At 61.6% G+C, this 54,953-nt stretch carries 56 protein-coding genes and 2 tRNA genes (1 of these 58 running past the window's edge); 38 read left to right on the top strand and 20 right to left on the bottom strand.

The window, feature by feature from the left end; translation table 11 throughout:
- Together MEFOE_RS00290 and purM are read left to right on the top strand one after the other, a co-directional pair.
- Positions 1-542: the final stretch of an aspartate kinase gene (locus tag MEFOE_RS00290; RefSeq protein ID WP_067046653.1), read on the top strand. It extends 850 nt beyond the left edge of the window; the window shows 542 of its 1,392 coding nt (coding positions 851-1,392); its start codon lies off the left edge, out of view; it ends in the stop codon at positions 540-542.
- Positions 535-1,530, top strand: a complete 996-nt coding sequence (purM, locus tag MEFOE_RS00285) for a phosphoribosylformylglycinamidine cyclo-ligase (protein ID WP_067046648.1) — start codon at positions 535-537, stop codon at positions 1,528-1,530. The genes MEFOE_RS00290 and purM overlap by 8 nt, the downstream gene beginning before the upstream one ends.
- A 580-nt stretch (positions 1,531-2,110) precedes the next feature.
- On the opposite strand, the gene MEFOE_RS00280 is transcribed toward purM, so the two are convergent.
- Genes MEFOE_RS00280 through MEFOE_RS00270 form a run of 3 tightly spaced genes read right to left on the bottom strand, consistent with a single transcriptional unit; the run spans position 2,111 to position 3,566 of the window.
- On the bottom strand, positions 2,111-2,650 hold the full coding sequence (locus MEFOE_RS00280; RefSeq protein ID WP_067046638.1) for a ZPR1 zinc finger domain-containing protein: 540 nt from the start codon (positions 2,648-2,650) through the stop codon (positions 2,111-2,113).
- Complete coding sequence (locus MEFOE_RS00275; RefSeq protein ID WP_067046637.1) at positions 2,650-3,021, bottom strand: cell division protein SepF; 372 nt, start codon at positions 3,019-3,021, stop codon at positions 2,650-2,652. Before MEFOE_RS00275 ends, MEFOE_RS00280 begins: the two co-directional genes overlap by 1 nt.
- 47 nt (positions 3,022-3,068) lie before the next feature.
- Positions 3,069-3,566: an RNA-binding protein gene (locus MEFOE_RS00270; protein ID WP_067046635.1), complete on the bottom strand. Its 498-nt coding sequence runs from the start codon at positions 3,564-3,566 to the stop codon at positions 3,069-3,071.
- Between the two features lie 110 nt (positions 3,567-3,676).
- On the opposite strand from MEFOE_RS00270, the gene MEFOE_RS00265 reads away from it, so the two are divergent.
- The 3 genes from MEFOE_RS00265 to purF are packed head-to-tail and all read left to right on the top strand — an operon-like array spanning position 3,677 to position 5,531.
- The gene (locus MEFOE_RS00265; RefSeq protein WP_067046633.1) at positions 3,677-3,904 is read left to right on the top strand and encodes an LSM domain-containing protein; all 228 of its coding nucleotides are present in this window, start codon (positions 3,677-3,679) and stop codon (positions 3,902-3,904) included.
- A gap of 15 nt (positions 3,905-3,919) precedes the next feature.
- On the top strand, positions 3,920-4,102 hold the full coding sequence (locus MEFOE_RS00260) for a 50S ribosomal protein L37e (protein ID WP_067046631.1): 183 nt from the start codon (positions 3,920-3,922) through the stop codon (positions 4,100-4,102).
- A gap of 16 nt (positions 4,103-4,118) precedes the next feature.
- Positions 4,119-5,531, top strand: coding sequence for an amidophosphoribosyltransferase (purF, locus tag MEFOE_RS00255; RefSeq protein ID WP_067046629.1), 1,413 nt, complete (start codon positions 4,119-4,121; stop codon positions 5,529-5,531).
- Positions 5,532-6,160: 629 nt separating this feature from the next.
- On the opposite strand, the gene MEFOE_RS00250 is transcribed toward purF, so the two are convergent.
- Together MEFOE_RS00250 and MEFOE_RS00245 are read right to left on the bottom strand one after the other, a co-directional pair.
- Positions 6,161-6,235, bottom strand: a tRNA-Met gene (locus MEFOE_RS00250).
- Positions 6,236-6,442: 207 nt separating this feature from the next.
- On the bottom strand, positions 6,443-6,790 hold the full coding sequence (locus tag MEFOE_RS00245) for a 4a-hydroxytetrahydrobiopterin dehydratase (protein WP_067046627.1): 348 nt from the start codon (positions 6,788-6,790) through the stop codon (positions 6,443-6,445).
- Between the two features lie 53 nt (positions 6,791-6,843).
- Here MEFOE_RS00245 and MEFOE_RS00240 point away from each other — a divergent pair, with 53 nt between their 5' ends.
- The 8 genes from MEFOE_RS00240 to MEFOE_RS00205 are packed head-to-tail and all read left to right on the top strand — an operon-like array spanning position 6,844 to position 15,049.
- Entirely contained in the window at positions 6,844-9,024 is a 2,181-nt protein-coding gene (locus MEFOE_RS00240; RefSeq protein ID WP_153015813.1) for a DEAD/DEAH box helicase, read from the top strand.
- Positions 9,024-9,521, top strand: coding sequence for a hypothetical protein (locus tag MEFOE_RS13900; RefSeq protein WP_067046623.1), 498 nt, complete (start codon positions 9,024-9,026; stop codon positions 9,519-9,521). Before MEFOE_RS00240 ends, MEFOE_RS13900 begins: the two co-directional genes overlap by 1 nt.
- Positions 9,518-10,702, top strand: a complete 1,185-nt coding sequence (locus tag MEFOE_RS00230; protein WP_067046620.1) for an ABC transporter substrate-binding protein — start codon at positions 9,518-9,520, stop codon at positions 10,700-10,702. Before MEFOE_RS13900 ends, MEFOE_RS00230 begins: the two co-directional genes overlap by 4 nt.
- On the top strand, positions 10,699-11,574 hold the full coding sequence (locus tag MEFOE_RS00225; protein ID WP_067046617.1) for a DUF4350 domain-containing protein: 876 nt from the start codon (positions 10,699-10,701) through the stop codon (positions 11,572-11,574). Before MEFOE_RS00230 ends, MEFOE_RS00225 begins: the two co-directional genes overlap by 4 nt.
- Positions 11,559-12,548 (top strand): AAA family ATPase, encoded by a 990-nt coding sequence (locus tag MEFOE_RS00220; protein WP_235809523.1) that lies wholly within the window; start codon positions 11,559-11,561, stop codon positions 12,546-12,548. The genes MEFOE_RS00225 and MEFOE_RS00220 overlap by 16 nt, the downstream gene beginning before the upstream one ends.
- A gap of 3 nt (positions 12,549-12,551) precedes the next feature.
- On the top strand, positions 12,552-13,832 hold the full coding sequence (locus tag MEFOE_RS00215; RefSeq protein WP_067046611.1) for a DUF58 domain-containing protein: 1,281 nt from the start codon (positions 12,552-12,554) through the stop codon (positions 13,830-13,832).
- Positions 13,833-14,288, top strand: coding sequence for a hypothetical protein (locus tag MEFOE_RS00210; RefSeq protein ID WP_067046594.1), 456 nt, complete (start codon positions 13,833-13,835; stop codon positions 14,286-14,288).
- An 11-nt stretch (positions 14,289-14,299) separates the two neighbouring features.
- Complete coding sequence (locus MEFOE_RS00205; RefSeq protein WP_235809522.1) at positions 14,300-15,049, top strand: hypothetical protein; 750 nt, start codon at positions 14,300-14,302, stop codon at positions 15,047-15,049.
- Here the strand turns inward: MEFOE_RS00205 and MEFOE_RS00200 are convergent.
- Both MEFOE_RS00200 and MEFOE_RS00195 read right to left on the bottom strand, forming a co-directional pair.
- Positions 15,030-16,016, bottom strand: coding sequence for a DUF1616 domain-containing protein (locus tag MEFOE_RS00200; protein WP_067046587.1), 987 nt, complete (start codon positions 16,014-16,016; stop codon positions 15,030-15,032). The two genes, MEFOE_RS00205 and MEFOE_RS00200, sit on opposite strands and share 20 nt — an antisense overlap.
- Positions 16,017-16,061: 45 nt before the next feature.
- Positions 16,062-17,210 (bottom strand): hypothetical protein, encoded by a 1,149-nt coding sequence (locus MEFOE_RS00195; protein ID WP_067046585.1) that lies wholly within the window; start codon positions 17,208-17,210, stop codon positions 16,062-16,064.
- Between the two features lie 161 nt (positions 17,211-17,371).
- Here MEFOE_RS00195 and MEFOE_RS00190 point away from each other — a divergent pair, with 161 nt between their 5' ends.
- Entirely contained in the window at positions 17,372-19,588 is a 2,217-nt protein-coding gene (locus MEFOE_RS00190; RefSeq protein ID WP_067046582.1) for a hypothetical protein, read from the top strand.
- A 308-nt stretch (positions 19,589-19,896) separates the two neighbouring features.
- Here MEFOE_RS00190 and MEFOE_RS00185 read toward each other — a convergent pair whose 3' ends face one another.
- Positions 19,897-20,625 (bottom strand): metal-dependent hydrolase, encoded by a 729-nt coding sequence (locus tag MEFOE_RS00185; protein ID WP_083523254.1) that lies wholly within the window; start codon positions 20,623-20,625, stop codon positions 19,897-19,899.
- A 167-nt stretch (positions 20,626-20,792) separates the two neighbouring features.
- On the opposite strand from MEFOE_RS00185, the gene MEFOE_RS00180 reads away from it, so the two are divergent.
- Positions 20,793-21,212: a hypothetical protein gene (locus MEFOE_RS00180; protein ID WP_067046573.1), complete on the top strand. Its 420-nt coding sequence runs from the start codon at positions 20,793-20,795 to the stop codon at positions 21,210-21,212.
- 212 nt (positions 21,213-21,424) lie between these two features.
- On the opposite strand, the gene MEFOE_RS00175 is transcribed toward MEFOE_RS00180, so the two are convergent.
- Together MEFOE_RS00175 and MEFOE_RS00170 are read right to left on the bottom strand one after the other, a co-directional pair.
- On the bottom strand, positions 21,425-21,928 hold the full coding sequence (locus tag MEFOE_RS00175) for a PAS domain-containing protein (RefSeq protein ID WP_067046570.1): 504 nt from the start codon (positions 21,926-21,928) through the stop codon (positions 21,425-21,427).
- Positions 21,929-21,990: 62 nt separating this feature from the next.
- The gene (locus tag MEFOE_RS00170) at positions 21,991-23,172 is read right to left on the bottom strand and encodes an MFS transporter (protein WP_067046567.1); all 1,182 of its coding nucleotides are present in this window, start codon (positions 23,170-23,172) and stop codon (positions 21,991-21,993) included.
- 164 nt (positions 23,173-23,336) lie between these two features.
- Between MEFOE_RS00170 and MEFOE_RS00165 the strand changes: the two genes are divergently transcribed.
- A complete protein-coding gene (locus tag MEFOE_RS00165; protein ID WP_201785158.1) occupies positions 23,337-23,723 on the top strand; it encodes a hypothetical protein in 387 nt (128 codons plus the stop codon).
- 37 nt (positions 23,724-23,760) lie between these two features.
- Here MEFOE_RS00165 and MEFOE_RS00160 read toward each other — a convergent pair whose 3' ends face one another.
- From MEFOE_RS00160 to thsA, 3 genes are all read right to left on the bottom strand, one after another.
- Positions 23,761-24,567 carry a DUF3658 domain-containing protein gene (locus tag MEFOE_RS00160; protein WP_067046565.1) on the bottom strand — a complete coding sequence of 269 codons (807 nt, stop codon included), beginning with the start codon at positions 24,565-24,567 and terminating at the stop codon, positions 23,761-23,763.
- Between the two features lie 234 nt (positions 24,568-24,801).
- Positions 24,802-24,886 (bottom strand) — tRNA-Ser (locus MEFOE_RS00155).
- Positions 24,887-25,087: 201 nt separating this feature from the next.
- On the bottom strand, positions 25,088-26,680 hold the full coding sequence (gene thsA / locus MEFOE_RS00150) for a thermosome subunit alpha (RefSeq protein ID WP_067046562.1): 1,593 nt from the start codon (positions 26,678-26,680) through the stop codon (positions 25,088-25,090).
- A 178-nt stretch (positions 26,681-26,858) separates the two neighbouring features.
- Here thsA and MEFOE_RS00145 point away from each other — a divergent pair, with 178 nt between their 5' ends.
- From MEFOE_RS00145 to MEFOE_RS00135, 3 genes are all read left to right on the top strand, one after another.
- On the top strand, positions 26,859-27,419 hold the full coding sequence (locus MEFOE_RS00145) for a hypothetical protein (RefSeq protein ID WP_067046560.1): 561 nt from the start codon (positions 26,859-26,861) through the stop codon (positions 27,417-27,419).
- Positions 27,416-28,096, top strand: a complete 681-nt coding sequence (locus MEFOE_RS00140) for a hypothetical protein (RefSeq protein ID WP_067046559.1) — start codon at positions 27,416-27,418, stop codon at positions 28,094-28,096. The genes MEFOE_RS00145 and MEFOE_RS00140 overlap by 4 nt, the downstream gene beginning before the upstream one ends.
- Before the next feature lie 218 nt (positions 28,097-28,314).
- A complete protein-coding gene (locus tag MEFOE_RS00135; protein ID WP_067046558.1) occupies positions 28,315-28,905 on the top strand; it encodes a carbon starvation CstA family protein in 591 nt (196 codons plus the stop codon).
- A 455-nt stretch (positions 28,906-29,360) separates the two neighbouring features.
- Here the strand turns inward: MEFOE_RS00135 and MEFOE_RS00130 are convergent, their stop codons facing one another.
- From MEFOE_RS00130 to MEFOE_RS00115, 4 genes are all read right to left on the bottom strand, one after another.
- Positions 29,361-29,981, bottom strand: coding sequence for an orotate phosphoribosyltransferase-like protein (locus tag MEFOE_RS00130; protein ID WP_067046557.1), 621 nt, complete (start codon positions 29,979-29,981; stop codon positions 29,361-29,363).
- 83 nt (positions 29,982-30,064) lie between these two features.
- Positions 30,065-30,520, bottom strand: a complete 456-nt coding sequence (locus MEFOE_RS00125; RefSeq protein ID WP_067046550.1) for an NOB1 family endonuclease — start codon at positions 30,518-30,520, stop codon at positions 30,065-30,067.
- Positions 30,517-31,503 (bottom strand): RNA 3'-terminal phosphate cyclase, encoded by a 987-nt coding sequence (gene rtcA, locus MEFOE_RS00120; RefSeq protein ID WP_067046543.1) that lies wholly within the window; start codon positions 31,501-31,503, stop codon positions 30,517-30,519. Before rtcA ends, MEFOE_RS00125 begins: the two co-directional genes overlap by 4 nt.
- Positions 31,497-32,348, bottom strand: a complete 852-nt coding sequence (locus MEFOE_RS00115; protein WP_067046541.1) for a ribose-phosphate diphosphokinase — start codon at positions 32,346-32,348, stop codon at positions 31,497-31,499. Before MEFOE_RS00115 ends, rtcA begins: the two co-directional genes overlap by 7 nt.
- Before the next feature lie 85 nt (positions 32,349-32,433).
- Between MEFOE_RS00115 and lonB the strand changes: the two genes are divergently transcribed.
- Genes lonB through MEFOE_RS00095 form a run of 4 tightly spaced genes read left to right on the top strand, consistent with a single transcriptional unit; the run spans position 32,434 to position 37,221 of the window.
- A complete protein-coding gene (lonB, locus tag MEFOE_RS00110; RefSeq protein WP_067046538.1) occupies positions 32,434-34,362 on the top strand; it encodes an ATP-dependent protease LonB in 1,929 nt (642 codons plus the stop codon).
- 2 nt (positions 34,363-34,364) lie between these two features.
- Complete coding sequence (locus MEFOE_RS00105; RefSeq protein WP_067046535.1) at positions 34,365-35,690, top strand: TldD/PmbA family protein; 1,326 nt, start codon at positions 34,365-34,367, stop codon at positions 35,688-35,690.
- Positions 35,677-36,957: a TldD/PmbA family protein gene (locus MEFOE_RS00100; RefSeq protein ID WP_235809521.1), complete on the top strand. Its 1,281-nt coding sequence runs from the start codon at positions 35,677-35,679 to the stop codon at positions 36,955-36,957. Before MEFOE_RS00105 ends, MEFOE_RS00100 begins: the two co-directional genes overlap by 14 nt.
- On the top strand, positions 36,958-37,221 hold the full coding sequence (locus MEFOE_RS00095; protein ID WP_067046523.1) for a pro-sigmaK processing inhibitor BofA family protein: 264 nt from the start codon (positions 36,958-36,960) through the stop codon (positions 37,219-37,221).
- 681 nt (positions 37,222-37,902) lie between these two features.
- Here the strand turns inward: MEFOE_RS00095 and MEFOE_RS00085 are convergent.
- Entirely contained in the window at positions 37,903-38,604 is a 702-nt protein-coding gene (locus MEFOE_RS00085) for a KaiC domain-containing protein (protein WP_067046517.1), read from the bottom strand.
- Positions 38,604-39,428, bottom strand: a complete 825-nt coding sequence (locus MEFOE_RS00080) for an RAD55 family ATPase (RefSeq protein ID WP_067046514.1) — start codon at positions 39,426-39,428, stop codon at positions 38,604-38,606. Before MEFOE_RS00080 ends, MEFOE_RS00085 begins: the two co-directional genes overlap by 1 nt.
- 219 nt (positions 39,429-39,647) lie before the next feature.
- Between MEFOE_RS00080 and MEFOE_RS00075 the strand changes: the two genes are divergently transcribed.
- The 15 genes from MEFOE_RS00075 to MEFOE_RS00010 all read left to right on the top strand — a co-directional run bounded on the left by MEFOE_RS00075 (position 39,648) and on the right by MEFOE_RS00010 (position 54,381).
- Positions 39,648-41,144, top strand: coding sequence for a type II/IV secretion system ATPase subunit (locus MEFOE_RS00075; protein WP_328585431.1), 1,497 nt, complete (start codon positions 39,648-39,650; stop codon positions 41,142-41,144).
- Positions 41,141-43,081 (top strand): type II secretion system F family protein, encoded by a 1,941-nt coding sequence (locus tag MEFOE_RS00070; RefSeq protein WP_067046507.1) that lies wholly within the window; start codon positions 41,141-41,143, stop codon positions 43,079-43,081. Before MEFOE_RS00075 ends, MEFOE_RS00070 begins: the two co-directional genes overlap by 4 nt.
- 72 nt (positions 43,082-43,153) lie before the next feature.
- Positions 43,154-43,306: a hydrogenase maturation nickel metallochaperone HypA gene (locus tag MEFOE_RS13895; protein ID WP_160329460.1), complete on the top strand. Its 153-nt coding sequence runs from the start codon at positions 43,154-43,156 to the stop codon at positions 43,304-43,306.
- Positions 43,303-43,782 carry a hypothetical protein gene (locus MEFOE_RS00065; RefSeq protein ID WP_067046505.1) on the top strand — a complete coding sequence of 160 codons (480 nt, stop codon included), beginning with the start codon at positions 43,303-43,305 and terminating at the stop codon, positions 43,780-43,782. Before MEFOE_RS13895 ends, MEFOE_RS00065 begins: the two co-directional genes overlap by 4 nt.
- 57 nt (positions 43,783-43,839) lie before the next feature.
- Complete coding sequence (locus MEFOE_RS00060) at positions 43,840-44,169, top strand: V-type ATPase subunit subunit G family protein (RefSeq protein ID WP_067046501.1); 330 nt, start codon at positions 43,840-43,842, stop codon at positions 44,167-44,169.
- Between the two features lie 40 nt (positions 44,170-44,209).
- A complete protein-coding gene (locus tag MEFOE_RS00055) occupies positions 44,210-46,132 on the top strand; it encodes a V-type ATP synthase subunit I (RefSeq protein WP_328585430.1) in 1,923 nt (640 codons plus the stop codon).
- A 3-nt stretch (positions 46,133-46,135) separates the two neighbouring features.
- Entirely contained in the window at positions 46,136-46,393 is a 258-nt protein-coding gene (locus MEFOE_RS00050) for an ATPase (protein ID WP_067046496.1), read from the top strand.
- Positions 46,394-46,418: 25 nt separating this feature from the next.
- On the top strand, positions 46,419-46,997 hold the full coding sequence (locus MEFOE_RS00045) for a V-type ATP synthase subunit E family protein (protein WP_067046493.1): 579 nt from the start codon (positions 46,419-46,421) through the stop codon (positions 46,995-46,997).
- Positions 46,998-47,009: 12 nt separating this feature from the next.
- Complete coding sequence (locus MEFOE_RS00040) at positions 47,010-48,065, top strand: V-type ATP synthase subunit C (RefSeq protein WP_067046490.1); 1,056 nt, start codon at positions 47,010-47,012, stop codon at positions 48,063-48,065.
- Between the two features lie 2 nt (positions 48,066-48,067).
- Positions 48,068-48,370 (top strand): V-type ATP synthase subunit F, encoded by a 303-nt coding sequence (locus MEFOE_RS00035; protein WP_067046487.1) that lies wholly within the window; start codon positions 48,068-48,070, stop codon positions 48,368-48,370.
- Positions 48,361-50,133: an ATP synthase subunit A gene (locus MEFOE_RS00030; protein ID WP_067046484.1), complete on the top strand. Its 1,773-nt coding sequence runs from the start codon at positions 48,361-48,363 to the stop codon at positions 50,131-50,133. Before MEFOE_RS00035 ends, MEFOE_RS00030 begins: the two co-directional genes overlap by 10 nt.
- Positions 50,130-51,524, top strand: coding sequence for an ATP synthase subunit B (locus MEFOE_RS00025; RefSeq protein ID WP_067046481.1), 1,395 nt, complete (start codon positions 50,130-50,132; stop codon positions 51,522-51,524). Before MEFOE_RS00030 ends, MEFOE_RS00025 begins: the two co-directional genes overlap by 4 nt.
- Positions 51,525-51,530: 6 nt before the next feature.
- Positions 51,531-52,178 carry a V-type ATP synthase subunit D gene (locus tag MEFOE_RS00020; RefSeq protein WP_067046479.1) on the top strand — a complete coding sequence of 216 codons (648 nt, stop codon included), beginning with the start codon at positions 51,531-51,533 and terminating at the stop codon, positions 52,176-52,178.
- 164 nt (positions 52,179-52,342) lie between these two features.
- Positions 52,343-53,560, top strand: a complete 1,218-nt coding sequence (locus MEFOE_RS00015) for a phosphoglycerate kinase (RefSeq protein WP_067052791.1) — start codon at positions 52,343-52,345, stop codon at positions 53,558-53,560.
- 80 nt (positions 53,561-53,640) lie between these two features.
- Positions 53,641-54,381 (top strand): hypothetical protein, encoded by a 741-nt coding sequence (locus tag MEFOE_RS00010; RefSeq protein WP_153015811.1) that lies wholly within the window; start codon positions 53,641-53,643, stop codon positions 54,379-54,381.
- 325 nt (positions 54,382-54,706) lie between these two features.
- On the opposite strand, the gene MEFOE_RS14720 is transcribed toward MEFOE_RS00010, so the two are convergent.
- Complete coding sequence (locus tag MEFOE_RS14720; RefSeq protein WP_394326513.1) at positions 54,707-54,907, bottom strand: hypothetical protein; 201 nt, start codon at positions 54,905-54,907, stop codon at positions 54,707-54,709.
- Between the last annotated feature and the right edge of the window lie 46 nt (positions 54,908-54,953).

Here is a 54,953-nt window from a genome sequence, read left to right as displayed (position 1 = left end):
CTTTCAACCCTGACTCTCCCGGCACAGTCGTCCGCCGGCAGGAGCAGAAGGAGAAGCGTGTCGTCAAGGCGATCACCCACATCGCCCGCGTCGCCCTCGTCAACATCAACGGTGTCCAGATGATCGGCAGGCCGGGCGTGGCCAGGGAGATCTTCACCGCTCTCGGCGACGCCGGGATCAATGTGATGATGATCTCGCAGGCCTCGTCGCAGGCGAACATCTCCCTGATCATCGAGGAGAACGACCTGCCTCTCGCCCTCGAGGTGCTCTCGGCCCCGGTGAAGAGCGGCCTTGTCCGCGAGGTCACCTCCGACCGGAACGTCGTGGCGATCGCGGTCATCGGCGCAGGCATGGCCGGGACGCCCGGGATATCGGGCAGGATCTTCACCGCCCTCGGTCAGGCCGGGGTCAATGTGATGATGATCTCGCAGGGTTCGTCAGAGGTGAACGTCTCGTTCGTGGTGCGGCAGGACGAGAGCAGAAAGGCACTGCAGGTGCTCCACGACGAATTCAGGCTTTCTGAGGAATGTAAAGATGAGTAAAGGTACAGGGTACGCCGAAGCCGGCGTGGACATCGATCTCGAAGCGCGGGGCGTGCGCACGCTTATTGACCAGCTTTCCTACCGGCGTCAGGGCTCCTTCCCGATGCTCGGGAGCGTCGGCCACTTTGCCGGGCTCATCGACTTCGGCGACATGGTGCTCGCCCTTGCCGTCGACGGCGTCGGCACGAAGATGCTCGTCGCCGACGGCCTGCAGGACTGGTCGACGGTCGGCATCGACTGTGTGGCGATGAATGTCAACGACCTCTTCGTGATGAACCTGGAGCCGGTGGCCTTCGTCGATTATATCGCCACTGAGGGTATTTCCGTGGATAAGATGCGCCAGATCGGGATCGGCCTCAATGAAGGGGCGCGCCAGGCGAACATGAACATCGTCGGCGGGGAGACTGCGACCCTGAAGGGCCTTGTCACCGGCCTCGACCTTGCAGGCACCTGCCTTGGCGCCCAGAAGAAAGATAAGGTCGTCACCGGTGAGACGATCGCCCCCGGCGACCTCATCGTCGGCGTGCCCTCGACAGGCGTCCACTCGAACGGTTACACCCTCGCCCGGAAGGTCGCCCTGGAGAACGGCGGTTACGACGTCGTCCTCCCGTCGGGACGGACGGTCGGCGAGGCCCTCCTCACGCCGACGCGGATCTACCGCGAGGCCCTCGACGCCGCCGCGGTCTGCGACGTCCACGGCATGTGCCACATCACCGGCGGCGGCCTCCTGAACTTCACCCGCCTCTCGAAGTACGGTTTCGACATCACCGACCCCCTGCCTGTCCCCGAGATCCTTGCCTGGATCCAGGAGTTGGGCGGTCTTGACGAGAACGAGATGTACCGCACCTTCAATATGGGTATGGGTTATGCCTTTGTCATCCCCGAGGCAAACCTCCCTGCCCTCAGGGCGGTCATCCCCGACGTGCAGGTGGCGGGCACCGTCGTCCCGGAGAGCGGTGCGTACCTCCGCGGCGTGAAGATCCACTGATCTTCTTTTTTTGGTTTTGTTGAAGCCCTCCTGCCTCTGTCAATTCTTCCTATGATCCCATGAAGAGAAGTGCCGATCAACCTTTTTCCCTTAATCGAGGCCGGGGGACTGACGCCGAAAATCAGAGATTTTCTTGTGCTCACTCCGTTCGCAGCCCCCGGACCCCCGCTCAGGATTGGACCTTGAATGGATAAACCCTGCAGCCTGAAGATGTCTACCGTCCATTGTCCTATCGTAATGGTGGGGGGACCGGGGGGTGAAACCCCCCGGAACAGGCCCTTCAGAACAGGATTTTTCCCCCTCTCGCTTCGGGAAGGACTTTCGCGAGGGTTTCGACAAAGCCAGTAAATCATCATGCTCCGGTCTATATCTCTCCCCATTCCCTGAGAGAAAACGCAGCTCAGCCGCCTTCCTCCTCCTGCCTGTCGTGGATTGCCGCCCTCCAGTCTCGATGGTGGAGAAGGGGGCTGATAGGCGGAGAGTGAGAGGAAGGTGGAGGGGTCCACGCCGCTCATCATGCGATCAGGGAAAAGATCGGTCGGGATACAGATTCAAAAGAGCCAGAAAAGATCGTATCAGGTCAGGGCGAGGTCTGCCCGGCCTGTTCTTCTTCTTGGTCGGCATCAGCGTCCTTCGGGTTTCTGATAATTGCGGAGTTGCCCGAGGGGTCGTCGATGACCAGGGTGATGCTCTCCTCGCCGCGCTTGACCGCCTCGATCTGCGCCTTGATGGAGAGGGCCCGGTCCCTTTCCTCGCTGTCGGCCGTCTTCAGGGCGATATCGAGAGCGTCCTCGATCCGGTCGAGCACCCCCTCGACATTGGTTATGAACCCCTCCGACGCCGGCCCGGGATTCACCGTGATCCCGAGTTCGGGCACCTCGATCGTGCCGGCAGAACTGCGCACCACCCGCACCGAGAGATCGTCCTCGCCCGAGACCCGTATCTCGCTTCTTTCGGGCTGGCCGTTCCGGAGAATGAAGGTGTCGGCCATCCGCCAACCGCAGGGACAGACCGCGCTCTCGATGAGGATCTCGGAAAAATATGGGATTTCTTCCGTCTGGTAGATATACTCGATCTCCTGTTTACAGATCGGACAGGGCGCATGCAGGACGTTCCGCACTACGCTCCTCCGATCCTCTCACGGGAGATCTTCACGGACATGGGGGTGACGATGACGTAATGCTGGTCCCCGAGGCCGATGATGTCGCCGTTGACATCATTGGCAACCTCCCTGAGGTCTTTTAAGACCCGCTCGTACATGATCTTGTCAAGTTTCAGCCGGGATATGTCGACGATGACAACATTGCCATTGTAAACCTCGTCCTTCACGCGGGGGGTGTCCTTGATATCGGCGATCTGGGCGACTTTCACAAGCATCGATGCGGGCTCGTCACTGGCCGTACCCTCATACGATGCCAGATCCAGTTCCATATAGTCGTCCTGATGTGCAGGAGCGCTCTTGCCCATGATGGAATCGAGAAATTTACCCATGGAAAGAACTGTAGAATGGAATTTATTTAATGCTATCCAATCCATCCTCAGAGTTCCAGGTTCCAGATCAGGTCTCCGACGCGGTGAACCGTCCTGACGGCCTTTCCCTTCTCCAGTGCAAGGAGGTCTGCCGCGTCGTACAGGGAGATGCCCACCGCGAGGGGCTTGCCGTACCTCTCCTCGGCAATGATACACGGACTGTCCTTCTTTATGTCCGGCGTGGCGGCGACGATGCCGGGGCGCATGATGTCGGCACCGTTCATCACGTACGGCACGGCCCCGGAATCGATCGTGATCCTCCGGGCGGCGAAGGGATGATCGATCGCCCCACGCACCGTCGGGAAGATCCAGTCCTCGAAGGCCATGAAAGCGGGTTTTTTCTCCACCAGATAGATGCTGAAGGCCGACGTCGTTTCTACGACCTCGATACTCTTTGATGTGAAAAGTGTCTCTTCGTCTCCGATTTCATCTTTCAGGGCGTTTCTGATGCGCGCGATCTCTGATTTTTTGATCGTGTGCCTTTTTTTGACCTTTATCTCTTCCATTGTTCACCACGATTCTGGTCTATTCCGCTTTAAACCGTTCGACGCGGTATATTTAAGTAGATTCCCCACGCACGTATGGTACTCTTGAAGAGGTCTGAAAGGTAATTGCCATGACAAAAAGACCACTAGAGATTCTGGATCAGGTGCTCAACGGCCAGCCTGTTATCATTTCTCTGAAAGGCGGGCGTGAGATCCGCGGAGTCCTGCAGGGTTACGACGTCCATTTAAACCTCGTCCTCGATCGGGCCGAAGAAGAGATCGAAGGCAAGGTGGAGAAACGCGGTACGTTGATCGTACGCGGGGACAATGTGATCTATATATCTCCCTCTGTTGAATAATTACGGTGAACGGTTATGACGAAAGGTACACCATCAATGGGTAAGCGGCAGAAGCACAGTCACATTATCTGCCGCCGGTGCGGGAAGATGTCCTTCCACGCACGGCACAAGGTCTGCTCTGCCTGTGGTTTCGGGCGGAGCAAGAAACTGGTCAGTCACAAGTGGACGACGAAGCGTTCCCGGATCCCGACCCATTAAGTTTTCAGGTCAGATCATGTGTGGGATCGTTGGCATCGTGGATGCTGGCGGTGTCTCTTTCCCGCTATACTATGCCCTGTACGCTCTCCAGCACCGCGGGCAGGAGAGCGCGGGGATGTCCACTTTTGACCACCGGCCCTATGTCCACAAGGGCAAAGGGCTTGTGGCCGAGGTATTTGATGAGCAGATACTCCAGAAGCTCAGCGGGAACGTTGGTATCGGGCATGTCCGGTATCCGACGACCGGTGCAAACCTGCCGGAGAACATCCAGCCATTCAATTTTGTCTGTAGAGATCATACGCTCTCCCTTGCTCACAACGGCAACCTCGTGAATACCGATGCCCTGCGGTCCGCCTATGAACAGGACGGACAGATCTTCTGCACAAGCACCGATTCCGAGGTGATCGCGACGATCCTCGCCCACGAGCTCCGCGACTCGGGCTCTGTCGAGGACGCCGTCGGTGTGGCGATGCGGAAGTTGCGGGGGTCGTACTCGGTCGTGCTGATGCTCGACGAGACGCTGTACGCCTTCCGCGACCCTCTCGGGATCAAGCCCCTCTGCATCGGGCGCACCGAGACCGGATATATCGTGGCCTCGGAGAGCGTTGCGATCGACGCCCTGAACGGCACCCTGCTCAGGGACGTGCGGCCCGGCGAACTGATCACGGTCACGGAGAACGGGATCCGGTCTGTCCAGATCGCGACGTCTGACCGGCGCGCCCACTGCATGTTCGAGTATGTCTATTTCGCACGGGCAGACTCGGTCATCGACGGCACTCTTGTCTATGACGCCCGCCGGAAGATCGGTGAGGTTCTCGCCCGCGGTGCGCCGGTCGGCGCCGACATGGTCGCCCCGGTGCCTGATTCGGGGACGGCATACGCGATCGGTTATTCGACGGCGTCGGGTACCCCGTACCTGGAGGGCCTGATGAAGAACCGGTATATGGGCCGGACATTCATCATGCCGAACCAGCGGAAGCGGGAGAACGCCGTGCGCATCAAGCTCAACCCGATCAAGAAGCACCTGGAGAACAAGTCTGTCGTGCTCATCGACGACTCGGTTGTCCGGGGCACGACCTCACGGCGGCTCATCGACATCGTCAGAGACGCCGGGGCGAAAGAAGTTCATCTCAGGGTCGGTTCGCCCCCGATCATCGCTCCCTGTTATCTCGGGGTCGACTTCCCGACACGGACCGAACTCATCGCAAATGAGCGGAGTACCGACGAGGTCCGCGACCTCATCCATGCCGACTCCCTCTACCATGTCCCTCTGGACAGGATGGTGGAGGCGATCGGCATCGACATCGGCAACCTCTGCACCGCCTGCCTCACCGGGAAGTACCCGGTCGAGGTCTGCGGGGAGTGCTGCGACTGCCGGTGCATTGAGTTTGCGAAAGGGAGCGTCCAGACGCGTCTGGAACTGGACTGATCCCTTTTCTTCTTTCTCTTCTTTCTCTCGCTGTCGCACTCGCAGAAGGAGTGAACGGGGATCGGGGCAGGAGTTTCTGTCCCTCCAAAAGATCCGGGGGCCCCGGTCCCCCTGCGAGGGGTCGGGAGAGAATATCATGTTCGGGTCGATATTTTCCTGAATTCCCTGAAGAATCGTGCGAAATCCCCGCCTTCCCCGACCTCTCTTCCGGGGGACTGACGCCCCCGGACCCCCGAAAATAGGATAGGACGGGGGAAGGATAATCCCTGTATATCGAAGAAGACTGCCATCCCCCCCTATCGCAATGATGGGGGGACCGGGGGGTGAAACCCCCCGGACAAGACACCAGAACAGGATTTTTCAGAACCGCATACCGATCATTCCATTGACAGGACAGAGGGTCTGATCAGTTCTGGGATGACCTCATGGACTGGATGTTTCGGGCAGAAGAAGTTCTGATCCTCTTTCCTGTCATCCCGGGGTGGATGTGCTCGTGGTGGTTTGACAGTATCTCAGGCACATCTTCGAGCTGCCCGCAGGCGAAATATGCTTGTTTTATGTGGCCCCTGGGCTGTACGGTGTTGTCGTGGGGAAAAAACGCTCTGCGCTTTGAAAAAGTATCAGAATAGTAGCGAGGGATGGATTTGAACCATCGGTCTACGGGTTATGAGCCCGTCGGGATTTCCTGACTACCCTACCTCGCTCCGGTATATTAACAAGGTTGTCACAGCGTATATAGTTTCCCTCGCAGCAGGGGATAGATTAATGTACTGCCCTTTCTCTTCCTCCCATAGACGATGAAACCGAAGCGGTCGGGTAAAGAAGCGCGAGGATTGCCGCCCTGAAAGAGAGCGTGCTCACCTTTGACATTGCCCCATTTTCCCGTGTGCCGGTAAAAAAAAGTGTTTGGATTATCTGAAGAACCCTTTCGGCCCTGTCCTCTCCCCCAGTTGTGCGGCAAGGACGAAGTCTGTCCGCGTCAACCCCCCTGAGGAGTGGGTGTACCAGGAGACCTCCACCTCGTGGTATTTCCTGAGACAGATGTCAGGGTAGTGGCTGGCGCTTTCCGATCCAAGGGCGATGACCTCGTTGATGAAGGTGCATGCCTCGCCGACGGACCTGAAGACGAACCTCCGTCTCAACCGTCCGTTCTCCAGACACCACCCCGGCACGTCGGGGAGGAGGGCCAGCATTTCCGGTCTGGTGAGCGGCGCTGCACCGGGCACGATGGGCCGTGCCGACTCCTTGCTGAGAGGCATGGTAGTGCCTCTCCGTCCTCATATATGATGGTTTGCTCTTCGGCGATGAAAACTTGTTATGGACGAAGACCGCACTTTTCTCCATGTCGGCTGTCTTCTCCTCCCTCCATCCCACTCTTCAGGGCATTATTGCCGGTCGCCTCGGCTGGGACGACCTGCGCCCGGTGCAGGAGGCGGCCTGCCAGGCCGCCGCCGACGGCCGCGACCTCCTTGTCGTCGCCGGCACGGCCGGGGGCAAGACCGAGGCAGCGCTCATCCCGGTGATCGATACGGTCCTGAAGGGCGGTCTTCCCGGCGTCGCCTGCCTCTGCCTCTCTCCCCTGAAAGCCCTGATCAACGACCAGGAGGAGAGGATGCTGGAGATCTGCACCCCTGCCGGCCTCTCGGTCGCAAAGTGGCACGGGGACGTCGGAAAGGGCGAGCGTTCCTGGTCGGGCGGCGACCCGCCCCACATTCTCCTCACGACGCCCGAGTCCCTGGAGGTGATCCTCCTCGACCGCTCTCTCAGGCCCGACCTCGCGCACCTCAGGTTCGTCGTTGTCGACGAGGTCCACGCCTTTGCCGCCGACCTGCGCGGCGTCCAGATCCGGTGTCTCCTCGACCGTCTCGACCGTCTCGCCGGCCGGCCCCTCCAGAGGATCGGCCTCTCGGCCACGGTCGGCAACCCCGGCGAGATCCTTGCCTGGCTCTCCGGCCCCGGCCGCGAGGCCGGCCTCGTCGCTTCTCCGGTCAGGCCCGGGAAGAAGCAGTTCTCCTTCACTCTTGCCATGGGGAAGGAGGAGCAGGCCGTCGCCGTCGCCGGTCTGGTCGCTGGCAAACGGGCCCTCGTCTTTGTGCGGAGTCGGAGCGAGGCCGAAGGACTTGCCACCGCCCTCAAAGGGAAGGTCGATCGCCTCTCCGTCCACCACTCGTCCCTCTCTGCTGCGGTGCGGCGGGAGGCCGAGGACTCCCTCTCCGTCCCCTCCTCCTGCGTCATCTGCACGAGCACCCTGGAACTCGGCATCGACATCGGCGGCCTCGACCTTGTCGTGCAGGTCGGCCCCCCGGCATCCGTCTCCTCCTTCCTTCAGCGCCTCGGCCGCACAGGCAGGCGCGGCGGGGCTGCGCGGATGGCCTTCGTCCTCGGGTCGGACCTCGACCTCCTCCTGGCGGCCGGCGCGATCGAAGCGGCGGCGCGGCGTGAGGTCGAACCCCTCAGGCCTCCCTCCCTCCCGTACACGGTCTTTGTCCAGCAACTTTTCCTCGCCCTCATCGGTGCGGGACGTCTCCCGCGCCGTCCCCTCCTTTCGTCCCTTCTTTCGTCCCCGGTCCTTGCCGGCATCGCGCCCGACGACGCCGGGGCCATCGTCGACCACCTCCTCGCCACCAATTACCTTGCCGCCGACGGCCCCTTCCTGATGCCCGGCCCCGCGGCAGAGCGTGACTTCTCCCGGTCCCACTGGTCGGCCCTCCTCTCTGTCTTTTCCACGGGCGCCGCTTTCCGGGCCCTCACGCCGGAAGGCGAGGAGGTGGGCGACCTCGACGCGCGGTTCGTCGCCGGGGGAGTCGGGACAGTCTGCACCCTGGGCGGGCGGCGGTGGCGGATCATCGCCCTCGACCCCGGCCACCGCATCGCCACTGTCGTCGGTGAGGGTGGGGGCTCGCGCGCCTCCGACCGCCGCCCTTTCTGGTCGGGAAGCGGTGCGCCGATGAGCCCGGTCATCGCCCGTTCCGTGCAGGGCATCCTCGCCCGCGGCAGGTCATCCCTCCCCCTGGCCAACCGGGAACAGGCGGCGGTCCGGGGCATCGCCACCGAGATCGGGGCCGGCATCCCTGCCGAAGGTTTCCTTGTCACCGAATGCTCAGAAGGCATCTTTGTCCTCTCCTGCCATGGCGGCCGTTTCAACAGGGTACTCGCCTCTCTCCTCGCGCAGGCCCTCGGCGACGGCCCGAAGGTCAGGGCATCCGACCTCTGCCTCCTCGTCGAAGGGGTGACCGGCCCTGACCCGGCCGGGGAGGTGTACGGCGCCCTCTGTGTGATACGGGCCCGGTCTGCCGCCTCCATTGCCCTCGCCCTCCCCCTGCCCGACCCGGCCGACTGGAAGTTCGGCCCCCTCCTCCCTCTCCCTCTCTTTGCCCGGATGGTCGTGGCCGACATCCATGACTGTGACACCCTTGCCGCGGTCCTTGCCGCCGCGCCGGTGCATACGGGTGAGGAAACTATATCTGGAGCCTCTTCCCCAGATTTTCCATAATGAAGCCTGCCCTCATCCTGCTCCTCTGCATGGTCGCGGCGGTCGCAGCCGCCCCCGTGCAGGCGGTCCCTGTACGGGAAATCGCGGCCGCCCCTCCTCCCGGCGAGGAGTTTATGGTGACTCTGGACCTGAGCGGGACCACCGTCGGCGGCATCGTCGAGACGGTCCCCCCGGGCTTCACCTTCGTCTCCACCACCCATCCGCCCGGCAGAGTCTCGATCAAGGGGCAGCAGATCTCCTTCGTCGTCCTGAACGACACCATTGTCAGGTACCGCGTCCGTGCCCCCGATACCGGCAGTGGCACCTTTACCGGCGTATGGGAAGATTTCCTTGCCGACAAACACGGCGCTATCGATGGGACGGAGGTTGCCGTCAGGACCGGATCCGAAGAGGGTGCCGGGACCCCCCGGCCGACCCCGGGCCTGCCTGGCTGGACGGCCTGGGCCGCCCTGTGTGCCCTGGGTGCCGCGGCCTTTTTCCGGGGGCGGTCTCTGTGAGGTCTGTCCCTGTCGCCGTATTCCTCCTCCTGCTGGTGACTCCGTCTCTAGCGGCCCTGCCCTGTGACGGCAATGGCGATGACGTCCTCTCCGAGGGGGAGTTTGTCTCGGCGGCCTTTGCCTACCTGGACACCGAATACCGGAATGGCACCGGTCAGGCACCGCCGCGGGACGACCTTGCCGACGCCGCCTTTGTCTATTATTACTGGGGCGGCAGGCCCTGGACATGGGCCGGTGTGGCAGGGAGCACCCCCTCTTCGTTTGACCGGCCCGTCAGGCGTGCAGCCGTCATGCACCCCTCCGTGCTGGAGACCCTCCGTTCGATCGGGTACCCGACGGAGAATGTTGTCGGGATCGATTCGGCCACGGCACAGGCCTCGGCTTTCTTCCCTGAGATGGCGGGCCGTGCAGTGGTCGGGAGCCCCGAACACCCCGACACTGCCGCGCTCCTCTCCCTCGCTCCCGATGCCGTCTTCGTCGAGGCGGGCGCAGGCGGGGACCGTGCTGCACAGGCCATTTCAGAGGCCGGCCTTCCTGTCGTGCGTGTCGCCTGCTCCTCCCCCGCATCCTATCTCGGGGACGTCAGGGCTCTTGGAGATCTTCTTGGCCTGAACGACGGTGCCGCCGCTCTCTCCCGCTTCATCGACGAGGAAGAGGAACGGGTGCGCGCCTGCCTGGCTGGCCTTCACCCGCGCGAGGCGCCGGTCGTCTATGCCGAGGACGTCGTTGACTACACCGCGTGCGGGGAGGGGACGCCTCTCTGCGAGGAAGTCAAAGCCGCCGGTGGCCGGCCTGCCTTCAGCGGCACCGAAAAGGTGAGCGACACTGCGGTTCTTGCTGTGGACCCTGAATATGTCGTCAAACGTGTCGGCAGCGAGCCGTACCTGATGGGCGGGTATGGCGACCGGATCCCCGTTCGTTTCATCGAGGTACGAAATGCAATCGGCAGGAGGCCGGGCTGGTCCGGTACCCGTGCCGTAAAAGCCGGGCAGGTCTTCGTGGTCCACACCTCCCTCGTCGAGGGGCCGCAGTATTTCATCGGCCGCCAGTACCTCGCGTCATGGTTCCACCCTGACCTCTGCGCCGACCTCGACCCTGCCGCAATCCAGGCAGAATACTTTTCCCGGTTTCAGGGGCTTCCGGGATCCGCAGGGATCTATGTCTCGGGAGGAGTGAGATGAGGGGGGGCGGTGCTCTTGTTGCGGTGGCCGCCCTCCTGGTCCTCCTCCTTGTCGCCGGGATTCACCTCACCACCTCCTACGACCAGTATAGTCGCTACAATGTCCAGTGGAATGGCACATCCTCATTCTTCGCCCTCCTTGAGGAGAAGGGTGTGCACGAGGTCCGCGACCCTGCCGACCTCGCTGGTTACAACGATGTATCTCTCCTGGTCATCGCCCCCTCCGGATCTCCTGACCCCGTACGGGTTGCAGCCTGGCGCGCCTTCCTGGCGCGCAACAACACGATCATTCTCTGCGACGATTTCGGGGACGGTGACGCCATGCTCAGGGCGCTCGATGCCTCGGTCCGGATCCTCTCCGGCCCTGTCGTCTCTGTGGACCGGGAATACGGTGCCGCCGCAGCGGTTGCGGCATACCCCGTTGAAAATGCTTCGATTCTTCTGAATGTTTCGGCCGTCCTTCTCGACAGGCCGGCGGCACTGGAGGGTGGCGACCCCCTTCTCCAGACTTCTCTTCTCTCCTGGGTCGACACCGATGGGAACTCCTCTCTTGATGGTGACGAACAGATGGGCCGCTTCATCGTCTGCGCCCGCGAGAAGATTGGTGGGGGCGAGGTGATCGTCGTCAGCGATCCCGGCATCTTCCTCAACTCAATGGCAGGCACGGGGAAGGACAACAGGCAGTTCATCGAGAACCTCCTCGCCCTCCGCCCGGGGCTTCTCGTCGACCAGGAGGGGAGCAGGACGGCAACGGCCGGGCCTGTGACCGGGGCCATCAGATGGGTGAAGGAGCGGCCCCTTCTCCAGATCGGTATCGTTGCCCTTTTCATCCTTGCGGCTGCATGTTATTTCAGAAAATGGAACGGGAAGTAGACGGCATGGGCGTGACAGAGGAGAGTGTGAACCAGATCGCCGATACCTATGCGGAGATCCTCAAGGCCGCACAGCGCTATGTGGTCGGCAACGAACCTCTCATCCAGATGACCTTCATCGGCATCCTCACCGAAGGTGCGGTCCTGCTTGAGGGCGTTCCTGGGACGGCAAAGACGACGATCGCGAAGATCATGGCGCGCCTTCTTTCCTCCTCATTCAGGCGGGTCCAGGGTGCGGTGGACGTCCAGCCCGCCGACATACTGGGCGTGAGAATCTTCTCCCCGGAGACCGGCAAGTTTGTCCTGCAGAAGGGGCCGGTCTTCTCGAACGTTCTCCTCGTCGACGAGGTCAACCGCCTGACCCCGAAAACCCAGTCCGCCCTCCTCGAAGCGATGAGCGAGCACCAGGTGACGATCGACGGCGAGACCCATTCCCTCCCGAAACCGTATATTGTGCTGGCAACGCAGAACCCCTATGAGTTCGAGGGGACGTTTTCTCTTGTGGAAGCACAGCGCGACCGGTTTATGTTCAGCCTCCCCCTCTCCTACCTTGACTCTGACGACGAACTCGAACTTCTCCGGCGCGACCAGACCGGGCGTCTTCACTGGATAGACTACGAGGTCTCCCTCGCCCCCCTCCTGACGCCGGAAGAGATTGCCCGGATGATCGGCGTTGTCAGGCAGATCTATGCCAGCGAGGCGATCCTCCACTACATTGCCGATATTGTGGCTGCAACGAGGACCCATGGAGACATCAGGCTTGGCGCGAGCGCCCGCGGTTCCCTTGCCCTGTTGCGGGGTGCGAAGGCCCATGCCGCCCTGCAGGGGAGGACCTATGTTATTCCTGACGACGTCAAGGCGGTCACGCCCGCTGTTCTCGGTCACCGCCTCATCCTCGAACGCGAGGCCCTCATCGGCGATGTGACGACAGGGGAGGTTGTGCGCGAGATTCTCCAGATCGTCGAGGTGTCCTGAGCTGTGAGGGCCGGTCCCGCGGTGCAGGGCCTGGGAGTGCTTGCCCTGACCCTTGGCGTCTATGCAGCGCTCTTTGACGATATTGCCGGGGTTGCTGTTTCCGGTGTGATCGCTCTCTTCATACTCTTCAGGGCCGCCCTTTTTTGCCGTGCCGTCACGGATCTTGTGAGTTCGGTGGTTGTTGAACGGACGGCAGGGAAGAGAATTATACGGCAGGGGGGCCGCCTGCCGGTGAGGACACTCGTTACCTACGACGCTTCCTTTCCTCTTTCTGTCAGTGCGGAGGACATTTTGCCGGCTGTTGCGATCCTCGATGGAGTTCAGGTCGCCGAAGAACGGAAGTCTGGCCATATTTCTATCAGGTACGTCCTCAGGCCTATGGCCGCCGGCGAAACTTCCTTCGGAGGTGTTGCCCTTTTCGTTCGTGACCCTTTCTTCTCGGGAACGGTCAGGGTGAGCCGCTCTGATCTCTGTTTGCCTTTCCTCCGTGTTGTCCCCGAATCTATCCGGGAACAGGGGTACGGCCGGGGTATCGGCGAGGGTCTGGGCGAAGGGGGAGGGCAGTCCCTCCTTGCTGGCGAGGATATCCGGGGGTTTCACGAATACATCCCTGGCGAAGACCTGGCTCGTATCGACTGGAAACTCTCGGCAAAGTTTGGGTCTCTCTATATCCGCGAGCCCGAGGGCCTCAGCGGCGGTGCGCCTCTGGTCATCATCGACCTGCCCGATCTCCATGACTCCCCCCGGGCGGAGGACTTTGCCCGGTTCTCGATCGCCGCCAGCGGGGAAGCCGAAGGGATCTGCACGCACTTCGACGCCTGCCCGCTCCTTCTTATCTCTGGAGGAGAGATTGTTACGTACGTACGGGGTTCCCCGGAACAAAAAGAATTTATTGCCGCCCTTGCTGCGATCCGACCGATTGAACGGGCCGGCCATCTCTACCGCTACCTGGACCCGGCAAGTGTGCGGGCACGGGTCCGCGCCCCCCCTGCCGGTGGAGAGGGGGCATTCAGGGGGCGCCTCATCTCTCTCATTCCGACTTTCGGGGGTGAAAAAGGTCCTCTCCCCTTCAGGCTGGCGGTTGCCGGGGCGATGCGCTCGTCCGGGGCCGCGGCGGTCGTCATTTATGCGACCGGCCGCGGTGACTGCAGCCACCTCTCCCAGGTCGTCATGGAAGCGCTCCATCAAGGACTCGGCGTCAGACTCAGGGTGCCGGCAGAGGAGCAGGGGCATGTGGAAAGGGAGGTCGGGGCAGGCCGCACTCTTCAGGTGGAGGTGATCTGAATGGACCTGAGGATCTGGCAGGGAGCCGTCGTGCTTGCCGGGGTTCTGGCCGCGATCGCCGGCGGGGAGTACCTCCCGGGACTTGCGGCGGCCGCCGCGTACATCGGTGTGGTGGCGCTGACCCGGACTGCGGAGGGACGGTGGTTCCTGCACCTCTGTACCGGGTGCCTTGTTGCAGTTGCGGCCGGCCTCTCCTCCCCTCTCTGGGCCGTCACCGTCATGCTCCCTGTCCTCGCCTGTGCGGGCGCTGAACTGGATTGCTTTGCCACGAAAGGCGAGAGAAAGGCCTATCTGGTCTTCTCGGTGCTGCTGTTCCTCCTCGCCGTTCCCCTGGCAGGTATGCGACATGCGGCCCTTCCCCTGGCTTCACTCGCCCTGACAGTCCTTGCAGGGACTGGTTTCGTCGCTGTTTCATGGGCCAGAACAGTCTGGAAAGCACAAAAGGGTGACCTATGAGATTTTCTGAGATGGATACGACATTTCAGGCCGCACTCCTGCTTCTTCTGGCTGCTGCGGCCGCTCTTCTCCTTGCCGTCGTCAGCGGCCGTGGCGACCTCACAACAGCCATGCTCGTCCTCTCCGGCTTCGGGTGTTTTGTCACCGGGGCTTTTTTCCTTGCCCTCTCGAAGAAGGAGTCCCTCGACCCCGCGATCGCCGCGCTTCTCCCTGTCCAGGGCACGATTGCGGTTGCGACCCTCATCGCGGACCTTGGTGTCCAGGGCGATGCCAGGTTCCTCCCACCGGATGAATATGGCAGGATCCTGGAGATGATACCGGCAGGATCGAAGGTGCCCGGCGTTGTTCCTGACGCCACCTCCTACTGCATGACGCCGGAGGGTGACGCTGTGGTCATCACACCTCTCTGTGCACCCCTTCTCTCGTACCTCCGGACAAATGCTTCGTTCGAGGTTCCTGATGAGAAGGAACACCTCTGCGAGGCGATCAGGGAGGTGATCGAGGACGGGCTTGAGATCGCTGCTACGGCATCGGTGCTGTTCGAGGGCGAGAACCTCGTCGTTGACCTGACCGACTTTGCCCTGATCGAGGGGTGCAGAAGGGTTCGGGCGGCATCCCCAAAGTGTTGCACAATGGTCGGGTGTCCGTTCTGCAGCCTCGTCGCCTGCATCGCGGCAGAAGGGCTTGGCCGGCCCTGCAGGATCGCCTCGGCGACGCCTGCGGGTGACGGCCTTCACCTCATCATTGTACCGGTGGCCTGACCCCTATCCAGAGGTGGAGGTCCCGGTACGCGGCGTCAAGCCTGTTCTTTCCCCAGACGCCGTCTGATGGTAAAGTTTCGTTGAAGAGAATGAAGTCCAGGCGGTTCATGTCGGTTCTTTCGATCGTGAAGGGGAAAGGCACCTCGACTGTCTGGTTGTGGGGAACGGTGACGGCAAACCGATCGATCATCTCCATGTCACGGAGGACAGAAGTGTTGGTCGTCGGGTCGAAGGCCTGGGATGTGAGCAGTACCTCGACGGTATAGGTGATGTCGCGGTACTCGTGGTTCCCGATGCCGATGATCACCGACTGGTTGCTCCCTGCCGCAAAGGCGGTCGGATAGTCTGCGGCCTTTCCGCCAGGCCCGAGGATGTAGAACTCGGTGAAGTGCTCTCCTTCCTTGGGAACGGCGAGCACGTAGATGGTCGTGACGATGGCAAGGAGAATTGCAAGGACGAGGACGATGGAGAGGGCTCTGTCCGTGCGTGACTGGTTCTCGGGGAAGAGGTCTGCCTTTGCCTCTGTCGCCATCTCCCTGAAGGGTACGACGAATCGTTTCTCCGCCGGGACCACCGCCCGTCGCCAGTGGGCGACGGCAAGCATGGCGAAGGTGAAGAGGGTGAGGGCTGTGAGTATGGGGTCGAGCCTGATCCCCCAGGGGGTGTAGTTCAGGGCAAGCCCTATCAGGGGGCTGACCGCGATCGAGAGGCCGAAAGAGAGCGCAACCCTCTCGATCCCGTCGAGGTCGTCCTTCTCCGGGAAGAGTGCGGCGATCAGTGCATAACCCGGGATGAACAGGACCATGGGCAGGCCGAAGGCCACCCGGAGGGGACTTGTGTTGAGAATCGGGAGGTAGACGCACAGGATGCTCACCACGGTACATAACATGACGATGGCGAGGTCTTTTGGTACGTTATGCGGCTCGAAGCCCTCGAAGATTCTCTGATAATACTCTTCCTGGTCCATGTCATCCCCTTTTTTTCGTGATCTCTTGTCAGGATGTTTATAATATTATTCTCTCTTCTGTCTCCCTGCGAGATACAGGAGGCTGATAAGAACTCCGAGTGCAGGATAAATGCTCAATCCTGATTTCTGGGTGGACGGAGGCACGGGAGTCGACGATAGAACTGTTGTCATCGAAGGGGCCGCCGTGGTCTCACTACCGGTCGCCGTCATGACCGGTGTCTGGGCCGTGGCCGTCGGGGCGAAGGTCATGAGGGCGTAGGTGCCGGCCGCCGGGATCTCCGCGCGGATCCAGTCGCCGTCGATCCGGGAAGGCACCTGGTGCCATGCCCCGCCGTCATAGCGTGCCAGGAAGAGTGTCCCGGTTTCGGGGTCTGCCGCCGCCGGGATCCTGAAGTTCAGGCCTGCCTTCGGAGAGAAGGCAGTTCCTGCAGGGGTGAGGGTATAGACGCCGGTGAGAGCCTGCCATTCCGCGGGTACCTTCTCCGCCTTCACGTTGAGGATGGAGATCCCGCCCGTGCCCGTGCCTGTCAGCCTGACCGTGCCGTCCACCGATGCAACGGTGGGTGAAGGCGTGGACGTTGCCGCGGCTTTCCCTCCGTCCCCGCCCGAACTCCCTGATGATGAGGATGTCTCGACCGGTGAGATGCCTTTCCCGATGGTGACGACCTTTCTCAGTTTCTCCGCACCGTCGACAAGGGCGGTGATCGTAACGGTGCCGTCCTGGATGCCGTTTACGGTGAAGGAGATCTCAGAATTGTTCGGCCCCTGCTTCTCGCCGGTGAGGCTTACACCTGTGACGATGGTGTTCTTGCCTTCCATCGCCGTGCCGGTAAGGCTGATCCGGTCATAGGTGCCTGCGGTGATGTTGTCGAGGAGTGTGGTGGTGATCGATCCGCTGGCATCGGCGATCCCCCTCATCCCCTTCGTGGTCCCACCTTTTTTAATGGCCACCTCGATGGTCTGCGCGTTTTCCGTATGCACGGTCGTCTCGGCGTCTCTCAGGGCGATGGGCAGCACGAAGTTGTCCGTGCTGTACGTGAATTTCGACGATGGCGAGACCGCGAACTTCGCATCGATCCTGAGCGAGAAGGATGCGCCGTCCTGGAGGTCGGAGATGCTGATGCGCACCGTCCCACCCTCGTCGATCTGGTCAGGAGATGCCGTGATCGTGGCGGCATATGCTGTCCCGGCCATGGTGCAAAGGAGGATGATCAATACGATGCAGCCTTTTTGATGAGAGGTCATGGTAACTACCTAAATCTAAAAATTCCGTAGTTTTATTCCCGTTATTAATAATAAAGTATATCTTTTCAAAAATCTATCTGTGTGCTATGTCGAAACGTGTACGATCACGGATGCTCCTGAGTCCGCTCCTCTTCCTCGGACTCCTCTGCCTCCTCATCGTGCCAGCGTCTGCGTGCCCCACCGTCATGAACGTGACTCTCGACAAAACCTACCAGTATAATGACATGAGTGTCCGTTATCTGGAGGTTGTCGACGTCGCCGACCCTGCGGTGTCGAAGGCATGGATGCTGGAGACGATCCCGGGAGACCTGAAGACGATCAGGTCTCCCTCTGTCAGGTACCTCAACAGATCCTTCACAACAGACCGGGCAACTGTCCATGGTGTCACGGTCAGGTTGACTGATAGGGCCAGTCTTGAACGGCCCCTCTCCATGGCCGGGGTGGCTGACTATTCCGTCTACACCTCCCTCCATGTGCCGACGCCCCATCTGGAAGTCTCCGGAGGCGCGTCGGGAAACCCGATCATTGCGAAGAACAACGAGAGTTATACCCCTTCCAGCGACAGCAGTATTTCTGCTCTCTTTAACGCCTCGAAGTTCCTCTATCTCTATGCTCCGCAGGCTGTCGTCCACTATGACCCCTCGACCGGGCAGATGACGCAGGTCGGTACTTTCTCCGGTTCGATAAACAGTATCGGCCAGACTCTTGTGGACAATCAGGTGCCTCTCTCCTCGTTCTCCGCCAATGCGGGTAACACCGCATCCATGAGTGGCGTGGCGGCGACCGCCCCAACGCCGGGCAAGTACGCCCTGACGGCGACCCGGTACGACTCGACTGGGGAGAAGATCTACGTGCTCGCCTCCCTGCCTGTCGTGATCATGGACGGTGATCGGTCGCTCACCTGGAACGGCCAGACGACCCCGGCAGGAATTACCGTGGGCAGGGCCTCCGACGCAACTATCTCCTTCAGCAACCAGGCCGGCGTCACCGACACCGCCTACCTGATCGTCAGGAAGGGCGCGACCTACGACGTCGCCGCGAGCGTCGACGTCAGCACTCTTGCTACGAATGCGAAGGACCACTGGGACTCGATGGGTACGTCCGCCACTATCGCCGACCTCCTTGTCTGGGGCGTCACCCATGAGATCGGCGGCAGCCAGCCAGTCACGTACGCCATCACCGCGGTCGGCGGTGCGGCCCCGGCCCCGAGCACCCGGTGGTCGGACATCGCCATCACCCCCGGGTACGGCTGCTCCGGTCATGCAAACAGCGCGGCGGCGACCGTCCCGGCATCCGCACTCAATACCCTCGGCACAGGCACCTACTATGTCTATGCCGCGGGTCTGAATGCCGACCATGACATCGTCGCCCTCGACCAGAAAGAGGTCACGGTCAGCGTCGCGCCCACGCCGACCAGCAGTGGCGGTAGTGGCGGTGGCGGCGGTGGCAGCTACACGCCCTCGGAGGTCGTCTCACCGGAGAGCGGTTCCACCGCTTCGAGCGTCTACACCACCTTCACCGTCCCCGGCGCGACCTTCGCCACCAGCGGGAACGCGCAGACTCTCTCCCTTGATCTATCCAAGGCAAAGCGCGTGAAGGTTGCGGGCGACACGATCACCGTCGAGCAGAACGGCCTGACTTATGTGATCAAGACCTCTGGCATCTCCCGCAATGGCGATATCGTCACCGGCACGGTCACCGACGTGACAGTGAAGTGCACTCCGATGACCGGGACCTTCGATAAGGTCGGCGGTGCGGCGGCGAACTTCGTCGCCCATTTCTCCTCCTTCCCTGCAGGCGCCCACCTCTCGGCCACCCTCGACGAAAAGCCGGCAGAGGGCGTCGTATCGGCCTACCGCTTTGCCCTGCGCAGCGGAGGCCTCGACGTCGGCGACGTCGCCTACACTCTCACCGTCAAGAAGACCGGCATTGAAGCGACCGGCCCGGCGACGATCACGATGGCAGTCGACCCGGCATGGGTGACCGCCCACGGCGGTGTCAATGAAATGAGGATCGTCAGGCAGGCCGACGACGGCACCACCGAGGTGCTGGAGACGGTCTTCAAGGGCTATAATGCCGACAAACAGTATGTCTTCGAGGCCCAGTCCCCCAACGGCCTCTCTGTGATCGGGCTTGTGGCCGTGACCACGGCCACAACCGGCCAGACCACGACGACGACCGTCCCGGTCGGCGAAACCACAGTCCAGACAGGCGAGACCCCAGCGCCAGCCGGTGAGGGCGGTTTCCCGCTCCTCCCGACCCTCGTCATCCTGGTCGTCGTCGTTGCCCTTGCGGTCGTGAGTTACCGGATGATCCGGAAGCAGTAATATCTCTTTCCTTTTTTTCGGCTCTGTAGAAACCCTTGCGGGAAAGTACTTCCTGAAGTGATAGGGGAAAAAATTCTGTTCAGAAATGCCTGGTCCCGGGGGCTGCCGTCCCCCATACCCCCTGCCATTAAGATAGGGGCAGGGATGGCCTCCTCCTCCAGGGCTCCGACCTTTTCTTCCCGGGACCAATCCTCGCGCGGGGGTCCGGGGGAGTAGTCCCCCGGCGAACGGGAAGGGGAAGGCAGAGGATCAGCACGCACTATCAACCGATGTAGGAGGATTTCTACAAAGCCTTTTTTTCAGGTCTTTCAGGCACTGTCGATCAGGCGGTGGATCCGCGCAATCGCAAGGCCGGCGCCTCCAAGGACAAGGCCGCAGAGGACGAGGTCCACGGGCTTTTCGAGGCCGGTCGGGATCCCGTGCAGGGAGAACACCCCTGAAAGGATCATGATGCCGGCAAGGAGCATGAGCGCTCCCCCGAGGGGCAGTCTGACCTTTTCAAGGGCCGGGCCTGCCCGGTCGAAAAGTGCCGTCCTGAACTCTTTCTTCAGGAGGAGAAGGGCGACGATGAAGAGGGCCGCAAGGAGAACCCACTCTGACGGTTCGGAGAGTTCGGACATGAGGAGAGACCAGAGGTCGCGGCTCTCCGCTCTTCCCGTGAAGGGGCCGAGAAATGGATAGAGCCAGTTTGCCGGATAAGCCCACATCGTGTCGAGGGCCTGGTGGGAGGCGACCCCGGCCGCACCGGCAAGGACGAGAGGGGATCTGAACCTCCAGAAGATGATGAGGCCGACTCCAAGGGCGAGGACGAGGAAGAGGAGAGTATGCGTATAGATCCTGCCGTAGCCGACCGAATCCGCGAGAATAATATAGCCGAGGGGCTTGTCGACGAGGTCGGGGAGGATGGCGCCGAGAGCGCACGCCGCAACGACGGCCCGCCTCTCCCCAACCGCCCCGGCGAGGATGAGGCCGAGGACGATACCGGCGGCGAGGTGGCAGAGGAGGAACATTCCACCACCACTCGGACACCTCGCCATATCTAACTTCCCGATACTGCAGGTTTTCCTGCATGTGTCGGGGGAAAGATGTCATGTGCCCGGGCACACCACCATATCGAAGGGTATATGAGAGGAGGTAACATTCGATGGATGGGGAACACTCATGTCCGGGCCCTCCCGGAGGAGACCCCCGGTGGTGAGCACCCGTGAATGATATTCATATCCGTATTCCGTTCCCCTTTGATGACGAGGGCTATATTGAACGGACCTGCCCTGCCTGCCGGAGGAACTTCAAGATGCAGCTGAACGAGCGCGAGGTCGAGTGGATCTCCCGGGCACGGCTGAACTCCTTCAACCTCCTCTGTTCGAACAGGATATACAAGTTCGAGGACGAACCCGAGGCCCAGTGTTTGTGTCCGTATTGTGGCCATGTCGCGCCGGTGAACAGGTGGTGGACCCATGACCAGCGGAGTTATATCCAGGTCTATGCCCACATGGCGATCCGCGATATTCTCCTGCGCGACCTCGCGGCGGGGCAGGTATCCGGGGCCGGCCATTCTGCCGGGACCTACTCGACTCGCCTTCAGGTCACCGGGGTGCGGAACCTCCCTCTGTCCATCCCCTGAGGATGGTTCTATTCTCTCTTCCTGAATGTGTCGAGGCGCAGGCCGGAGACGTGCCCCTGTTGCACGAACCGACGTGAATCTGCGTTTGTATCCCCTTCTGCGAGTGTACGGCAGGACACTTTGTACAGTGCATTTCTGGAAGGGTTTGGCTCAGGTCTTCTTAAAAAAACGAGAGGTGGCTTTTTTCTCCCTTTCGGGGGATATGCATATTGTTACGAATGCAACAGCGTCTGTCCAAAGGACGGTGCTGTTCTGGTGGTCATGGACCTTGACGGGAACTTTGCCATTGACTTTGTCGAACCGGTCGAAGATCTAGCATGTGGCTGTCTTTCTCTTTCCTGCACTACCTGGAATTGGTCAATCCTGAGGCCTGTGAAGGGTCCGCTGTTTATGACATGGGTAGAATACTCGATCTGCCGCCCTCCCTTCCCCTGCGAACGGCATCGGAAACCCCTGATGATAAGCCTGTTCTTGAAGGTTGTCTTGAGGAGGGCCGCAAAGATCTCCTTTCTCTCCCGTACAGGCGTAAAGTGTTCTATGATGAACTCTATCGCGTCTGAGGAGGGCCTGCATCCTGCAAGTTCTTCGAGTTTTCGGTTCGCCTGAACAATCTGGCCGTTTGGATCCAGAATCGCGATTCCCTCGTCAAGTTCGTTTATGATGACGGAGATGGGAGTCAAGATGTTCTGTACAGGAAGGGGGGTGCTCTGCATCATACTTCGTCCTTGAGAATGCTCGATGAAGATTGTCGAATGAGTCTATAGTTCGTCTATTATCTCTATAGGCGTCTGACGCGCCCCTGTCGCATCCAGACGTACGCGGCGACAGCGAGAACCTCCGTGATCGCAACAAAGCCTATGATGTGGGCGACCGAGACCTCGTACAGGACGCCCATCACCGTGCTCCCCAGGAACCAGCCTGTGCCATAGACTGCATAGATGTAGCCGAAGGCCTGACCCCTGATCTCGGTGGCTGTCCGGTCGGCCAGGGACGCCCGCATCACCGTCTCGTGGAGGCCGATGCCGACCCCCCAGATGAGGGTGCCGAGGACGATGAGAGATGGGGCGGTGCTGAAGGCGAGGGCCGGGATGGCGATGTTGATCAGGGGGATGAGGAGAAGGGCTCTCGTCCCGATCCGGTCGTAGGCCCATCCCCCGCCAAGGGCGACCAGTGTGGAGACGGCCATCGCCCCGGCATAGATGAGGGGGATGCTCGGGTCTGCGATGAGCCCCTGGACCTTCATGTGGTAGGAGATGAGGGGGAAACTGGCAAACCCGGCCATTGCAAGGAAGAGGAAGGTGGCGTACGGGACGAAACGCCGTGCCGCCGGGACGGCTGCATCTTCGTCCGACCTCTCGAAGATGCCAGGTTCTGGGACGGCCCTCTTCCCGATGGCGAGGAAGACGAAGAGGAGGACGATCGGGAGGGCGAGGAAGGCGAAGCCGGTCTGGTATCCGCCGCCGGTCAGGATCGCCGCGGCGAGGAGGAGGGGGCCGATGATCGCGCCGACCTGGTCGAGGGCCTTGTGGACGCCGACCCCCCAGCCCCGGCCGACAGGCGAGGCTGCGAGGGAGATGATGGTGTCGCGTGCCGGTGCCCGGATCGCCTTGCCGATCCTTTCTGTGATGAGAAGGACGGCGGCGACCTCCCAGGTGCCGGTCAGGGCGAGGAAGGGGATGGCAAGGAGGAGGCCGTAGCCGAGGTAGACGATCCGCCAGTAATGCTGTGTCTGGTCTGAGTAGAGGCCGGTGAGCACACGCAGGCCGTAGCCGGTGAACTCCCCGAGACCCGCGACAAGGCCGACGATGGCGGCAGAGCCCCCGAGGGTGAGGAGGTACGGGCCGGTGACGCTCCTCGCCCCGTTCGAGACGATGTCGCCGAGGAGGCTGACGATGCCAAGGAGAAGGATGAGCCTCATGGCGGTCTGCCGCGGGGCGGTCATCTGGTCTGGCCCGGCCATGGCGAGGGGTGGAGGATGGAGGAGAAATAGGTTCGCTCGTGTGGGGGCTCTCTCCGGTGTCAGGGGAGGGGTGTCTGCCCGGTTGACCGCTCTGACCAGGTCTGCTGATGCCCCCTGCAGGATGGGAGCGGCGGGTGTTTATCCTCTGAGGGGCAAGATCTCTCATGGTATCGGATCTCTCCCACGAGTGCGATGCGACCCCCTCCCATCCCCGAAAGGATCCGGCAATCGCCGCTTCCGCCTCCTTTGTCTGGGGCGGGATGGGCCAGGCCTACAACGGCCAGTACGGGAAGGGCCTCCTCTTCTTCATCGGGGTGATGGTCGGTTCCCTTCTCCTCCTCGTCCCCGGCATCATCGTCTGGGCCTATGGCATCTACGACGCCTACGTGACCGCCCAGAAGGTGAACGACGGTGCGGTGCCGTACAGGGAGACGGGTTTTCTCCACCTCCTCGGCTTTGTCCTCCTCACGATCGCCCTCATCTTCGTCTTCGCCGTGGCGACTGTGTTTCTCCTCCTGATGGCAGGGCTGGCCGGCTATCTGCCTCTCTGAACTTTTTTTCAGGTCCCCAGCGGCCGTGACACGGCCTTCACTCTGTCGGCGCCCTGCGCACCTGCAGGATGTGCATCGCCCGGGTGTCGCCATCGGCCTCGACCCACCCCATCTCGACGAGGCCGAGAAGGCGAGAATAGAGATAGGCGTCGCCGCATTGATCGTATTCCATGGAGAGGGCTCCGAGGGCGTCGCCGATAACCCGGGCCGCACTCGTCCACTCGTCCGGGACAGCGTCAAGGACGGCCTGGGGGATGGTAGCTGAGACGGTATGGCAGAGCTGCCCCCGCCAGAGGGTGCGGACGTCCTGACTGTCCTCGTCCTGTTTTAACTGTTTCCAGGTGCGCAGATAATATTCTGCCTCGTCCGGTGTGAGTGCCCGTCCTTCGTCCTGCTGAGCGGCGAGCCAATCCGGCTCGAGTTCGCCGAGGCTGATCGGGACGATCCTGTCAGGGCCCGGATCGGGTTCGTCCTCGTACAGGACATCGATCCCGTCGGTGAGGTCGACGACTTCGATCCCGCAGGGGTCGGGCTCCCTGCTGAGGAACTCCAGGAAACCGGCGTACTCCCGGGCAGACCGCCGGGTGAGCCAGACGACACGCCGGGCGGTGCCGGGCCGTGTCTCTTCCCAGAACGCCGTGATAGCGTTCAGGTCGTCGGCGTACCTGGCTTCGTACTCGGTCCCGGCATACAGAGCCCGGAAGAAGGCCTCTCTCGCCTCCAGATCGTACGGGTCGATCGGCCCGAGGGAAAGGTCGTCAGGGAGGGCGAGTGCTGGCCTGCCCGCGGCATTGAGGGCGCCGGCGGATGATTCGGTAAAAGTGATATTGATCGTGTCGGTCATTATGTGTCTCCGGTTCCGGGAGGGATTGAGGCAGGTACTTCGGTGGCCGGGCACATATGTGTGCGGGTCGGGGACGACGTATCGGTGTCCCTCCCCTCTCACCTGTATGGCGTCAGACTCCTTCTGGCGATGCGTCAGAAGAAGGGAGGATGCCTACACATATGCTGCTGCAGAAAAGGAACTTTCCGGAGGGCTCCCGCTCTCCCCTGTCACACCGTGCAAAATGGAGGGAAACGCCGGGGGGGAGATTTGAACTCCCGAGGTGTCAAACACCAGTAGCTTTCGAGGCTACCGCCTTCCCGGACTAGACTACCCCGGCCTGTCCGGCTATTATTATCTGTCGGCTGCGTTCATAACCTTTGCGATGGCATGGATGCGCCGCCTCTCTACGTGACCGCGTCCTCCCGTGCCTGCCGGCGCCGCTCCTCTCCAAGAAGGGGCGGATATATCCCGACCCTCCGGTCGGGCAGGACAACCGGATAAAAACAGGGTGCCGGGACTTTCCCGGCTTTTCATCGCTTCAGGCGACAGGGCCCGAGGGACCCTTCTTGACGGTGACGAACATGTCGTCGACCCGGACGAGCATTGCCGCCATCTCGGTTGCGGACATGATCGCCTGCTTCTTCACCCGTGCCGGCTCAAAGACCTTCTCGGCCTTCATGTCCACGACCTCGCCGGTGTAGACATTGAGGCCAGCGTACTTTTTGCCGGCGGTGTGGGCCTGCTTGAGTTCGACGACCTTGTCGATCGGGTCGAAGCCCGAGTTCTCGGCGAGAGTCTTCGGGATGTCCTCGAAGGCCGCTGCATAGGCTTCGAGGGCGATCTGGGTCCTGCCGCCAACGCTTGCCGCGTAGTCGCGGATCCGCAGCATCATCTCGACCTCGACAGAGCCCCCGCCGACGACGAAGGTCCCGTCTTCAAGGGCGTCCTGGACAACGCGGCGGGCGTCCTCGACCGCACGTTCGAGTTCGTCGATGAGGTGCTGGGTTGAGCCCCGCAGCAGGATGGTGACGGCCTTCGGGTTCGGGCACTCGGCGATCTTCACCAGGTCGGCGTCCTCGAACTGCTCGACATACCCGGCCGTGCCGAGGACCTCGGGTGAGATCTCCTGGACCTTGTTCACGATCACGGCATTGAGGGCCTTTGCCGCGAACTTCATGTCCTTCTCCGCGACGTCCTCGACCGCGAAGATGCCGTACTTCGCCAGGTAATACTGGACGGCGTCGGCGATCCCCTTCTGGCAGAAGACGACGTTGACACCGGCGTCACGGATCGCGTCGGCGAGCTTCTTCAGGCTCTCGCGCTCCTGTTCGCCAAAGGCGGTGAGCTGCTCGCTCCCGGAGATCTTGATCTTCGACTTCACCTGGGTCTTCGTGATCTCCAGGGGCTGGGCGAGGAGGGCGACCTTCGCGTTCTCGACTCTGCGGGGCATCCCGTCGGCGACCCGCGTCTTGTTGATCACGACACCCTTGACGAGTTCGGCGTCGTCCATCGAGTCGCCGACCTCCTTGGTGACGGCCACATCGTCCTCGTCGATGACGGTCTTCCCGTTCTTCTCCTCGGCAACGGCCTGGACAGCGTCGACGATGATCCCGGCGACCTTCTCCTTCACCGACTCGATCGACTTCCCGGTCATCGAGGTGGATGCGATCTGCAGGAGGATCTCGCGGTCCTCGGGCGTGACCGTGATGATCAGGTCGTTGAGGACCTCCAGCGCCTTCTCCATACCCTTCCTGTAGCCGAGGGCGATGATCGTCGGGTGGATCTCCTTCGTGAGCATCGTGCCGGCCTGCTCCATGAAGGCGCCGCCGAGGATGCAGGCGGTGGTGGTGCCGTCGCCGACCTCGTCGTCCTGCGTCTCGGCGACCTCGACCATCATCTTGGCGCCGGGGTGCTGGACCGAGAGCTCACGCAGGATCGTCGCTCCGTCGTTCGTGATTGTAACATCCCCGCTTCCGGAGACGAGCATTTTGTCCATACCCCGGGGGCCGAGCGTCGTCCGTACCGCGGCGGCGATTGCCTTTGCCGCAAGGATGTTGGACTGCTGCGCCTCGTGCCCCTTGGTACGCTCGATGTTATCTCGTAATATGACAACTGGCTGTCCGGCAAGCATGATAGAATCCTCCGATATCTCATTAATATGGATTAGAACTTCTATATATATGGTCCGGTGTTCTCCCCACCTGCTCTGAGTGGGGCAGAGTGTGTGCTTCCTCCTCCGGGGGAAATGCCTTCTGGCGCAGAGATCCGGTCTGCAGAGATTCTTTATGGATCGGCACCGAAAGCTGCGTATGGATCACAGCCTTGCCCCCACCAGGCTGGAACAGGGTATCCTTCTTCTGGTCATTCTTGGCGGGGCCGGCATCGCCTTCAATCTCTATACAGGCCCGGGTATGGACAACCCTGTCGGCATCGTCCCCGACGCCCTTACCGGTTCTTCGGCGGCCCTCCTCGTCGATACCCCTCTCGAAGGGTTTGGCGACCCGGCCGATCCCGGCAGGATCGGTTCGGTCTCCATCTCCCTCAGGCTCTTTCCCGGATCGGTCGGAGCCGTCAACATGAGCCAGGCATCTGTCCTCTTCGCCACGCGAGACTGTTCGGAGACCTGCAGCACCAGCCCTCTCCCGCCGAACTGGACGATCACCGACAGGCTGAACGCCCTTCCCATCGGCGCCGCCGACGATGACGACCTCCTCGAACCTGGCGAGGAGTTCGTCATCAGGGTCTGGCCGTCCCGCGCCCTTGAACCCCGTGAGACCTTCACCCTCACCGTCGCCCCGCCGCGGGGCCCGGCGGTGAAGGTCACGCGGACAGTGCCCCCGAGGATCGCGCCGGTGACTGATCTCGGATGATGGCATCCATGTTCGACGGCGTGGTCATCGGTGGGGGGGTGTATGGGGTTGCCTGCGCCCGTTACCTTCTGGACCGAGGCCTGCAGTGTGCGGTCGTCGATCCCGACCCGACCTGCCTCGCGGCAGAGTCCCTCCGCTCTTGCGAGTGTGTGCTTGTCCTGGGCGGGATCGCCGTCGCTCTCGGAGTGATCCTCGCTGAAAGGCCTGCCTACGTCTTCCCCACCGCTCCTCTCCATGTCGCGGCGGCCCTTGTGCAGGCCCACTCCCTCCGGGTACCCGACATCGACGGCACTGATCACCTTTCCTGCCGTATTCCACTTGGTATTCTTGTCTCTGCCGGAGAGGGGTCTCTTGTCGTCTCGTACAACCCTTCGGGAAGGTGCCTCTCTGCCTGTGCGGCACCGCAGGTCTGCCCGGCCACAGGGATAACACGTCCCGTCCCTCTTTTTGCCCTTTTGAGGCAGGCCTTCCCGGCAGCATGGATCCTTGAAAGCCTGCAACTGGCCCCGGGCATAGGTGCCCTCTCCGGGCCGGACGTGATCGCCGTTCTTGAAGCATCAGAAATGGGCGATCCGATGATTGTTGGAACCGCCTGCCGTTGTCACGGCATCGTGACAGCGCTGGCGGCGGAGAAAAAAGGGGGATCTCAGTCGATCCGCGAGATCGTGCAGAAGTGATGCCGTTGCCGACGATGACACCTGACTGCCTTTTGAGCGGGCGATACTCCCAGGAATGGAAACGTCTTTCCCCTGGGTTGGATTGTGCTTTGCCGGGGGCAAGATCGTAAAGCCTCCTGGCCGTCTGGAGAGGAACATGCCCACGGTGTTCCGGAGAAGATCGCCAGGATAATATCAACCCTCCGATGATTCTATTCCAGCATTTATCCGGCATCCCTATGTTCACACTGCTTGCCCTCTTCGGGATTATCGGTCTCGGCTATTTCCTCTTCGCCCCCCGCCTGGAACGTGTCTTCGGGGCCGGTGCACCGGGAGCCTCGCCTGCCGTCGCCCATGGTGACGGCGTCGACTATGTCCCGATGGGGAAAGTGCGGGTGTTTCTCATCCAGTTCCTCAACATCGCCGGCCTCGACCGATCTATGGGGCGGTCGCCGGCGCTCTCTGGGGGCCGGTGGCCTTCCTCTGGAATCACCTTCGGCTGCATCCTTGTCGGTGGTGTCCACGACTACTGTGCCGGTCTCCTCTCGTACCGGAATGGTGGTCAGTCTATCCCCGAAGCGGTGGGCCGGTACCTCGGCCCCCTTGTCAAAGACCTGATGCGGGTGTATGCCGCCGTCCTCCTCCTCCTGGTGGGCACGGTCTTTCTCATCGGCGCCGCAAAACTCCTCAGCACCTTCGAGGCCGTCCCTATCTCCTTCGACCTCTGGCTGGGGATTATCACCGTGTACTTCATTCTCGCAACCCTCCTCCTCCAGGACTCCGACCTTTTCTTCCCGGACCAATCCTCGCGCGGGGGTCCGGGGGCGTAGTCCCCCGGCGAACGGGAAGGGGAAGGCAGAGGATCAGCACGCACTATCAACCGATGGAGGAGGATTTCTACAAAGCCGAAAAATTATATTCGGAAGTGTCTGGTCCGGGAGGTTGCCGCTCGAAAACCTACGGTTTTCTCACGGTCGCTATCGCTTCCTCATCCCATACTCCCTGTCATTAAGATGGGGACAGGGATGGCCTCCTCCTTCAGGACACCGACCCTGTCTTCCCGGGACCAATCCTGAGCAGGGGTCCGGGGGCGTAGTCCCCCGGTGCGAAGATGTAGGAAGGCGGTTGGGCCACGTTCATACACGGAAAAGGTGAGGGTTTTTACAGAGCCAGGATTTCTACAAAGCCGATTTTCTCAAGTTCCAACTATATTTCTCTTCAGGGACATTTTTGATGTGCCCCGGACACGCCAGAATTGGATTCTCTGGTGCCAAAAAAAGGGATCTCAGTCAATCCGCGAGACCGTGCAGAGCGGGAGGACAGGCACTCCCTCGACGGCCCGCACGTCCCTCTTGTCAAAGATCACCCAGATCGCGACCGGCCTCGCCCCGTGAGACCGCAGGTAGTCCACGACCTCGTGGAGTGTCCTGCCTGTCGTGATCACGTCGTCGACGATGACGCAGGCGTGCCCGGCGATGGAAGCGAAGTTCCCGGAGATCGAACCGACCTTCTTCTCGGCAGGGCTGTGTTTTGCCGGGTGATAGATCGCAAGCCTCTTCCCTGTCCGGCCGGCGATGATCGTCGCCATCGGGACTCCGGAGAGGGAGATGCCGACGACGGTGTCGTATGCTGCGGCATCGGGGCCGGAGAAGAACTGCCCGTCTGCGGCGGCGCCCTCGTGCCGCCTGACCAGCATCTGCCCGACAAGGTCGAGCATCCCCGCGTCGCTGCTCATCGCCGTCCAGTCGATGTGCACGTCCTTCGGCGCCTCGGCACTCCGCTGCTGCGTCAGAAGCCAGGTCACCGTCTCCATCGAGAGGGAGAGCTCGTCCGCGATCTGCTCCGGGCTATGGCCGTCGGAGAGGAGGATCTGCGCCTTGTTGATCAGTTCGTCGAGGGAACTCATAGAAGAGTGGTCTTCGGATGGATATTTAAGCGTTTGCGGGGCTCTTCCTCCCGGCGATGGAGGGGGCATCGCCCCCTGAAGGCCTACCGTCTCTTTCTCTTTATCGCCGACCCGCAGACCGGGCACTCCCCTTCGTGCCCGAAGTACCGGCCGCAGCCGGTGCAGCGGTACTTCCATGCCACCTTTGCGGCCCGCCTCTGCTGGATCGGCTCCGTGGCGACGCCGAGGCGCAGTGCCGCGTTCTGGAGGGCGAAGTCGTCGGTGTACACCGCTGCCCCGAGTTCGCGGGCGAGGGCAAGCACGGAGAGGTCGGTCGGGGAGAGGACGCCGATGTCGCGGCTCTTCCCGGCCGCCTCCCGTGCGGCGAGGGTGCTCTCCGGGGAGGGACTGGCAACGGCGAGCCACTCTGCAAGGAGTGCCTCGTACCGGCACTTTGCCCGCAGGTCCACCAGTTCGGCGACGACCTCGGGCGTCGTGTACAGCTCCCCGGCATAGGGGCGGTCCACGAAGAACGCCGTGGCGTCGAGGACCGCCTTCATGCCGAGAACACCGCCGGTGTGGTGCCTGAAACGGCGATCTCGTAGCCGAAGAGGGAGAGCAGGTGGCAGGTCGTCGCCGCGTGGCTCGATACACCGGGCGCCGAGTACGACCCCCCGGCCCTCGCAAGGTAGACGAGGAGCTGGTCGGCAAGGTGGACGTCGACATCGCAGGCGACCGCCCGGGCGGCGAGCAGTTCGTCTGCCGCCATCCAGCCAACCTTTTCCGCGGGAAGGCCGCGCCTCCCGACGGCGACGCCGCCTTTCGCCCCTTCAAAGACCGTCACCGACGTGCCGGTGCCAGGCCCGGGCGTCCTCTCGATCCGGACCGGGAAACCGGGGAGGGCGGCAGATGCCGCCTGTGCCTGCCTCTCGGCCACGTGGTCAGGGAGGTTCTGGGAGCAGGAGATGATCCCGGCATGGGCAGGCACCCCTCCGATGGCGAGGGGGGCGAGTGTCGAGGGCTCGACCGTGACCCGCACCCGCCCGCCGCCGACCGGGAAGTATCCCCGGCCGAGGACCTCCACCTCTATCCTCGCCCCGTGGGCGCGGAGGAGAGGCACGAGCACCTCGGAAAAATAGTCGATGGTCGGGCTCTTCGAGACCTCGGTCCCGCCGGTGAGGGTGATCGTCCCCCCTGCCTCCAGGGCCACAGGCAACCAGGCCTGGAGGACGAGAGGGATGCTCCCGGCCGTGCCGATCGCAAGGTCGATCTTGGTCTTCCCGACCTTGCCGGGCGCAAAAGTCAGGGTGTCGCTCTCCCGGCGGCACCCCCTCATCTCTGCCCCGCAGGCGAGGGCGACCGCCTGCACCGCCGTGCAGTGCTGGGCCGCAAGCCCGGGTTTCGGGCGGTTCGCCCTGATCCTCGTGACCCTGATGGGCGTGCCGGTGAGGGCCGCAAGGGCGACCGCGGTCCTCACCACCTGCCCGCCGCCCTCCCCGACGGCCCCGTCGACCTCCCCGACGGCCCCGTCGACCTCTAACATTTCCGCAGGGCTGCCGCGATGCACCGTGCCGCCGAGACCTCGGAGCATGCCCGCTCGATCGTGTCCGAGCAGACGACGCTCTTCACTCCGGCACTCCTGAGGTGGACATAGGCCCCGCCGGTGAAGACGCCGTGGACGCAGATGGCATGGACAGCCGCCGCACCCTGGGCATAGAGCATCTTCGTCGCCGTAGCCAGAGTCCCGCCGGTCGAGATGATGTCGTCGGTGATGACGACCTCGCGGCCGGAGACGTCGAAGGTCTTCGGCTCCATCCTGACCTCCTCGCCGGAAATTCTGGTCTTTTTCAGGTAGTCACACTGCCACCCGCCTGCGGCCGCGATCTCGGCCGCAAAGTCCGCAGCCCCGGAGTCGGGGGCCAGGATCAGGGGGTTGTCGAGGTTCCTGCCTTTCAGGTACTCCCCGATCTCGGTCGCAAGCGAGAGGTCGTGGGAGGGGACGTCGAAATGCCCGGCAATGTCCTTCTCGTGGATATTGACGGTGATCACGTCGGTGACCCCGCGGGAGAGGGCCCGGGCGGCGACGCGGGCGCTCACCGGCTCGCCGTCCTTGAACTTCTTGTCCTGCCTGGCATAGCCGAGATACGGGATGACCAGAGTGTTTGTCGTCGTCTCGCAGGCGTCGACGAGGAGCATCAACTGAATAAAAGCGTCATTATCGGTGACGCTCCCCACGATCACGGTCTCGTCGTCCAGGGGTTCTGTGACCTGCAGGTACAGCTCCCCGTCAGGGAAGCGGGCGAAGCGGGTGTCGGCTACCTGGACCCCGAGTTCATCGGCGATCCGAACGGCGAGTATCTGGGATTTTTCTGTGCATACAACCTTCATTTCTGGTTTTTCCCCCAGCTGAAACTACTTAAACTATCATGAAAATAGTATATAAGTATCATTGCCCAATGAGGTTGCACTGCTCATGCAAGACACTGTTTCTAACATCCTTGAGAAGAAAACGGACGAGGATCTCCTTCAGGGCTCTGCCATCACAAGCTCTTCCGAGGTCACCGTCCCACCCCGGCTGATCGATCAGGTGATCGGTCAGGACGCAGCCGTGGAGGTGATTAAGAAAGCGGCCACCCAGCGCAGGCACGTGATGATGATCGGCAACCCGGGAACGGGCAAGTCGATGCTTGCGAAGGCGATGGCCGAACTCCTCCCCAAGGAGGAGCTCAAGGACATTCTCGTGTACCCGAATGTCGAGGACTCGAACAACCCCATCATCAGGACGGTAGCGGCAGGAAGAGGCAAACAGATCGTGACGGCTCACAAGGCCGAGGCCGCGAAGAGGAAGCAGATGAGGAACACTCTCGTCATGCTCCTGATCTTCGGCATTATCGGTTACGCTCTCATCGCCGGCCAGGCGCTGATGGGCATCATCGCCGCCGCCTTCATCTTCATGGCCCTCCAGTACTCGCGGCCGCGTGAGGATGCGATGATCCCGAAACTCCTCGTTTCCAGCGAACCGAACAGCATCGCTCCCTTCATCGACGGCACCGGTTCGCATGCCGGCGCCCTCCTCGGCGACGTCCGCCACGACCCCTTCCAGTCCGGCGGCCTGGAGACCCCGGCCCACGACCGCGTCGAGGCCGGCGCAATCCACCGGGCAAACGGCGGCGTGCTCTTCATCGACGAGATCAACACCCTGACCCCGCACTCCCAGCAGAACCTTCTCACCGCTCTCCAGGAAGGGGAGTTCCCCATCACCGGCCAGTCCGAGCGTTCGAGCGGTGCCATGGTCAGGACCGAGGCCGTGCCCTGCCGGTTCATCATGATCGCCGCGGGCAACCTCGACGCCATGCAGGGGATGCACCCTGCCCTGCGGTCCCGTATCCGCGGCTACGGCTACGAGGTCTACATGCAGGACACGATGCTCGACACCCCGGAGAACAGGGAGAAGTTCATCCGGTTCATCGCCCAGGAAGTCAAGAACGACGGGAAGATCCCGCACTTCGACAGGAGCGCCATCGAAGAGGTGATCAGGGAGGCACAGCGCCGTTCCAACAGGAAGGGCCACCTCACCCTGAAACTCCGTGAGATGGGTGGTCTGATCCGGGTCGCAGGCGACATCGCCAGGCAGGAGAGTGCCGATGTGACATCGGCCAGGCACGTCCTTGCGGCGAAGAACACGGCCCGCTCGATCGAGCAGCAGATCTCCGACGAGTATATCCACCGCAGCCGTGACTACGACCTCACCGTCGTGACCGGCACACAGGTCGGTCGGGTGAACGGTCTTGCCGTGATGGGTGCCGACTCGGGCTCGGTCCTCCCGATCGTCGCCGAGGTGACCCCGACCCAGGGGGCGGCCGGCACGGTCATTGCCACCGGTCTCCTGAAGGAGATCGCCCAGGAGTCGATCAAGAACGTCTCCGCGATCCTGAAGAAGTTCACCGGCAAGGACATCAAGAACATGGATATCCACATCCAGTTCATCGGGACGTACGGCGGTGTCGAGGGCGACTCGGCCTCCATCTCCGTCGCCACTGCGGTCATATCGGCCATCGAGGGTATCCCGGTGAAGCAGGACCTCGCGATGACCGGTTCCCTCTCGGTGCGGGGCGACGTCCTGCCCATCGGCGGCGTCACCTACAAGATCGAGGCGGCCGCCAAGGCCGGGATCAAGACGGTGATCATCCCGAAGGCGAACCTGGGCGACGTGCTCATAGAGGACCGCTACCGCTCCATGGTCGAGGTCATCCCTGTTGCGCATATCGAGGAGGTGCTCGAAGCGGCCCTTGTCCCGCAGAACCGCGAGCTCTTCCTGGACAAACTCAAGAAAATCGCCGCCGAGCCGGTGAAAAAGGCCCTCGAGTCCTCGGCGATCGGCGGTACCCATCTGGCAGCATAAGCATGGACAGCGTCCGTTACTATGATATCAGGCATGTCCGCGGCTCGGCCACTCACGTCGACATCGACAATGGTGTGGTCGAGTCCGCAGGCACCAGTTTTTTTGACCAGGCTGTTGTGAGGTTGCTCGGCCCGCAGGGCTGGGGCATCCTCGCCCTGGAGAACTTCGACCCCGACGCACCCTGCGACAGGCTGATCGCGCGGGCACTCGATCTTGCCGCGATCACAGGCGACGAGGTCGACCTTGCCGACGCCCCGCGGGGCGTTCTGCCTGTGCCGAAGGCCGGAGAGGATCCGGTCGAGGTCTCTCTTGAAGAAAAGACCGAACTTCTCTCCTCGATCGAGGGGGCGGCCAGGCTGCCGGGGATTGTCAACACCCGGGCCCGGTATGCCGAGTCGATCGAAGAAGTGCGCTTTGTCGATTCCTCGGGCTGCGAATACTCGTACGAGATCCCGCGCTGCGGTTTCTCGGTGGTTGCCGTCGCCTCGCGGAACGGCGAGATGCAGATGGGCCGGGAGAGCAACTACACGATCCTGGGCCTCAACCTCCGCCACAGGCAGGAGATGGGGGAAAAAGCGGCGCAGACCGCTCTCGCCCTCCTCGACGCGAAGGCGGCGAAGGGCGGCAGGATGCGGGCCGTGCTCGACCCCGAACTCGCCGGCGTCTTCGCCCACGAGGCGATCGGCCACGCGAGCGAGGGCGACCTGATCCAGGAGGGGAACTCTGTGCTTGCCGGGAAGACCGGGGAGAGCATCGGGAGTCCCCTCCTCACCATTGTCGACGACCCTTCCCTCCCGTACTTCGGTTTCGAACCGGTGGACGCGGAAGGTGTCGCCGTCGGGAGGACCGAACTGATCCGGAGCGGCAGGGTGAACGCCTACATGCACTCCCGGCAGACCCTTGCCGCGGTCGGCAACGGTTTTGCCGGCCATGCCCGGGCCGAACCCGGCGAAGCGCCCCTGGTGCGGATGAGCAACACCTTCATCGAGGAAGGCGACGCCTCGTACGACGAGATCGTCGCCGAGTGCCGGAACGGCGTGCTGCTGCAGGGTTCCCGCGGCGGTCAGGTTGATCCCGGCCGGGGTGTCTTCCAGTTCAACGCCGAGTACGGCTACATCATCGAGAACGGCGAGATCGGGACAATGGTCAGGGACGTCTCTCTCTCCGGGGACATTCTCGGCACTCTCCATGCGATCACGCTCCTCGGGAATGACCGGGAGATGCACGAGGGATATTGCGGAAAAGGCGGGCAGAGTGTGCCGGTAAGCGACGGTTCTCCTCATGTGCTCCTTGAAGATGCGGTGGTGGGTGGCAATGGAACTGATTGATGCAATCCTCCGTGCCGGTGCGGCAAAGGCCGACGAGGTGGAGGTCTATATCTCCGAAGGGGAGTCTGTCTCCGCCGACCTGAAACGCGACAGGATCGAGAATGCGGGGGGTTCGAAGGGCTTCGGCATCGGCATCCGGGTCGTCGTCGGCGGGCGCATCGGCGTCTCCTCGACCGCAAGCCCGAAGGACTGGGAGGCGTGCCTTGACGCTGCCCTTGCAAGCGCCCGCCTCGCCCACCCGCAGGATTGGGGCGGCCTTCCCGGCCCTGCCCCCCTCCCCGACGCCCCGCAGATCAACGACGCCTCTCTCCGCCTGGACGCGGCGACGGCGCGGTCGATCTGTATGGAGATGCTGGAGGGCGCCGCGGAGCACGACGCCGCGGTCACCGGCGGTTCTGCCTCCCTGGCGCGGGGAAAAGTGACGATCGCAAACACTTCCGGCATCCTGTACGAGCAGGAGAGGACGAGCACGGGTTGTTCCCTGGAGTGCATCCACGAGCGCTCGACCGGGTTCGAGTTCGACGCCTCTCCCTTCATGGACCTCGACCCCCGCAGGGTCGGTGAACAGGCGGCCTTTTTCGCAGAGCACGGCGCCGACGCCGGCGAGATCGAGACCGGGGACTACGACATTGTCCTCTCGCCGGTCGCCCTCTCTCAGTTCCTGGACTATGTCCTCGAACCCGCTCTCTCGGGGAGGAACGTCCATGCCGGTCGGTCCTGGCTTGCCGGGAAACTCGGCGAGACCTGCATCGGCGAGGAGATCTCGGTCTTCGACGACCCCTCCCGCCGGGGCCTGGGGAGCACGCGTTTCGATGCCGAAGGCGTGCCGGCGCGGACGATCACCTTCTTCGACCACGGCGTCCTGGCGCACTATGCCTACGACCTGCGGACCGCCTACCGCTATGGCCAGGAGAGCACGGGTTCGGCGGTCAGGGCCGGGCCTGGCGGTGCTCCCGCCATCGGCGTCCACACCATGGTCATCGACGGCCCGCGCGACACCGTCGACGACGACCGTGCGGTCTATGTGAACGACATTGTCGGGGCGCACACGGCCAACCCCCTCACCGGCGACTTCTCCGTCGAACTCTCCAATGCCACCTGGATCGAGGGCGGCGAGTTCGGCGAACCGGTGCGAAGCGCCATGTTCGCGGGCAATGTCTTCGACCTCCTCGGCGCCGTGGCGGCGATCGGGAGGGAGGAACGGATCGTCGGAAGCGCGATTCTTCCGGCGTTAAGGTTAAATAAGCAGCGTCTGATTGGTAAATAGATGATAGAAACCATCATTACCATCGCCGTGGTGATCGCAGTTGCCGCCCTCCTCTACTACTTCGTGAAGGAGGGGATGACCCTGATCATCAATGCCGTGGTCGGCCTCATCTGCCTGTACCTCATCAACATCTTCCACCTGATGGGTTACATCGGCGGGACCGACCTTGCCATCTCCTGGGCGACGGTGATCATCTGCGCCCTCGGCGGCGTGATCGGGGTGGTCCTCCTCGTCCTCCTCAACCTGATGGGGATCACCGTCTGAAATTCTTTTTTTCTGTGGGAGTGTTTCTCGGTTCTTCTGTTAATGGGAGGGAGGAGTATTTTGGGTGTACTTCAGGCTCTGGAGAATCGGGCATGATCTCCCGGATCAAGCATACCGGATGAAAATCTCGGCGTGCCTTCCCGCACGCTCGCGCCGGGGGTGCTGCCCCCGGGATTGCGATAGGGTCGGGAAGGCAGAAGGCGGACTTTCCATCTCTGAAAGGGGATGCTCGATGAGAGTCAGAGCCTCGTGCAAACCCGGAGAGTCGTTCTCCGGGATCATTTTCATGGAGCATATCTCAAAACAGGTCAGAACCCTCTACCATGCTGATAAAAAGACTCCTGTTCAGTTCTAAAAAATTTGGCTGTGTAGATATCTTTTTTTGATGTGTCTGAACCGGGAGACTACCGCACCCGGATCGCCGTGCAGGATAGGCTGGGGATGGCAATCTCCATCCCCTGCCTATCCTGTTCGCGCTTCCCGGGGCCAATCCTGTTTCGGGGGTCCGGGGGCAACGAGAAGACCGGAGGTCTTCGAGGCAGTCCCCCGGTGGAGTGTATGGGGAAGGCGGAGGTTTCGCACCGCCCCGTATGGAATTCAGGGGGACATCGACCCGAATAGGAGATTTTCTCCCGGCCCCCACCTGCATGCGGCCTCACACAGTACCCCTCTCTCGATCCCTCAAAACACATTCGCTTCCGAGTACACCTGCACCCTGTCACGCTGGATCTCGTACGGCTTGATCTCGCGCGAGTGGTTCGAGCCCCGCATCTTCACGACCTCGGCGGCGGGGTGAACCTCGGAGATCGAGGACGGCCGCACGTACCGCAAGAGGATGACGGTGTCGACCATATACTCGATGAGGGCGTACTTGCTCGCATAGGGGTTGTCCTGACTTGTCTCGGAGGTGAGAATGAGGGTGCACGCCTCGTCCCGCATCATCTCGACAAACCTGAAGAGTTCGTGCCGCCGCGTCGCCTCCTCGGTGAAGAGGCCCTCGAAGAGGGATATCGGGTCGATGACGACCCGTGTAGCCCCGACCTGTCTGATAAGTCTTGGAAGCTCGTTTTTTATCTGGTTGACCGCGACGGTGAAGTCTGTCGGGTCGAGCTTGATCACAAAGAGGGACGTATCCCTGTAGGTGTCCAGATCCCATCCCTTCCTCTCGATATCCTTGTAGATCATCTCGGCCCTTTCGTCGAGGGAGATAAAGACCGCCTTCTCCCCCTGCTTCAGCCCTTCATAGACGAACTGAAGGGCGAACGTCGTCTTTCCCGTGCCGTATGTCCCGACAATGGCGCAGACACTTTTTTCGAGGAGGCCGCCGTCGAGCATCGCATCGAGCCCCTCGATCCCGAACATGACCCTCGCTTCCTCCTCCATTATATGACCACCCTGATGTTGGAGACCTCGAAGCCGTTCCCTGCCGTGATCCGTATCGCGAACTTCACCAGGTTCCGCTCCTCCAGGTGGGGCATCACACCCCTGAACTTCTGGATAGACATCGTCCTCTGCCGTCGCATCCCCTGCGTCTCCTCCCATGCAAAGAGAAAGACAGCATCCGCGCAGTCCTGGACCTCGGTCTCCTGCAGGGGAGGGAGGACGCCGCGGGTGAGGGGGAGGTAGACCACCGACCCCCAGCGTTTCGCAACCCTCTGGAGGCCCCGCAGGAAACTGCTGAAGGCCTCCCAGCGCTCGCCTGTCCCGGCCTGAGCGGCGAGATCGGTGAGGGAGTCGATGATGATCACGCTCTGCGCCTCTGCCCCGGAGAGGACGACCGATAATTCGGTGAGGAGGCTTTCCCGCCGGGTATGCTTCTGCATCCGGGAGAGCACGTCGCCCTGCGAGTACCACTCCGGGGGCACGACGCTTGCATCGAAATAGACCTCGGAAAGATCCTCGAAATGGACGCCACCCTCAAGGAGAGGATACATCTCAGGACTCACCGAGAGTGCTGCCTCGGCGAGGACGTCCTCCTTGAGTCGTGTCATTGTGATGTAGAGGACCTCACGGGGCGCCGGGCTCAGTCCCTCGCGCTTCATCCGGGCGAGGGCGATCGCCGCGGTACGGACGAAGTCGCTCCCTCCTGCCCCGATCTCGCTGAGGAGCAGGACCATCGATCCCGGGGGGACGCCGCCGTCAAGGACAGGATCGAGGGATCCGATCCCGGTGGGGATCCTCACGTCAACTCGTGCCTCCACATCCATGCGAAGCTTCATTCGCCGTGCTATAAAAGAGTAGCAGATAGGGTTACACTTTGTGCCAGACGACCTTGCCCGCGCCTGACCGAAAAAGTAGAGATAAATAGGATCTTCGATCTACCCTTCAGCAACACGGAGTCAGCCATGCATCTGCCGTTTTTTCGAAAAGGGTCGGGAGGCCCGGAAACTGTTCAGGAGTACGATCCCGGAACAGATCCCGCTCTTGTGGAAGCCGAGATTCCAAACGGCCTGGATCCTGTCGAGCAGTACTGGGTGGAGGAGGGCCGGTCCCTCGTCGCCATTGTCCGGGACAGGCAGAGCGGGCAGGCTGAATACCATCTCTTCGAGCCCGTGCTCTCGAAATTTGAGCACGAGATCCTTGAGAGGCTATATGAGGACCTGCGTGACGTCCTTATCCTCTCCGAGGAGGAGATGATCGCCGACCGTCGCCGGGTCCTCCTCAGCCGGACGCATGCCCTCATCGGGGAGTATGGGGTCTCCCTGGACCGCCTGCCCCTCGCAAAGGTCGAGTATTACCTGGTGCGGGATTTCCTGGGCTGGTCCCGCCTGGACGGCCTGATGAAGGACCCGGATATCGAGGACATCTCCTGCGACGGCGTCGGCGTCCCTGTCTTCCTGTATCACCGGCGGCACAAGAACATCAGGACGAACCTTGTCTTTGCCGAGGAGGAACTGGACTCCCTTGCCATTTCGCTGGCCCAGCGCTCGGGAAAACATGTCTCGGTGGGGAGCCCGGTCGTGGACGCCACCCTCCCGGACGGCTCGCGCCTCCAGCTCACCTTCGGACGCGAAGTCTCGACGCGGGGCACCTCCTTCACGGTCAGGAAGTTCCGGGCCGAACCCTTCACGCCCATCGAACTCCTCGACCTCGGCACCTTCTCCGCGGAAGAACTCGCCTATTTCTGGACGGCGATCGAGAACAACAAGAGCCTCCTCTTTATCGGCGGGACGGCGAGCGGAAAGACCTCCTCGCTCAACGCCGTCTCCCTCTTCATCCCGCCCCTCGCGAAGGTCATCTCCATCGAGGATACGCGGGAGATCACCCTCTTCCACGAGAACTGGGTCGCCTCGGTGACCCGGGACACCCTCTCGGGCGAAGAATCGTCTTCCATCTCGATGTTCGACCTTCTCAAGGCGGCGATGCGCCAGAGGCCCGAGTTCATCATCGTCGGCGAGGTGCGGGGCGAGGAGGCGCAGACCCTCTTCCAGGCAATGAACACCGGGCACACCACCTTCTCCACGATGCATGCCGGGACCGTCGACGCCGCCATCCACCGTCTCGAAAACGAACCCCTGAACGTCCCGAGGAACATGGTCCAGGCCCTCGACATCGTCAGCGTCCAGGCGCTCACCTACCAGGGGACAGAAAGGGTGCGGCGCTGCCAGGAGATCGTGGAAGTCGCAGGCGTGGACCCCGGCACCGGGAACCTCAGGGTGAACACGGTCTTTGCATACGACCCTGTGCGCGACACGATGGAGTACACGGGCCGGTCCCTGGTGTACGCCCACGCCGTCGAGACGCGAGGCTGGGACTCCGGGAGGCTTGAAGCCGACATCATGGAGCGGATCCGTGTCCTTGAAGCGATGAAGGTGCAGGGGATCGTCGATTACCGCCGTGTCTCCCGGATCGTCCAGGCCTTCGCCACCAACCGCACCGCCGTCCTCGACCATCTCGACGACCTCTCAGGGCTGTTCCCATGACCCCGGCGCCCGGCCCCGGCCTTTTCCGGCGGGTCGCCGGCGCCCTGATCAGGCGGGACCCGGTGAAGTACGGCACCATCAGGCAGGACCTGATTTCGGCCCGCATGGGCATCACCGTCAGGGCCTATGTGCAGAGGGCCCTCCTCATCTCCCTCTGTGCCGGACTGTTCTGCGGCATCGTTGCATTCATCCTCTCCGGGATGGCAGTCCTCCCGGTCGGCGAGGGGATCGTCAACCTCCTCTCCATTCCCCTGCCCGACGTCGGCAGCGGCACGCCCCTCTGGTACCTCCTGCGCGTCCTTGCCTTTTTTGCCGGTGCCCTGATCGGCGGCTTGCTCGCCTATGCCCTCCTCCTCAGGTACCCCGCGGTCGAGAAGAGCAACAGGGCAACGAAGATCAACCTCTCCCTGCACAACGCCGTCTCGTACATCTATGCGATGCGCCGGGGCGGCGCCGAGGTGATGGAGATCTTCCGGTCCCTCTCGGAGAACGCCGGGATATATGGAGAGAGCGCCCTGGAGTTCAGGCAGGTGGTCCGGGACACAGACTACTTCGGCTCAGACGTCTTCACCGCCATCAGGCACCTGGCCCGGACGACGCCCTCGGTGAAAATGAAGGATTTCCTGGAGAACCTCCTCTCTGTCGTCGAGAGCGGGGGGAACCTCTCCGCCTACCTGGAGACGCAGGTGCGGATCTTCCAGGACGAGGCGAGGTTCGAGCAGAAACAGTTCATCGCCACCCTTGAGTTCGTCGGTGAGGCCTATGTGACCGTCTTTGTGGCTGGTCCCCTCTTCCTCGTCATCGTGATGGTGGTGATGGGGCTGGTCGGCGGGTCGGCGGTCACCCAGTTGTCCCTCATCACATACGTGCTCATCCCGATAGGTTCCCTGATCATGCTCCTCTTCGTCGACCTCATCTCGGTCAGGGAGGACGTGCCCGAACGCTACACCCGCGTGAAGGTGCTCGACCACTTTAAAGATATCAGGGTTGTCGGGGAGGAGGATGAAGAACCGCTGTTTGCACAGCTGGCACAGTACGACCGGGTCAGGGGGGTCAGGGCCTTTCTGCGCAACCCCTTCCGCGCATTTGTCCTCGACCCCGGGCTGACCTTCTTCGTCTCCCTCCCGGCCGCACTGGTCTACCTCGGCGCCGTCCTCCTCTCCCTGCCCGCGGGACTATCGGCAGAGACAGCCATCGCCCTGGTCGACGACCATGTCGTCATCGCCTTCCTTGTCATCCTTGTTCCCTATGCGGTCTTCTACGGCCTCTGGAACAGGAAGGTCAGGGGCATCGAGGCCGGGGTGCCGGAGTTTCTCTCCAGGATGGCAGGGATGAACCAGGTCGGGCTGACCCTCGCCCAGGCACTCGTCATCCTGGTGCGGACCAACCTCGGCGTCCTCTCGTACGAGATCGGGCGGATCAACCGGGACGTTGCCTGGGGCGCCAGCGTCTCCGATGCGCTCGTCCGTTTCGAGAGGCGGGTGCGGACCCCGGCCGTCTCCCGGTCTGTCACCCTCATCACGACGGCGACGCGGATGAGCGGGAACATCTCGGAGATCCTCACCATAGCGGCAAAGGACGCCTGGATGTCGGCAGTGCTCAGGGAGGAGCGGTCCTCGGCGATGCTCCTCTACCTTGCGGTCATCTACCTTGCCTTCTTCGTCTTTATCTTCGTCGTCGTCGTCATCGCCTCCCAGTTCCTCCCTGTCCTCGGCGATGTGGCGGCCTCGGCGGGCGAGATGGAAGGGGTGCTGCCGGGCTTCGGCACTGCTGCCCTCCTCCCTTTCAAGCGCCTTCTCTACCATGTCTGCCTCGTCCAGGCAGTCTTCTCCGGTCTTGTCGCCGGGAAGATGGGCGAGGGTTCAGTGCGGGCCGGCGTGAAACATGCCGCCGTGATGCTTGTCGTCGCGCTCGTCGCCTTCAACCTGCTGGTGTGAGTGTGGGGTGGTGCCCGCGGCCCCTCCTGAAAAAACCAATATCTTTTATATCCGGGAAATGATCTCACCTGTATGTGCTCTATTGGCGGAGGCACGGATATCGAACTGGAGGAGCGGGTGAAGGGAAAGACCTACAAATGCAGGGAATGCGGAGAACACTTCAAAACGGTCGGAAAACACCCGGTCTGCCCCTCCTGCCAGTCGGAGGACGTCGAGCAGACATGATCCTCCACCCGGGTGAGGACGAGTTCGTCCTTATCAGGTCTCCCTCATCTTCTTTTCTCCTTGCAGGCCGTGCACGCGACCGCTTTGCCCTCGTTGTCGACACGGCGGACGACGAGTACTGCGAACCGGTCAGGCCCGGTGACCTTGTCTGCGTCTCGGCCCCTGAGGGGGGTTCGGTGCGGGCGGCGGCGATGCTTCTTCTCCTTGTCCGCGACCACCACTATCCGGTCGTCGCCCTTCCGAAGGGCCATCCCGGTGTGAAACGCATCCCCATGGTCGTTTCGGCCGCCCCGGAGATCACCCTCTCCTGCGGGATTGTGCGGGGCACCCACCCCGACCAGCGCCTCCTCTGTTCAGGGGCAGAACTTGCAGGCCTTGTCCTCCGGGGTGGGGAGGATTCTGTCACGCTTGAAGGCCTTCTTCCGGGGTGCACGATCTTGTATATATGTGTGAACCGTGCTCTGGTGGATGAATAACAACAAATATAAAGGTAATTTCCATCAAATATGTGTAGGCCGTGAGAGGAGGGTTGGATGAAGAGTGAGGTTTTAAAGAGCATCAAGCAGGCAGAAGAAGAGTATACGTCAATGGTCAGCACCGCTCGGCTTGAGCAGAAGCAGAAGCTTGCGGATGCGAGAGCGGAGGCCGAACACATCGTTGAGAAGGCCGCCGCCGATGCAGAGGCATACAAAAAATCGCGTCTCGCTGATGCCGGGACCACGGCCGCCAGAAAGCGTGCCGAGATCCTGAAGAACGGCGAACAGCGGGCAGCGAAGCTCAAAGCGGACAGCCTTGCGAATCTTGATAAGGCGGTCGAGTTGCTCGTCTCGCGTTTCAAGGAGCAGCTGCATGTTTCAGCCTGAACGGATGAGTCGTATCCTGGTTGCAGGATCCAGAGACCAGATGGATACGATCATCCGGGAGCTGTACCACCAGAACGCTTTTCATATTGAAGATTTTGTCGAGAAGGAAGACGAGGCCTACGAGGGTTTCAAGATCGGCATGCCCCTTGCGGAAGCAAGCACGGCGTCTACCGAACTGATCAAGATCCGGTCTATGGAGAACATCTTCGGGATCAGTCCCGACGCTCTCCCGGCGACCAGAAAAGAAAATACCCCCGCACTGAAGGCCGAAGTCGACCGGAAACTTGCCGCATTCGTCAGGGATGTCGAGGATCTCACTGCACAGCGGTCCAGACTTGAGGCACAGGTGAAGACCCTCGAGGGGCGTGTTGCCGCACTCGAACCCTTCGCCGCTGTTCCTCTTGATATGGACCTTTATCACGGCTATGAAGGACTATCCGTCTTTGCAGGCTACGTCGAGTCAGACGTCGAGATCCCGGTCCCCCACGAGAAACATTTCGTCCCTGCCGGCAAGGGCGGGCAAAACTTCATTGTCGTCTTTGTCCCTGCATCAGATGCGGACGCGGCTGACCGCGCCCTGCTCGAAGCAAAGTTCCAGTCGGTCCCCATTCCCGAAGGCGCAGGCCCTGTCAAGGACCTGATCTACGATGCCCGGGGAAAAACCGCCGGTCTCAACGAAGAGATCGCGAAGATCGCCCGGAACCTTGAGGAAAAGAAGAAAGAATACGGTGAATTCCTCGTTGCATACGACGAATACTTCACGGCCGTCGTGGAACAGGCGGAGGCCCCGCTGCGGTTTGCAACAACGGAAGACGCCTTTGTGGCAGAAGGCTGGGTGCCGTCGGAGCGGGTCGAGGCGATCATTGCCGCCCTCACCCATGCGACCGCCGGCAAGGTCTATGTCACCAAGCTCGAAACCGGCGACGACCCGATGGCCGTCCCTGTCGAGTACGACAACCCAAAGTTTTCGCACCCGACCGAGCTCTTTATGGACATCTACGCGCGCCCGCGCTATGACGAGTTCGACCCGACGCTTCTCCTTTCGATCGTCTTCCCGATCTTCTTCGGTCTGATCCTGGGAGATGTCGGCTACGGTGTCGTGCTCCTTGCGATGTCCTATGGCCTGCGGCGTATCTTTACGTCCGATGGCTGGACCCGGTTGCTGGACATCCTGCGGAACGCATCGGCGATGAGCATCATCTTCGGTGTGCTCTTCAGTGAGTTCTTCGGGACCTCTCTACCCTGGGAACCGATCTTCTATTCCAGACACCTGAATATCGGCGGGCATGCGATTCATCACCCGATGGTTGCCGAACTGCTGATAGTCTCGGTCTGGATCGGTCTGTTGCATATCTCCCTTGGGCGTCTTCTCCATGTGAGAAACCTCAGGCGTGCGATGCACCAGGACGCCCACGTCACGAAGGAGATCCTCGGCCAGTTCGGCTGGCTCTCCACGATGTGGGGTATCGTCATCACAATCTGGTCGATGTTCCCGATCCCGTTGATGGTCGACCTCACCGGTTTTGCACCGGTGGCAATGGGTCTGAACGCCGCGGGCATCTTCGGTGCCATCCTTATCCTGCTCGGCATCGTCCTGATCGGTCAGGAATCTCCCCTCGAACTGATGGAGCTCCCGACGATCATCAGTCACGTTCTCTCGTACACCCGTCTGGTTGCGGTCGGTCTCTCGTCGGTCGCGATCGCGATGGTTACAAATTTCATCGCGATCGATCTGATCATCGGCCCGCAGCTCGAATCACTCACCATTGCGGGAGTGGTCATTGTCCTGATAGGTCTTGTCGTCCTGCTCCTTGGCCATACGCTCAATATCGCACTCGGCATTCTGGGCGGCGGCCTGCACTCTATCAGGTTGCACTATGTTGAGTTCTTCACCAAGTTCTACAATGGTGGAGGAAAGAAGTACAATCCTTTTGGCATGAAGAGAAAGTTTACGGAGGAATAAACTATGGCAGATCCAGTTGTTGCTGAAATGACTCTCGAAATGATTCAGGCATCGCAGATGGGACTTAAGGCAGTCGGCGCAGGCCTCGCTGTCGGCCTTGCCGGTGTAGGTACCGGTCTTGGTGAGATGGGCATCGGTGCCGCCGCCATGGGCGCGACCGCCGAGAACAAGGACATGTTCGGTCTTGCACTGCTCTTCACCGTTATCCCCGAGACTATCGTCATCTTCGGTCTTGTCGTTGCTCTGCTGCTGCTCTTCTAAATACGAAGTGAACACGGAGTGAACGATGGGACTGGAAGCTGTCGTTGGAGATATCAAGGAAAAAGGCCGGAAAGGTGCAGCGCAGATCCAGGCAGAGACTGATGCAGAGGTCAGGCGCATCCTGAGCGAAGCGCAGGAGCGTGCGGCGTCGATCAAGCAGCAGGCCGAGGAAGAAGTGGAGCGAGACGTCCAGCGTATCATTACCCAGGAAGTCTCGGCCGCAAACCTCTCGGTCAAGCGTGAAGTGCTCAACGCCGAGAAAGACACCCTCTCCAGAGTCCACGAGGCCACGATTGCCCGGATTGGCGATCTGCCTGCAGACTTCCATGCGCAGGCCCTCCGCGCCCTCCTTCCCCTGGCGGCTGAAGCCCTCGGGGGCGGCGTGGTGTACTGCAATGCCCGTGATATCCCAACCGTAAAAGAGGTCCTTGCCGAGAGCAAGGACCTGTCAGGCTTCTCGGTCGGCGAACCCGTCTCCATTGAGGGCGGGATCGTCGTCGAGAGCGCCGACGGCCGGATGAAGATCGATTATACATACCGCACATTCCTGGAGACGGTATGGGAGTCAGGGCTCAAGGATGCGTCTGATATCCTGTTCCCCTGAGGAGGATAGGGCATGGCTGACGTAGGGGGTCCTGCCCCATACATTTACGTCTCCACGCGCATGCGTGTGCGCAAGGCAAAGTTGATCCCGCGGGAAGAGTACCTGCGGATGCTCAACATGAGCCTGCCCGAGATCACCAGGTTCATCGGCGAGACCGAGTACAAGAAGGAGATCGACGAACTCGGTTCGTCCTTCTCCGGCATCAACCTCATCGAGGTCGGCCTCTCCTGGAACCTTGCAAAGGAGTATCAGGAGATCCTGAAGATCACCCCGTCCGGACTGATCCGGTTCGTGCAGAGTTACCTGCGCCGGTGGGATATCCAGAATGTCCTGACCATCCTCAGAGGAAAGGTCCAGGGCGTGAAGGCCGGGAAGATCAAGGAAGTGCTCATCCCCGCGGGTGAGCTTGATAAGAACGTCCTCGACCGGCTCCTTGGCGAAGACTCCCCCGAGAGGATCGTGGAGTCTCTCAAGGACCGGCGCCTGGGCCCTGTGCTCTCTGCCGGGCTGCACGAGGCCCTGGAGACAGGCTCTTTTGCGAAGCTCGAGAACGAGCTCTACAAGCAGCTCTATGTCCAGATGATCTCGGACGCGAAGGGCGGCATCAAGGGCGGCAACGTCTTCCTGAACTATATCCAGATGGAGATAGACCTCAGGAACCTGATGAACCTCTTCCGTTTCCGCGCCGCGCATGCAGGCGAGGAGATCAGGGATCTGCTCGTCCCGGGCGGCAAGGCCTTCACGGTCGATGAACTGATGCGGATGAGCACGATCGAGAGCCTTGACGAATTCGTCGACGCCGCGAAGAAGAAGACGCGGGACCCCGAACTCGTCGCAGTCTTCGACGAACTCCAGCAGCAGCGTTCGATCCACGAGATCGAGGTCATGCTGACGAAGTTCGAGCTCAAACAGATGGAAAGGCTCTCCAAGCTCTATGCCTTCTCGGTTCTTCCGATCCTTGCCTACCTTGAGATGAAGAAGTACGAGGTTGCAAACCTCCGTGCCATTGCCCGGGGGAAGGAGTACAACCTGCCGAATGAACGCATTCAGAGTTACCTGGTGATGTAAGAATGGAGATTGCAGTTATCGGAAGCAATGAGTTCGTCATCGGGTTCAGGCTTGCGGGCATTCAGAAGACAATCGCCGCGGAAAGCGACGATGCCCTGAAAAACGCCATCCACAACGTCCTTTCGGACGGGTCGGTGGGCATCCTGGTGCTGAGTGGCAGCGATATGAACAGGCTCCCCCTGCGCCTCCGGAGCCAGCTTGAGGAGTCCGTGAGGCCGACAGTGATAGCGGTCGGTGAGGAAGAGGGAGGCCTCTCCATGCGGGAGAGAATAAAGAGATCGGTCGGTGTTGATCTGTGGAAGTAAAAGCAGCGTCAAAGACAGGCACTTCGACAGGAGTGCTCAAGAGAATTTCAGGCCCGGTCGTCACGGCCGTCGGTCTCGACGCCCACATGTTCGATGTGGTCAAGGTCGGGAACGAGGAGCTGATGGGCGAGGTCATCAAGATCTCGGGTGAGAACGTCATCATCCAGGTCTATGAGGCCACCGATGGCATCCGGCCAGGCGAACCGGTGGTGAACACAGGCATGCCGCTCGCGGTCGAGCTCGGCCCCGGTCTGCTGAAGAGCATCTACGACGGCATTCAGAGGCCGCTCGAAGTGCTCCTGGAGAAGATGGGCAGTTTCATCGAGCGCGGTGTGACCGCACCCGGCCTTGACAGGACGACGAAGTGGGACTTTGTCCCGGTCGTGAAGGCTGGCGATCACGTCGTGCCCGGCATGGTCGTCGGCACGGTTCAGGAGACCACGTCGATCCTCCACAAGATCATGGTCCCGCCCAACATGAAGGGCGGCGTGGTCAAGAGCATCAAGGGCGGGTCTTTCACCGTCGAAGAGACTGTCTGTGTCCTTGAAGACGGCTCAGAGATCCAGCTGATGCAGAAGTGGCCGGTTCGTGTGCCGCGGCCGGTGACCGAGAAGATGAACCCTGACATCCCGCTCGTTACCGGGCAGAGGATTCTCGACGGGCTCTTCCCGATCGCCAAGGGCGGCACCGCCGCAATTCCGGGCCCCTTCGGCTCGGGAAAGACTGTCACCCAGCAGCAGCTTGCAAAGTGGTCTGACGCCCAGATCGTGGTCTACATCGGCTGCGGCGAGCGCGGCAACGAGATGACCGAGGTGCTGACCGAGTTCCCGGAGCTCGAGGACCCGAAGTCGGGCAGGCCGCTGATGGAGCGGACCATCCTGATCGCGAACACCTCGAACATGCCCGTGGCAGCTCGTGAAGCGTCCGTGTACACCGGTATCACCCTTGCCGAGTACTTCCGTGACCAGGGCTACGACGTCTCCCTGATGGCCGACTCCACCTCCCGGTGGGCAGAGGCCATGCGTGAGATCTCTTCCCGGCTCGAAGAGATGCCTGGCGAGGAAGGCTACCCTGCATACCTTGCAGCCCGCCTCTCCGAGTTCTACGAGCGTGCCGGCCGTGTAACGACCCTCAACAACCTTGAAGGCTCGGTCACGGTCATCGGTGCGGTTTCGCCGCCGGGCGGCGACTTCTCGGAGCCGGTCACCCAGAACACCCTCCGTATCGTGAAGGTCTTCTGGGCACTCGACGCCAAGCTCTCGCAGCGCCGTCACTTCCCTGCGATCAACTGGCTCAACTCGTACTCCCTGTACCTCGACGTCCTGAACACGTGGTACGACAAGAACATCTCGCCAGAGTGGAACCCCCTCCGCAGCTGGGCGATGAATGTTCTGCAGAAGGAGTCAGAACTCCAGGAGATCGTGCAGCTCGTCGGTTCCGACGCTCTCCCCGAGGAGGAACAGATCACCATCGAGGTCGCCCGTATGCTCCGTGAGATCTTCCTGCAGCAGAACGCCTTCGACGCTGTCGACACCTACTGCTCCCTCGAGAAGCAGCTCGACATCCTCAAGGCGATCCGCGCCTACGCCGACCTCTCCTCCGCGGCCCACGCCGCCGGTGTGATGCCGTCCCAGATCCTGGCGATCAAGGCGAAGAACGACCTGCCGCAGATCAAGTTCGTCCAGGACTACAAGCCTGAACTCGAACGGATCCTGAAGGCAATGAAGGACGAATTCTCTGGACTGAAGGCGGGAATGGCATGAAGGAATACAGAACGATCAAGCAGATTGCAGGTCCGCTGGTCTTCGTCGAGAAGACAGAGCCGGTCGGCTATAACGAGCTTGTGAACATCGTCCTCGCGGACGGCACTATCAAGCGCGGCCAGGTGCTCGACACCTCCGACGACCTCGTGGTCGTCCAGTGTTTCGAGACCACTGCAGGTATCGGCCGTGACTCCGGCGTCAGGTTCCTTGGCGAGACGATCAAGATGCCGGTCGCGAAGGAGATGCTCGGCCGTATTCTCTCCGGCGGCGGCAAGCCCATCGATGGCGGTCCCGAGATCGTGCCTGAAAAGAGGCTCGACATCACCGGCGCCGCGATCAACCCGTACGCCCGTGCGTCCCCGGCCGATTTCATCCAGACCGGTATCTCGACCATCGACGGCACGAACACCCTTGTGCGCGGCCAGAAACTCCCGATCTTCTCGGGTGCAGGTCTCCCGCACAACGATGTCGCCCTGCAGATCGCCCGTCAGGCACGGGTGCCGGGCTCCACCGAGGAGTTCGCCGTCGTCTTCGCTGCGATGGGTATCACGAAGGAAGAGGCCAACCACTTTATGGCCGACTTCGAAAGGACCGGCGCCCTTGAGAGGGCCGTCGTCTTCCTGAACCTTGCAGACGACCCGGCCGTCGAGCGTATCATCACCCCGCGTCTCGCACTGACGACCGCGGAGTACCTGGCGTACGAAGTCGGTTACCATGTGCTCGTCATCCTCACCGATATGACGAACTACTGCGAGGCCCTCCGTCAGATCGGTGCGGCCCGTGAAGAAGTGCCGGGTCGCCGCGGCTACCCGGGGTACATGTACACCGACCTTGCGTCGATCTACGAGCGTGCCGGTATTGTCAAGGGCAAGAAGGGCTCTGTCACCCAGATCCCGATCCTCACGATGCCGGGCGACGATATCACCCACCCGATCCCCGACCTTACCGGGTACATCACCGAGGGCCAGATCGTGGTCTCCCGTGAGCTCCACCGCAAGGGTATCTACCCGCCGATCAATGTCCTGCCGTCCCTGTCCCGTCTGATGAACCTCGGTATCGGGAAGGGCCACACCCGGGAAGACCACAAGAAGGTTTCCGACCAGATGTACGCCGGCTATGCGGAAGGCAACGACCTCCGCGGCCTCGTGGCCATCGTCGGCAAGGAAGCCCTCTCCGAGCGTGACCGCGGCTTCCTGGAGTTTGCCGACCTCTTCGAGGGCAGGTTTGTCAGGCAGGGCCTTGACGAAAACCGGACGATCGAGGACACCCTTGATATCGGCTGGGACCTCCTTGCGACGCTGCCGGTCGAACAGCTGGTGCGTATCGACCGCGACCTGATCCAGAAGTTCCACCCGCTCTACCGCAAGGGTGCGAAAAAGGCAGAGGTGTAAGGTCCGATGGCGCTCAGAGATGTCAAGCCCACGAGGTCGGAGCTGATCAACATCAAGCGGAAGATCAAGCTCTCCGAGCGGGGCTACAACATCCTCAAGATGAAGCGCGACGGGCTGATCCTTGAGTTCTTCAAGGTGCTGAAAGAGGCGAAGGACACCCGGGGCGAGATGCTGCGCAAGTACCAGCACGCCCAGGAGATGATCGCCCTTGCAAACACGGTCGAAGGGACGATCGGGGTGAAGGCTGCGGCGTTCTCCGTGAAGGAGAACCCGGAGATCACCCTCAAGTCCAAGAACATCATGGGCGTCGTCGTCCCCCAGATCGAGGCATCGAAGGTGAGAAAGAGTCTGGTCGAGCGTGGCTACGGTGTGCTCGGGACCAGGTCGGTCATCGACGAGACTGCCGAGGCCTACGAGGAACTCGTCGAGGCGATCATCGAGAGCGCCGAGGTCGAGACGACGATGAAGCGCCTGCTCGATGAGATCGACCACACCAAGAGGCGTGTGAACGCCCTTGAATTCAAGGTGATCCCTGAACTGAAGGCCGCCGCCTCCTTTATCAAGATGCGGCTCGACGAGATGGAGCGCGAAGAACTCTTCCGTCTCAAGAAGATCAAGGCGAAGACCGCGGCAAAGGCTGCGGAATCTGCCTGATCCTCTTTTTTGTTCCTGCCCCGGCGACATGCGTCCCTGAAGGCGTGGTCTGTGTTTTTCTTTGCTGACGAATGGGTTCGTGCCGATACGGACGAAAACCAATATCATTTTATCCGCCCAACGGATACGGGGACATAATAATCCCTATGGTGGCAGGTTATCTCATGACAATAGGAACCCTCTCTGAACTTGATCCCGCTGGAAAGACGGTCCTTCTCCGCCTGGACCTGAACTCCCCCATCGACCCCACATCAAACCAGATCCTGGACGACAAACGGTTCCGTGAGCACCTGCCCACGATCCGGCACCTGGAGGACTCCAGGGTCGTCATCCTCACCCACCAGAGCAGGCCGGGCAAGAAGGACTTCACGACTCTCCAGGCCCATGCCGAGAAGCTCGGGCACATGCTCGGCCGCCCTGTCGGGTACGTCGACGATATCTTCGGGCGGGCGGCGCGGGAGGCGGTCTCCTCCCTCCATGTCGGCGAGGTTCTGATGCTTGAGAATGTCAGGTTCAATGCCGAGGAGAACCTGACTCTGGCACCCGAGGCGGCGAAAGGTACTCATATCGTGCGCAGACTCGCTGCGATGGGCGACGTCTTTGTCAATGATGCCTTTGGCACTGCCCACCGCTCACAGCCGACCGTGGTCGGCCTGCCCATGCTGATGCGGTCGTCGGCCGGTCTCCTGATGGAGCGTGAGGTCTCGAATCTCTCCCGGGTCTTCACCGGGGCGCCGCGGCCGGTGACCTTTGTCCTGGGGGGGACGAAGGTGGACGACTCTGTCGCGGTGGCGGAGAACGTGCTTGAGAATGGCATCGCCGACCGTGTCATTGTCATCGGCGTGGTGGCGAATGTCTTTTTGATCGCCGCCGGCTACGATATCGGGAAGCCGTCCAGGGATCTCGTCGCCCAGTTGAAGTATGCGGCCGAGATCGAGAGGGCGAAGGCTCTTCTCTCCCGTTTCGGCGACAGGATACTCTTCCCCGACCAGGTGGCGGTGCGGGAGGCGAATGCCCGCGCCGAGTACCCGGTCGACCGTATCCCGGCCGACGCCCCGGTGATGGACATCGGTTCTGACGCCCTTCAGACCGTCTGCGATGCGATAGGGTCCTCGGGGACGGTCGTACTGAACGGCCCCGCGGGTGTCTTCGAGGACACCACCTTTGCGGTGGGAACGTTCGAGATCCTGAGGGCTTCATCGAAGGTGCCCTTCTCCGTTGTCGGCGGCGGTCACACGGCCGCGGTGATCGAGAAGATGGGGCTCGAGTCGGCCTTCACTCACATCTCCACCGGCGGCGGGGCGTGCATCGAATTCCTGACCGGCAAGAAACTCCCCGCGATCGATGCGCTGGAAAGGTCGCAGGGGATCTTCAGGGTCTGAAGCCCTTCTTTTTTCAGCCCTGCGGGAAGGGATATATGCCAGCAGGCATATGTCCGGGGTGTTTGGCCTGGGGGTATGTCATGAGAGAGTTGAGCGGGAGGGTCGCCGTACTGTGTGTGGCCCTCTGTATCCTGCAGGTCGTCGTTCTTTCAGGGGCGGCGGCTAATGTCACTGTCAGTACTCATGTGACTGTCGTCACCGATACCGATGCTGCACCTCCTCCCGGCGGGAGTGGCGGGTCCGGTGGCTCTTCTGGTGGGGATGGCGGAGGGAGCGGAGGTTCGTCGGGTAGTGGCCAGACCGCCCCTCCTGCTGGCGATACGGACGGGAATGTCACGGTAGATGAGGATGTATCTGTCAGGGAGACCGGGAGCGGCGAGGCCTCTTCCCCGGCGACTCTTCTGAGAAATGCCGGTGTTCTGGACGGAAACCTGACCTGTCTTGCCTGCGAGGGGAACGCGGTGGTGGGAAATGTCCTGAGGATCGCCGGTGTCTTTCAAAACCCGGGCCCTGCCGACACGAATGCAACTCTTGTGGGCAATGTATTCAGGGGCGGTGCATTTGTCGGCGTTATCGACGGTGAGCCGCGGGCGGTCATGGCAGGGGCCGAGGAAAACCTGTCCATGAACTTTACTCCCCGGGAACCAGGGGACTATCTGGTCCGCGCCCATGTGGTGTACGGCGGGAAGATGACCGGTGTCTCGGATGTGTCCTTCCCTGTCACGGATGGTGGTACGGTTCCTTTTCTCTTCCCCTTTGTCGGTGCGGCTCTTCTTGTTGCTGTCTATGCGGCCGTCAGGTGGCAGAGGCGGAACTCCTGACATCCTTTTTTTGGTTAAATTTATTTTATCTCTTTTGTGGCGTAGTGTCGCTGTATGTGGCTGTTATACGGAGTCAGGCGCATCATGGTCTCCCTGTCTCCTGAAGGGCAGGGGATAAAATTATATTGTGGCAATTATATCGTCTGAAGCGATGCACCGGTGCGGTCACCGGTCGTCGCGGGGGCATGGTCGTGGATAAGCAGGTTCTGGAGATTTTTGTGCTTTGTAGTATCTTTCTGGCCGTTGTATCCCCTCTAGCGGCTGGTGCCGATCTGGATATGTCGGTAATGAGGGGGCCTTTTCCCGGTGATGGGGTCTCTCCTTTTCATCCGGAGAGGGATATCCCGCTTATGAAACCGGGACCGAAGTTCGATCTGACCGATGACATGACCGACGATCTGATCGACGATCTGATCGACGATCTGATCGATGACATGACCGATGATCTGATCGACGATCCGACCACCGACCCGACCACCGACCCGACCACCGACCCGACCACCGACCCGACGACCGACCCGACCACCGACCCGACGACCGACCCGACCACCGACCCGACCACCGACCCGACC

The organism is Methanofollis ethanolicus, assembly GCF_001571385.1.
Classification (GTDB): Archaea; Halobacteriota; Methanomicrobia; order Methanomicrobiales; family Methanofollaceae; genus Methanofollis; species Methanofollis ethanolicus.
This window is presented reverse-complemented; position numbering and strand designations above follow the sequence as displayed.

What these genes read in the sequence shown, in the direction of transcription:
- MEFOE_RS00260 (WP_067046631.1), top strand. Translation starts at nt 3,920, where the DNA reads ATGACGAAAGGTACACCATCAATGGGTAAGCGGCAGAAGCACAGTCAC.
- MEFOE_RS13900 (WP_067046623.1), top strand. Translation starts at nt 9,024, where the DNA reads ATGAAGCCTGCCCTCATCCTGCTCCTCTGCATGGTCGCGGCGGTCGCA.
- MEFOE_RS00105 (WP_067046535.1), top strand. Translation starts at nt 34,365, where the DNA reads ATGGACAGCGTCCGTTACTATGATATCAGGCATGTCCGCGGCTCGGCC.
- purM (WP_067046648.1), top strand. Translation starts at nt 535, where the DNA reads ATGAGTAAAGGTACAGGGTACGCCGAAGCCGGCGTGGACATCGATCTC.
- MEFOE_RS00170 (WP_067046567.1), bottom strand. Translation starts at nt 23,172, where the DNA reads ATGGCCGGGCCAGACCAGATGACCGCCCCGCGGCAGACCGCCATGAGG.
- MEFOE_RS00225 (WP_067046617.1), top strand. Translation starts at nt 10,699, where the DNA reads ATGAGGGGGGGCGGTGCTCTTGTTGCGGTGGCCGCCCTCCTGGTCCTC.
- MEFOE_RS00265 (WP_067046633.1), top strand. Translation starts at nt 3,677, where the DNA reads ATGACAAAAAGACCACTAGAGATTCTGGATCAGGTGCTCAACGGCCAG.
- purF (WP_067046629.1), top strand. Translation starts at nt 4,119, where the DNA reads ATGTGTGGGATCGTTGGCATCGTGGATGCTGGCGGTGTCTCTTTCCCG.
- MEFOE_RS00220 (WP_235809523.1), top strand. Translation starts at nt 11,559, where the DNA reads ATGGAACGGGAAGTAGACGGCATGGGCGTGACAGAGGAGAGTGTGAAC.
- MEFOE_RS00040 (WP_067046490.1), top strand. Translation starts at nt 47,010, where the DNA reads ATGGCTGACGTAGGGGGTCCTGCCCCATACATTTACGTCTCCACGCGC.
- MEFOE_RS00100 (WP_235809521.1), top strand. Translation starts at nt 35,677, where the DNA reads ATGGAACTGATTGATGCAATCCTCCGTGCCGGTGCGGCAAAGGCCGAC.
- MEFOE_RS00095 (WP_067046523.1), top strand. Translation starts at nt 36,958, where the DNA reads ATGATAGAAACCATCATTACCATCGCCGTGGTGATCGCAGTTGCCGCC.
- MEFOE_RS00010 (WP_153015811.1), top strand. Translation starts at nt 53,641, where the DNA reads ATGAGAGAGTTGAGCGGGAGGGTCGCCGTACTGTGTGTGGCCCTCTGT.
- rtcA (WP_067046543.1), bottom strand. Translation starts at nt 31,503, where the DNA reads ATGTTAGAGGTCGACGGGGCCGTCGGGGAGGTCGACGGGGCCGTCGGG.
- MEFOE_RS00160 (WP_067046565.1), bottom strand. Translation starts at nt 24,567, where the DNA reads ATGACCGACACGATCAATATCACTTTTACCGAATCATCCGCCGGCGCC.
- MEFOE_RS00210 (WP_067046594.1), top strand. Translation starts at nt 13,833, where the DNA reads ATGGACCTGAGGATCTGGCAGGGAGCCGTCGTGCTTGCCGGGGTTCTG.
- MEFOE_RS00205 (WP_235809522.1), top strand. Translation starts at nt 14,300, where the DNA reads ATGGATACGACATTTCAGGCCGCACTCCTGCTTCTTCTGGCTGCTGCG.
- MEFOE_RS00035 (WP_067046487.1), top strand. Translation starts at nt 48,068, where the DNA reads ATGGAGATTGCAGTTATCGGAAGCAATGAGTTCGTCATCGGGTTCAGG.
- MEFOE_RS00125 (WP_067046550.1), bottom strand. Translation starts at nt 30,520, where the DNA reads ATGAAGGCGGTCCTCGACGCCACGGCGTTCTTCGTGGACCGCCCCTAT.
- MEFOE_RS00270 (WP_067046635.1), bottom strand. Translation starts at nt 3,566, where the DNA reads ATGGAAGAGATAAAGGTCAAAAAAAGGCACACGATCAAAAAATCAGAG.
- thsA (WP_067046562.1), bottom strand. Translation starts at nt 26,680, where the DNA reads ATGCTTGCCGGACAGCCAGTTGTCATATTACGAGATAACATCGAGCGT.
- MEFOE_RS00080 (WP_067046514.1), bottom strand. Translation starts at nt 39,428, where the DNA reads ATGGATGTGGAGGCACGAGTTGACGTGAGGATCCCCACCGGGATCGGA.
- MEFOE_RS13895 (WP_160329460.1), top strand. Translation starts at nt 43,154, where the DNA reads ATGTGCTCTATTGGCGGAGGCACGGATATCGAACTGGAGGAGCGGGTG.
- lonB (WP_067046538.1), top strand. Translation starts at nt 32,434, where the DNA reads ATGCAAGACACTGTTTCTAACATCCTTGAGAAGAAAACGGACGAGGAT.
- MEFOE_RS00140 (WP_067046559.1), top strand. Translation starts at nt 27,416, where the DNA reads ATGATGGCATCCATGTTCGACGGCGTGGTCATCGGTGGGGGGGTGTAT.
- MEFOE_RS00130 (WP_067046557.1), bottom strand. Translation starts at nt 29,981, where the DNA reads ATGAGTTCCCTCGACGAACTGATCAACAAGGCGCAGATCCTCCTCTCC.
- MEFOE_RS00165 (WP_201785158.1), top strand. Translation starts at nt 23,337, where the DNA reads ATGGTATCGGATCTCTCCCACGAGTGCGATGCGACCCCCTCCCATCCC.
- MEFOE_RS00020 (WP_067046479.1), top strand. Translation starts at nt 51,531, where the DNA reads ATGGCGCTCAGAGATGTCAAGCCCACGAGGTCGGAGCTGATCAACATC.
- MEFOE_RS00065 (WP_067046505.1), top strand. Translation starts at nt 43,303, where the DNA reads ATGATCCTCCACCCGGGTGAGGACGAGTTCGTCCTTATCAGGTCTCCC.
- MEFOE_RS00185 (WP_083523254.1), bottom strand. Translation starts at nt 20,625, where the DNA reads ATGGCGAGGTGTCCGAGTGGTGGTGGAATGTTCCTCCTCTGCCACCTC.
- MEFOE_RS00195 (WP_067046585.1), bottom strand. Translation starts at nt 17,210, where the DNA reads ATGGCCGGGACAGCATATGCCGCCACGATCACGGCATCTCCTGACCAG.
- MEFOE_RS00145 (WP_067046560.1), top strand. Translation starts at nt 26,859, where the DNA reads ATGGATCACAGCCTTGCCCCCACCAGGCTGGAACAGGGTATCCTTCTT.
- MEFOE_RS00055 (WP_328585430.1), top strand. Translation starts at nt 44,210, where the DNA reads ATGGATACGATCATCCGGGAGCTGTACCACCAGAACGCTTTTCATATT.
- MEFOE_RS00275 (WP_067046637.1), bottom strand. Translation starts at nt 3,021, where the DNA reads ATGGGTAAATTTCTCGATTCCATCATGGGCAAGAGCGCTCCTGCACAT.
- MEFOE_RS00200 (WP_067046587.1), bottom strand. Translation starts at nt 16,016, where the DNA reads ATGGACCAGGAAGAGTATTATCAGAGAATCTTCGAGGGCTTCGAGCCG.
- MEFOE_RS00190 (WP_067046582.1), top strand. Translation starts at nt 17,372, where the DNA reads ATGCTCCTGAGTCCGCTCCTCTTCCTCGGACTCCTCTGCCTCCTCATC.
- MEFOE_RS00175 (WP_067046570.1), bottom strand. Translation starts at nt 21,928, where the DNA reads ATGATGCAGAGCACCCCCCTTCCTGTACAGAACATCTTGACTCCCATC.
- MEFOE_RS00015 (WP_067052791.1), top strand. Translation starts at nt 52,343, where the DNA reads ATGACAATAGGAACCCTCTCTGAACTTGATCCCGCTGGAAAGACGGTC.
- MEFOE_RS00050 (WP_067046496.1), top strand. Translation starts at nt 46,136, where the DNA reads ATGGCAGATCCAGTTGTTGCTGAAATGACTCTCGAAATGATTCAGGCA.
- MEFOE_RS00135 (WP_067046558.1), top strand. Translation starts at nt 28,315, where the DNA reads ATGTTCACACTGCTTGCCCTCTTCGGGATTATCGGTCTCGGCTATTTC.
- MEFOE_RS00115 (WP_067046541.1), bottom strand. Translation starts at nt 32,348, where the DNA reads ATGAAGGTTGTATGCACAGAAAAATCCCAGATACTCGCCGTTCGGATC.
- MEFOE_RS00070 (WP_067046507.1), top strand. Translation starts at nt 41,141, where the DNA reads ATGACCCCGGCGCCCGGCCCCGGCCTTTTCCGGCGGGTCGCCGGCGCC.
- MEFOE_RS00025 (WP_067046481.1), top strand. Translation starts at nt 50,130, where the DNA reads ATGAAGGAATACAGAACGATCAAGCAGATTGCAGGTCCGCTGGTCTTC.
- MEFOE_RS00245 (WP_067046627.1), bottom strand. Translation starts at nt 6,790, where the DNA reads ATGCCTCTCAGCAAGGAGTCGGCACGGCCCATCGTGCCCGGTGCAGCG.
- MEFOE_RS00085 (WP_067046517.1), bottom strand. Translation starts at nt 38,604, where the DNA reads ATGGAGGAGGAAGCGAGGGTCATGTTCGGGATCGAGGGGCTCGATGCG.
- MEFOE_RS00060 (WP_067046501.1), top strand. Translation starts at nt 43,840, where the DNA reads ATGAAGAGTGAGGTTTTAAAGAGCATCAAGCAGGCAGAAGAAGAGTAT.
- MEFOE_RS00045 (WP_067046493.1), top strand. Translation starts at nt 46,419, where the DNA reads ATGGGACTGGAAGCTGTCGTTGGAGATATCAAGGAAAAAGGCCGGAAA.